The sequence below is a fragment of the Halanaerobacter jeridensis genome (assembly GCF_016908315.1).
In the GTDB taxonomy this organism is placed as follows: Bacteria; Bacillota; Halanaerobiia; order Halobacteroidales; family Halobacteroidaceae; genus Halanaerobacter; species Halanaerobacter jeridensis.
Window position 1 is genome coordinate 1 of sequence record NZ_JAFBDQ010000009.1, and the last position, 57,671, is coordinate 57,671.

The 57,671-nt window shown below is 34.6% G+C and carries 39 protein-coding genes (1 of these 39 running past the window's edge); all 39 read right to left on the reverse strand.

Annotation, left to right across the window (positions count from 1 at the left end):
- The coding region (gene ptsP, locus JOC47_RS09355; RefSeq protein ID WP_204701818.1) for a phosphoenolpyruvate--protein phosphotransferase at nt 1–962 on the reverse strand (962 nt) is incomplete at its 3' end.
- An 18-nt stretch (nt 963–980) separates the two neighbouring features.
- The gene (locus tag JOC47_RS09360) at nt 981–1,247 is read right to left on the reverse strand and encodes an HPr family phosphocarrier protein (RefSeq protein ID WP_204701819.1); all 267 of its coding nucleotides are present in this window, start codon (nt 1,245–1,247) and stop codon (nt 981–983) included.
- A gap of 273 nt (nt 1,248–1,520) precedes the next feature.
- Nucleotides 1,521–2,900 (reverse strand): PTS fructose transporter subunit IIC, encoded by a 1,380-nt coding sequence (locus JOC47_RS09365; RefSeq protein ID WP_204701820.1) that lies wholly within the window; start codon nt 2,898–2,900, stop codon nt 1,521–1,523.
- Between the two features lie 112 nt (nt 2,901–3,012).
- Nucleotides 3,013–3,468, reverse strand: coding sequence for a PTS sugar transporter subunit IIA (locus JOC47_RS09370; protein ID WP_204701821.1), 456 nt, complete (start codon nt 3,466–3,468; stop codon nt 3,013–3,015).
- 77 nt (nt 3,469–3,545) lie between these two features.
- On the reverse strand, nt 3,546–4,475 hold the full coding sequence (gene pfkB / locus JOC47_RS09375) for a 1-phosphofructokinase (RefSeq protein WP_204701822.1): 930 nt from the start codon (nt 4,473–4,475) through the stop codon (nt 3,546–3,548).
- A 16-nt stretch (nt 4,476–4,491) separates the two neighbouring features.
- On the reverse strand, nt 4,492–5,241 hold the full coding sequence (locus JOC47_RS09380; RefSeq protein ID WP_204701823.1) for a DeoR/GlpR family DNA-binding transcription regulator: 750 nt from the start codon (nt 5,239–5,241) through the stop codon (nt 4,492–4,494).
- A 383-nt stretch (nt 5,242–5,624) separates the two neighbouring features.
- The gene (locus tag JOC47_RS09385) at nt 5,625–6,668 is read right to left on the reverse strand and encodes an SPM autocatalytic domain-containing protein (protein WP_204701824.1); all 1,044 of its coding nucleotides are present in this window, start codon (nt 6,666–6,668) and stop codon (nt 5,625–5,627) included.
- 132 nt (nt 6,669–6,800) lie between these two features.
- On the reverse strand, nt 6,801–8,408 hold the full coding sequence (locus JOC47_RS09390) for a methyl-accepting chemotaxis protein (protein ID WP_204701825.1): 1,608 nt from the start codon (nt 8,406–8,408) through the stop codon (nt 6,801–6,803).
- A 234-nt stretch (nt 8,409–8,642) separates the two neighbouring features.
- Nucleotides 8,643–9,863 (reverse strand): diguanylate cyclase domain-containing protein, encoded by a 1,221-nt coding sequence (locus JOC47_RS09395; protein ID WP_204701826.1) that lies wholly within the window; start codon nt 9,861–9,863, stop codon nt 8,643–8,645.
- A complete protein-coding gene (locus JOC47_RS09400) occupies nt 9,856–10,767 on the reverse strand; it encodes a glycine betaine ABC transporter substrate-binding protein (protein WP_204701827.1) in 912 nt (303 codons plus the stop codon). Before JOC47_RS09400 ends, JOC47_RS09395 begins: the two co-directional genes overlap by 8 nt.
- A gap of 99 nt (nt 10,768–10,866) precedes the next feature.
- Entirely contained in the window at nt 10,867–11,973 is a 1,107-nt protein-coding gene (locus tag JOC47_RS09405; protein ID WP_204701828.1) for a response regulator, read from the reverse strand.
- A gap of 47 nt (nt 11,974–12,020) precedes the next feature.
- Nucleotides 12,021–13,388: a diguanylate cyclase domain-containing protein gene (locus JOC47_RS15915; protein WP_204701829.1), complete on the reverse strand. Its 1,368-nt coding sequence runs from the start codon at nt 13,386–13,388 to the stop codon at nt 12,021–12,023.
- Between the two features lie 266 nt (nt 13,389–13,654).
- Nucleotides 13,655–16,045, reverse strand: a complete 2,391-nt coding sequence (locus tag JOC47_RS09415; RefSeq protein ID WP_204701830.1) for a histidine kinase — start codon at nt 16,043–16,045, stop codon at nt 13,655–13,657.
- A gap of 526 nt (nt 16,046–16,571) precedes the next feature.
- Nucleotides 16,572–18,854, reverse strand: coding sequence for a BspA family leucine-rich repeat surface protein (locus JOC47_RS09420; RefSeq protein ID WP_204701831.1), 2,283 nt, complete (start codon nt 18,852–18,854; stop codon nt 16,572–16,574).
- Nucleotides 18,855–18,902: 48 nt separating this feature from the next.
- Nucleotides 18,903–20,315 (reverse strand): Ig-like domain-containing protein, encoded by a 1,413-nt coding sequence (locus JOC47_RS09425; protein ID WP_204701832.1) that lies wholly within the window; start codon nt 20,313–20,315, stop codon nt 18,903–18,905.
- Between the two features lie 106 nt (nt 20,316–20,421).
- Nucleotides 20,422–20,766, reverse strand: a complete 345-nt coding sequence (locus JOC47_RS09430; protein ID WP_204701833.1) for a four helix bundle protein — start codon at nt 20,764–20,766, stop codon at nt 20,422–20,424.
- A 112-nt stretch (nt 20,767–20,878) separates the two neighbouring features.
- Entirely contained in the window at nt 20,879–23,698 is a 2,820-nt protein-coding gene (locus JOC47_RS09435; protein ID WP_204701834.1) for an FG-GAP repeat domain-containing protein, read from the reverse strand.
- Between the two features lie 263 nt (nt 23,699–23,961).
- Nucleotides 23,962–24,783, reverse strand: a complete 822-nt coding sequence (locus JOC47_RS09440; protein WP_204701835.1) for a hypothetical protein — start codon at nt 24,781–24,783, stop codon at nt 23,962–23,964.
- Between the two features lie 467 nt (nt 24,784–25,250).
- Nucleotides 25,251–27,377, reverse strand: coding sequence for an Ig domain-containing protein (locus JOC47_RS09445; protein ID WP_204701836.1), 2,127 nt, complete (start codon nt 27,375–27,377; stop codon nt 25,251–25,253).
- Nucleotides 27,378–27,590: 213 nt separating this feature from the next.
- Nucleotides 27,591–27,854, reverse strand: a complete 264-nt coding sequence (locus JOC47_RS09450) for an SUMF1/EgtB/PvdO family nonheme iron enzyme (RefSeq protein ID WP_204701837.1) — start codon at nt 27,852–27,854, stop codon at nt 27,591–27,593.
- A 301-nt stretch (nt 27,855–28,155) separates the two neighbouring features.
- Entirely contained in the window at nt 28,156–31,773 is a 3,618-nt protein-coding gene (locus JOC47_RS09455; protein ID WP_204701838.1) for a beta strand repeat-containing protein, read from the reverse strand.
- Between the two features lie 457 nt (nt 31,774–32,230).
- Nucleotides 32,231–32,446 carry a hypothetical protein gene (locus JOC47_RS09460; protein WP_204701839.1) on the reverse strand — a complete coding sequence of 72 codons (216 nt, stop codon included), beginning with the start codon at nt 32,444–32,446 and terminating at the stop codon, nt 32,231–32,233.
- A gap of 20 nt (nt 32,447–32,466) precedes the next feature.
- Nucleotides 32,467–35,031 (reverse strand): Ig-like domain-containing protein, encoded by a 2,565-nt coding sequence (locus tag JOC47_RS09465; protein ID WP_204701840.1) that lies wholly within the window; start codon nt 35,029–35,031, stop codon nt 32,467–32,469.
- A gap of 325 nt (nt 35,032–35,356) precedes the next feature.
- Entirely contained in the window at nt 35,357–38,464 is a 3,108-nt protein-coding gene (locus JOC47_RS09470; protein ID WP_204701841.1) for a fibronectin type III domain-containing protein, read from the reverse strand.
- A 118-nt stretch (nt 38,465–38,582) separates the two neighbouring features.
- The gene (locus tag JOC47_RS09475) at nt 38,583–41,885 is read right to left on the reverse strand and encodes a GLUG motif-containing protein (protein ID WP_204701842.1); all 3,303 of its coding nucleotides are present in this window, start codon (nt 41,883–41,885) and stop codon (nt 38,583–38,585) included.
- A 305-nt stretch (nt 41,886–42,190) separates the two neighbouring features.
- Entirely contained in the window at nt 42,191–47,110 is a 4,920-nt protein-coding gene (locus JOC47_RS09480; RefSeq protein ID WP_204701843.1) for a putative Ig domain-containing protein, read from the reverse strand.
- A gap of 18 nt (nt 47,111–47,128) precedes the next feature.
- Nucleotides 47,129–47,719, reverse strand: a complete 591-nt coding sequence (locus JOC47_RS09485) for a hypothetical protein (protein ID WP_204701844.1) — start codon at nt 47,717–47,719, stop codon at nt 47,129–47,131.
- Between the two features lie 188 nt (nt 47,720–47,907).
- Nucleotides 47,908–48,885: an ABC transporter ATP-binding protein gene (locus JOC47_RS09490; RefSeq protein WP_204701845.1), complete on the reverse strand. Its 978-nt coding sequence runs from the start codon at nt 48,883–48,885 to the stop codon at nt 47,908–47,910.
- A complete protein-coding gene (locus tag JOC47_RS09495; RefSeq protein WP_204701846.1) occupies nt 48,886–49,887 on the reverse strand; it encodes an ABC transporter ATP-binding protein in 1,002 nt (333 codons plus the stop codon).
- Nucleotides 49,888–49,900: 13 nt separating this feature from the next.
- Nucleotides 49,901–50,815, reverse strand: a complete 915-nt coding sequence (locus JOC47_RS09500) for an ABC transporter permease (protein ID WP_204701847.1) — start codon at nt 50,813–50,815, stop codon at nt 49,901–49,903.
- 21 nt (nt 50,816–50,836) lie between these two features.
- Entirely contained in the window at nt 50,837–51,766 is a 930-nt protein-coding gene (locus JOC47_RS09505) for an ABC transporter permease (RefSeq protein ID WP_204701848.1), read from the reverse strand.
- A 183-nt stretch (nt 51,767–51,949) separates the two neighbouring features.
- Nucleotides 51,950–52,516 (reverse strand): lytic transglycosylase domain-containing protein, encoded by a 567-nt coding sequence (locus JOC47_RS09510; protein ID WP_338035342.1) that lies wholly within the window; start codon nt 52,514–52,516, stop codon nt 51,950–51,952.
- Nucleotides 52,517–52,700: 184 nt separating this feature from the next.
- The gene (gene coaE, locus JOC47_RS09515) at nt 52,701–53,285 is read right to left on the reverse strand and encodes a dephospho-CoA kinase (protein WP_204701849.1); all 585 of its coding nucleotides are present in this window, start codon (nt 53,283–53,285) and stop codon (nt 52,701–52,703) included.
- 13 nt (nt 53,286–53,298) lie between these two features.
- The gene (gene ytaF / locus JOC47_RS09520) at nt 53,299–53,940 is read right to left on the reverse strand and encodes a sporulation membrane protein YtaF (protein ID WP_204701850.1); all 642 of its coding nucleotides are present in this window, start codon (nt 53,938–53,940) and stop codon (nt 53,299–53,301) included.
- A gap of 63 nt (nt 53,941–54,003) precedes the next feature.
- Nucleotides 54,004–55,866 (reverse strand): ABC-F family ATP-binding cassette domain-containing protein, encoded by a 1,863-nt coding sequence (locus JOC47_RS09525; protein ID WP_204701851.1) that lies wholly within the window; start codon nt 55,864–55,866, stop codon nt 54,004–54,006.
- Between the two features lie 2 nt (nt 55,867–55,868).
- A complete protein-coding gene (gene mutM / locus JOC47_RS09530) occupies nt 55,869–56,696 on the reverse strand; it encodes a bifunctional DNA-formamidopyrimidine glycosylase/DNA-(apurinic or apyrimidinic site) lyase (RefSeq protein WP_204701852.1) in 828 nt (275 codons plus the stop codon).
- A gap of 130 nt (nt 56,697–56,826) precedes the next feature.
- On the reverse strand, nt 56,827–57,240 hold the full coding sequence (locus JOC47_RS09535; protein ID WP_239551057.1) for an acyl-CoA thioesterase: 414 nt from the start codon (nt 57,238–57,240) through the stop codon (nt 56,827–56,829).
- Nucleotides 57,224–57,640 carry a peptide-methionine (R)-S-oxide reductase MsrB gene (gene msrB, locus JOC47_RS09540; RefSeq protein WP_204701853.1) on the reverse strand — a complete coding sequence of 139 codons (417 nt, stop codon included), beginning with the start codon at nt 57,638–57,640 and terminating at the stop codon, nt 57,224–57,226. Before msrB ends, JOC47_RS09535 begins: the two co-directional genes overlap by 17 nt.
- On the reverse strand, nt 57,633–57,671 hold the final stretch of the coding sequence (locus tag JOC47_RS09545; protein WP_204701854.1) for a PAS domain S-box protein. The gene runs 2,211 nt beyond the window's last position; the window shows 39 of its 2,250 coding nt (coding positions 2,212–2,250); its start codon lies beyond the right edge, outside the window; it ends in the stop codon at nt 57,633–57,635. The genes msrB and JOC47_RS09545 overlap by 8 nt, the downstream gene beginning before the upstream one ends.

Here is a 57,671-nt window from a genome sequence, read left to right on the forward strand (position 1 = left end):
GCTACTTCTTTATAAGCTTCAAACTGTTCTTCTTCAGTCGGTAAAGAATCACGGTCCATGTATAAAAACTCACTACGATATAAGCCAATTCCTTCAGCTCCATTATCTTGAGCTCCAGGTATATCGGCTGGAGTACCAATATTAGCTACTAATTCTACCTGATGTCCGTCAGTAGTTTCAGCAGGCAGTTCCTTTAACTCAGCTAATCTTTCTTTACGTTGAGCATATTCTTCAGCTTTTTCTTCATATTTATTTAACTCTTCTTCTGTTGGATTAACAATTACAGTGCCATCTAGACCATCAACGATAATTTGATCACCAGTTTCGAGATCATCTAGAATACCATTAGCTCCTACTACAGCTGGAATTTCCATCGAACGCGCCATAATAGCAGTATGAGACGTTCTACTGCCTACTGCTGTAGCAAAACCTTGCACTAATTCTTTATCAATTTGAGCTGTATCAGAAGGCGCTAGATCTTTAGCTACCAAAATCACTTCTTTATCTAATTGAGCCAAAGAAACTGTATTTAAACCAAGCAGATTCTTTAGAATTCTACTTCCCACATCTCGGAAATCGCCAGCTCTCTCTTTCATATATTCATTATCCAATGCTTCTAACTTAGCAGCAAACTCTTCAATTGCTTGGTCAACGCCTGCTTCAGCATTGAGTTTCTCTTCATCAATCTTTTTTTCTACTGCTTTGATTAGTTCTGGGTCTTCAACTGCCTTTAAATGAGCTTCAAAAATCTGGGCTTTTTCATCTCCCATTTCTTTCTTTACTTTAGCTTTAATCTTGGCTAGTTGCTCCTTAGATTTTGCAATTGCATCTTTTAAACGTTCCTTTTCTCCAGCAGTATCATCAACAGTTCTTTCTTCATATTCTACCTCATCTTCTAATACTAAAACTTCCGAAATAGCTACTCCTGGGGAAGCTGCTACCCCTGTTAATTCTTGACTCATTTTCAGCCCCCCCTTTATTTATTCTTCTCCAAAGCCGCCTTCAACTAATTCTACTATTGCCGCTACAGCTTCTTCTTCGTCTTCACCTTTTGCTTGTACAACAATTTCTCCATCTTGACTAATTCCTAAGCTCATGACTCCCATGATACTTTTAGCATTTACTTCTTGTCCATCATAAACAATCTGTACCTCTGAATCATAACTACTTGCCTCATCTACTAACATAGAAGCTGGTCGTGCATGAAGTCCTGTCTCATTTGGAATCACTACAGTATCTTTTTTCATTACAATCACCTCGGATATTATTTTTGTTTTTTACTTATTCCGTAAACTTAATTTGGCCCCCAAAGTTCAAATTAAATACCACTAAACTTTAACTCTTCTTTAGTCAAATAAACTGTAATTGAAAATTTAAATTATAACAAATATTATTATAATCAATTCGGATTTTATTGTCAACTTATGTCTAATATAATTTATAACTAAATTAAGAATCAGCAGTGATGTTCTTTCATCTTATCACTGCTGATTCTTTATATTTATTACACTTTGCAAATATTATTTAACTTTATTCTTTAATGTACTTACCAACAAAGCAGTCACAACTGTTCCAGCAAGGATAGATACACCATACATAAACAAGTTGCCAACTGCTCCAGGAATAGCTAATACAAAAATACCACCATGTGGAGCTTGTAAAGTAGCTCTAAACAACATTGACAATCCGCCAGCTACTGCAGAACCAGTCATAATTGATGGAATAATCTTAATTGGATCAGCTGCCGCAAATGGAATAGCTCCTTCTGTAACAAAAGAAATTCCAAGTACTGCTGCAGCTTTACCTGCTTCATGCTGCTGTTCATCAAACTTATCTGGTGCCATAAATGTAGCTAACGCTAATCCTAACGGAGGAGTCATTCCTGCCGCCATAACTGCTGCCATAATAACTGGACCAGTAGAGGCTTCAGAAGCTAATAGCCCTGCTCCAAAAGTATAGGCTGCCTTATTAACAGGACCACCCATATCAAAGGCCATCATAGCACCGATAATAGCACCTAATAAAATTCTATTAGTCCCAGTCATACCTTCTAGCCAACCTTTAAGGCCAGACATAACGGCTCCCATTGGTTTTCCAATTACAAATATCATTAACAAACCAACAATCAAAGTAGATAGTAACGGTAAGATCAAAACTGGTTTTAAACCCTGCATTGTCTTAGGTAATTTAATAGTATCTTTTAACCATTGAGTCACATAACCAGCTAAAAAACCAGCAACAATACCGCCTAAGAAACCAGCACCTAAATCATTAGCCAAATAACCACCAATCATACCAGGTGCTAAACCAGGACGATCAGCAATTGAAGAAGCAATGAACCCAGCTAAAATTGGTACCATTAATGTGAAACCAGCACCTTTAAGTTGACCTAAAGCTCCAGCAAGTGCTCCTTTCATATGAATACCACCAACAGCAAAAGCTAGAGCAATTGCTAAACCACCTGCTACTACAAATGGAATCATGCGAGAAACACCATTCATCAAATGCTTATAAGCACCACTTCGTTCTGAGCTTCTTTCTGATTTACGCTCTTTTACATCTTCTACTAAGTCTTCATCACTTGGATCATAATTTTCTGCCTTAGTCAGTGCTTCATCAATTAATCCTTCAGCATCATCAATTGCATCTCCTACTGCTACAGAAATCATAGCAGTTCCTCTGAATCTGTCAGTTTTAACATCAGTGTCAGCAGCAATAATTACTGCATCAGCTTCTTCAATATCCTCTTCGTTTAATTCATCTTCAACACCTTCAGCACCTCTAGTTTCAACTTTAATTTCTACATCTTTTTTCTTAGCGGCTTCTTCTAGTGCTTCAGCTGCCATAAAAGTGTGGGCAATACCAGTGGGACAAGCAGTCACAGCAACAATCTTTTTCATTATAAATTCCCCCTTATATAATTTAAATTCAGCAGCTGATAACTAAAATCCGAATTTCTTATAATAGCTTATTTGAATTATTAATCCTTGATTTTTATCAACTGCCCATTGTTTATTCTTCTTCAGCTTCTATTACTTCTAAAAGTTCCTCTTTACTATCAGCATTTAATAAATCTGTTCTAAAGTCTTCATGCATTAATTTACGAGATAATTTAGACAAGACACTTAAATGATCACTAGAACCACCTTCAGGTACTGCAATCATAAAGAAAATTTTAGCTGGTTCACCATCGCGACTATCAAAATCTATACCAGCTTCAGATTTAGCAAATACTAAAGCAGCTTCTTCTACAACATCACTTTGTCCATGAGGAATTGCAACTCCATTTCCTACTCCAGTACTACTTTTTTCTTCTCGTTCTAGAATAACTTGATAAAATTCATCTTTATCAGATATTTTGTTATTCTTTTCTAATGTCTCTATCATTTCTTGCAAAATACCATCTTTATCTTGAGCCTCAGTTGACAGCTTAATCAAATCTGTAGTTAACAATTCACTAATCTTCATGCTACCACTCCTCGGTTTGAGATTGAATTTGAGTTTTAAGTCTAAATTTAAGTTAAACTAATACTTAACATTTATATTTACAATTCAGTAATTTCTATCTCTTCTAATAATTCTTCTACTTCATCAAGCTTACATAATTGAGTCCCAGCTTGAGTTACACTATTAGCACTAGCTGCTGTAGCATACTGCAAAGCTTCTTTTAGACTAGCTTCCTTCTCTAATTTTAGAGCTAAAGCACCTACTAAAGTATCGCCAGCACCAATCGTACTATTAGGCTCTACATCAGGAGGGATTACTTTGAAGTTCCCTTCTTTTGATACTACTAGTGAGCCTTCTCCACCACGAGAAATTACTACAATTTCTATACCCTGTTCTTGTAATTTCTCTGCAGCAGCAATCATATCTTCAACTGTTGCTAATTCTTGATCAACTAGCGTTTCTAATTCTGAGATATTAGGCTTAATTAAATAAGGATTAGCTTTAATTCCTTCTTCTAAAGCAGTTCCTGAAGCATCTAGAAATACCTTAATATCTTTTGCTTGTAATTTATTAATTAGATCTGCATAAATATCATCTGGGACTCCAGGTGGCAAACTACCAGTTAAAACTACACTATCTTCAGCAGTTGCTATTTTTAAAACTTTGCTCTCTAATTTTGCTAATTGTTGGGCATTAACTCTAGCCCCAGGTTCATTGACCTCAGTTTCTTCACGATTAGATTTATCGACGATTTTCATATTAGTTCTAGTTTCATCGTCTAAATGCACAAAGTCCTGCTTAATATTAAAATCTGAGATTGCTGTACTGATAAATTCTCCAGGTGCTCCACCTAAAAAACCTAAGGCAGTTGTTTGACCACCTAATTTAGCTACTACTTTAGAAACATTAATTCCCTTACCTCCAGCATCTTTTCTTACTTCTTGTACTCTATTAACTGTTCCTTTAGTAAAATCATCAAGATAAATTGTCTTATCTACAGCTGGATTTAAAGTTAAAGTTATAATCAAATTATCACCTCCCGAATTATAAAATATCTACTTGCTGAACAAGCTCCTTCTTTACTGTTTCATCTAAATCATCATCTGTTATTATTTTATCTACTTGCTCTAAATCTAGTACTTCAACTAAAGTCACAGTATTAAATTTACTATGATCAGCTAAAATAATAACTTCTTTAGCTTTTTCAGCCATTCTTTTTTTAACATTTGCTTCTACTAAATCAGGAGTAGTTACCCCTGCATCTAAATCTATTCCATTAGCTCCAATAAAAGCTTTTTCTGCATTTAGCCCTTCTAAATAGTCTTCTGCTACTGGTCCTACTAAAGCTAAGGTTCGCTTTTTCAAATTTCCACCTGGAATAATTATCTCATGTGGACTGTCTACTAATTCTAAAGCAATATTCACTCCATTAGTTACTACCGTTAAATCATTAAATTGCTCTAATTCCTCACTTAAAGCAGCAGTTGTAGTTCCTGCATCTAAAATAATTGTTTCTCCATCTTCAATTAATTCCACTGCTTTCTGGGCAATTAATCTTTTTTCTGCTTCTTGTTCATGCTCTTTTTCTATATAAGAAGGTTCAAAACTAACTCCTTCTTTAGCTACTGCTCCCCCATGAGCTCTTGCAATATCCCCTCGTTCTTCTAACTTCTGAAGATCTCTACGGACTGTCGAAGTAGAAACTTCAAACTTTTCTGACAATTCATTTACTTTTGCTGATTGATGTTGATTCACAAACTTCAATATCTTAGCTCTTCTATCTTCCGCTAGCATAATTTATTCACCTCTTTCGCAGCAGCTTCAGTTTAATTTTTATTTTTTTCTGCATTTTTATGATTTTATTTGATTACTTTTGATTGCTTTTTCTTACTTATGATTATATTGAGTATTTTGTCGAATGTCAAGAGTAAAATTAAGTTTTCTACAAAAAACATAAAATCAAATTCAAAACCTAAAACATTAGCCTAGTATTTAATAATTTCTAGCTATGAACTGTTTTTTTAGTTTTGAATTTACTACTAACTACTAGCTTCTATCTACTAGCTAGAGGCACAATAGTGACACTAATAAAAAAACAACCTCTTTTAGAAATAATCCTAAAAAAGGTTGCTCAAAATTCTAATCTCGATATAATAATTTTCTGTCACCTCGCTCAGCTAAGCCTTTAAATCTATCTTTTGAATTGTTTTAGCCTCACCACTTTCAGTCAAATAAATACTACTTCTATTGATTACCCCCTGTTCTTGATTTTGTTCATCTTGCAATTCAAAAGGAGTACTAACTGAGTTTAAGTGAATTGCTCCTACTCCAGCATCTTGTAAAGAAATCAAACCTCCGTCTTTTTCTTGACCTGCCCATAATTGTAATTGACTAAAAATTTTATCTCCTTCATCAATCCATTGGTTATTATCATCATCATACTTGGCTAATTCTGCAAAACCTTGGCCCGAAGTTGGCCCAAATAATTCTCCGCCATTATTGATTTGTCCATCTTTGTTCTTATCTAAAGCTAAAAAAGCACTACCAGATTTTAAAGTTGCAATTTCTTCTTCTTGTCCATCAGAATTTAAATCAAATTCAATCTTATCAGAATTCAATTCTACAGCTCCACCATCTAAATTGAGTACTAGAGGATCAATTAATTTTTTATTACCTGCCACTAAACGAATATTTTTTTCTTGAGAAAACTTCCGGTTCATTGCTAAATTAAGGGCAAAATCTATTTTTCGCCCATCTTTAGTCTTTACTGTTCCTGCAGCTTTAAATGATGTACTTTCTTCTTCAGTATAACTTTCATGATACTTATATTCCACTGCCCAATTTTTCTCTTTTTCTTTATTTTCTAGGCCTTGATTTTTAATCACCACTTTATCTGCCTTAATTACAATCTTTTCTGCAATCTCGATTTCAACTTTTTCTCCTTTAATTTTTTCTAACATATCTTTTAACAATTCTAATTTAAATTTATCTTCTTCACTCATTTCAAAAACTATCTCTTGAGCTTGTTCACTCTTTTCTCCTTGTTGACTTTTAGCCAATTTTTTCTGAGCCTCATCTGATAATTTAACTTGATCTGACTGTCCTCTTCCTCTACCTCTATTAGGTCGTCTTGTCCATACCTTTAAACTTTCCTCTTTAGTATATTCGCTTTTGAACTTATGAGTACTAGATAAATTAATTTGACTCGTCTGTATTTCCACCTGCTTCACCCCCTTATTGCCTAAAATCAAATTTATACTTTAATTATCGACAAAATAACCGAATTTATTAAATTTGATTTTTTATCACTAGGAGGGGTTACTTTAAGTTATATGCACCATGCTTAAGCATAGTCATTCAATCATATTTTGTAAATCTTGTGCCATTTTAGATAGTTCTTGAGCTGATTTACTGATTTCATTTGACATATTATTAATATCATCGGAAGTTTGAATTAATTGATCACTTCTTTGGGCTAAATCTTGAATTTCAGCTGCTGTTTGCTGGACAAGCTCGGCTGTATTTTGACTTGATTCTTGAATATCATTAAAGACTTCTCCTGTTTCTTCAACTTTAGACTGCCCACCTTGAGTTTGCTTTTCTACTTTCTTTATTGACTGCAAAGCATTATCTGTCTTAGACTGAGTTTTATTGATCAAGTTAGATATGTTTTCTGTTGCATCTGAAGTTTCCTCTGCTAATTCTCTTATTTCTTCTGCAACTACTGCAAATCCTTGGCCCTGTTCTCCCGCTCTTGCTGCTTCAATAGCTGCATTTAAAGCTAAAAGATTAGTCTGCTCTGCTATATCATTAATCAAATCAATTATTTCTCCTATTTTAGCTGAATTATTATCTAATTCATTAATTATACTCACTGTCTCATGTACTTCTTGATTAATGCTTTTCATCCGCTGCATAGTCTGATTAATATTTTTAGTCCCGGTTGTAGTTTTATCTTTTGATTGTTCAGCAAAATTAGCAGTTTCCTCAGTTTTAGAGGCGATTTCCTGGATACTAGCCGACATTCCTTCCAGGTTATTGCTTTCAATAGTTGTATTCCCTTGTTCAGCTGCAGCAGATAATTCTTCACTATGAGCTGACAAATCTTCTACTGCCCCTTTTACATTAGAAATCAATCCCTGCATTTCAGAAATGATTTGATTAAACTGCTTTACTAAGTGCCCAATTTCATCCCTGATTGTAATAGCTACTTCTCCTTCAAAATCATCTTTCTTAGCCTCATTAATCAATTTGTGTAAGGGATTTACAACTTGGAGCGATAATAATTTGAAATTAATAATGCTAATGATAATACTAACTATTATCATAATAATATTTTTCTTGATTATTTGATTCATAGCAGTTCCTGCTTGTCCTGCTTTAAAACTTATAATAGTGAAAATAGCAAACAAAGAAAGTACACCAGCAACTGTGACTAACATTGTAATTGATAATTTGCTTTTTAAAGTTAAGAATCTTCTCTTTTCAGATAAAGGTATATCTTTAGTCCATTTTTGTAGCCGATAGACCATTAAGTTGAAAAAAGGTAAGGTGAATAATAAAATTAATGGCAAAGCTAATAGTAACCCTAAAATATATTCCTGTTTATCCAAAAAATCAACTCTCAGCATTCCAGTATTAGGGCCTATCACACAATAAATCATAGCTGTAATTATATAAAATTTAGGTAAAGAGTTAATACTCTCTTGAACTCTTTTTAAATCATAACTGCTACTATCATCAATATAAGATGCAATTATTTTCGTTTTCTTATTTACATAATAAACAACAAAAGAAATATAGGCAATAGCATAGATCCCTTGCAGTGGTACAGCAGCCATTGTTAAAATTTCTTGTGTATTAACTATTTCATAGTACCACATAATAAAGTTCCATACTGCTGGCGGCACTAAAAATCCTCCAATAAAAACCAGACTCATTTTCAGACGATTACTTTTCATGATTTTCCCCTCCTAGTTTGATTAGTGGTTGATTAGACTTCGAGTTGTTCAACTACTTGCTTTTTCTTGACTACTCTAAAATAATTCAAACATATAATCAGTATAACAAAGTAATCTAAAAATAATCTAAAAAATAACCTATTTCACGATAAAATCACAATATTAGTCAATTTATTTAGCAAAAAAAATAAAAAATCCAGAGCTGTTTACCCTGGATAATAACAATTAAATACTTTAACTATAAAACAAACCTCTTTTTTGATCTTTTTTAGCTCTATACATAGCATTATCAGCATTTTTAATAAGTTTTTCTAATTTTGTTCCATCTTTAGGATAAACACTGATTCCTACACTAATACTTATAAACAACTTGCTTTGTTTAATCATTAATGGCTCATTGAAGTAACTCATAAGTTCATTAATCATTTTTTTAATCTCTTTCTTTTTATTAAAATGAATTATTATAGTGAATTCATCACCGCCCCATCTTGACACTATACCATGTTCAGCAAAAACATCTTTAAGGTAAGCAGCAGTCTTTTTTAACACCAAGTCTCCTATATTATGTCCGTAATTATCATTAATTGCTTTAAAATTATCAATATCAACCATGATTACTGCTATAGATTGACTATTGCTTTCTATTTTACTAACCTTATCTTGCCCAACTTCTCTAAAATATCTACGATTATAAAGTTCTGTTAATGAGTCATGATAACTTAGAAACCTAATCTCCTGTTCTTTGGCTTTCCTTTCTTTTACATTTTTCCGCCAACGATTTATAGAAACATACCATGATATAATCAAAATAACAATAGAACTGACCACTATAATAGCTAAAAAGAAAATAACTCTTCTTTCAACTGCAATTGTTTTTTCTACCCGCCTATTTAAGATAGTTTGAACTTGCTCAGTTGCTTCTTTAATTCCTAATTGATTTTTAGTATAAGTCCATCCTTTTAACAATTTTTTTGCCTTCGGTTTATCCCCTCTACTAATAAGAGCAAATGCCTTATTCTCTATTTTATTATTTGTTTTCAATTGTTTCTTCACTCTTTTTATTTCTCGCGACACTTTGTTTGCTTCAGACAATCGATTAATTTTACTAATAACATCATTTAATTTGCTTTTATGTTTCTCATAATTATCTTCCCAACGAAGATCACCAGTAGAAGCTGCCATAAAAACTGCCATTTCTAAACTTTTATTATGAAATAAAAGAGTGCCCGTAGCTTTTTTTAGAGCTAACTCTCGCTTTTCAATATCTCGAATTATAAGATATGAATGAACCACATTCCAAGCTAAAATTGCTATTAAAGATATAGTTATAATTACAGAAACAACAAACCATGGATTAGAAATTTCAGGATATCCTTTACGATTAGTTTTTTCTTGCCGATTATGATTCATAATTAGATGATTAACAACTCCTTTGAATACTATATTATTATTCACTAACCCATTTTTCTACAAGATCTTCATTTTCCTGCACCCACTTTTTAGCCGCTTCTTGAGGAGTAGTTCCTTCTTGCTGCATCAACAGCATTACTTCTTCCATATCGCTTGCTGACCAATAGAAATTATCTAAAAAATTATATACTTTAGGGTTGTCTTCTTTCAATCCGTTTCTAACAATCGTGCTAATATGTTCTCGATCTCCATAAATATTTTTAGGATCATCAAGATATTTTAAATCCCATTTTGCAAATTTCCAATGCGGAGTCCACCCAGTTATCGCAATCCATCTTTTTTCTTTAATAGCATTTTCTAAAACTGTAGTCATAGTTTGGTCACTACCTGAGACAAGTTTGAAGTCATCATCTAAATTATACTTTTGCAGCATCTGTCTTGTTTTATCCATGATTCCAGCATCTGGTTCAATGCCAATGATTTTTCCTTCAAACTTGGCTGCAACTTTCTCTAACTCTGTAATAGAATCAATAGATACATAATCAGGTACCACTAATCCAATGCGGGTTCCCTCTAAGTTTGGCCCCAATATTTCTACCTCGTCTTTATATTTTTCCTTTGCATTCTTTTGCAAAGATGGCAGCCAAGCAGCTACTGTTACATCTTGATCCCCGGCAGCAATTGATTGCCAGAGAGCAGTCAAAGTAACAGGTAATAATTCAGCTTTATATCCTAATTTTTCTTCAATTACAGCTTTAATCACATTAGAACTTGCAATTTCAGAATCCCATTTAACATAAACAATTTTAATTGTTTGTTGCTTAGAATCTTGTTTCTTTTCAATAGTTTTTCTAGTAGAACAACCAGTTATAATCACTATTAATAATATAACTAATATAGCAAACAGCCATAAATTATCAAATATTTTAGGATTAGTTCTATTAAACATTGTGGATCCCTCTCTCCAAAGAATACTATTGGATTAACTTTCTCTATATTGATAATCATTCTTCATAACATTGCTTTTCCCTTTAAAAAATTTAATTAATCATTCTTTTAATTCAACAAAATCTATCTGTGGTTCAATTCCAAATTCATTGTTCATTCTTGTCTTCAAATTTTGATATTCTTTTCTAGCTGATGTTTTATCTCCAACTTCAATATATATTTCTATTAATTTTTTATAAGCCCGTTCTAATAAAAAAGATTCCCTAATTACTTTTTTTAAAATATTAATTGCTTTCTCATATTCGCCTGCTTGTTCATAATAATCTGCTATTTTGAGCAAAATAGTTTGGAAATCTTCTTTTAATTTAACTCGTAAAGCATGGGCCCATTTATAAGTTTGCCCCAACAAAAATTCTCCTTGATATAATTCAATCATCCGTTCTACTTTCTGAATATCTTTAGCAAGGTTATCTTTTAATTTATCTACAATATTCTCAAATTCTATAACGTCCCAGTAAATTTTATCTAAATTCAAACCATAAAACCCGCGCTTACTTGTAATTACTTTAGTAAGTCCTAATTCATTAAATAATTTGCGCAAACTATAAATAGTAGTATATAAAATATCTACTGCTCTTTTAAAATCTTTATCAGACCATAGAGCATCAACGATTTTATCTCGTTCTACAAAGTTCCCTCGATGATATAATAAATAAAGAAAACATTCTTTAGTTTTAACAGTGGGCCACTCTATATCAGGTTCTTCATTGTGCACTGAAATTTTACAATCCCCTAAAGAAATAACTTTTAATGCAAAATTTTTATCTTCATCATTATCTTTTTCATTTACATCCAAACGCTTTATTGTTTTCTGCAATCTATCTTTAGTAATTGGCTTTAATAAATAATCTAAAGCATTTAGTTCAAATGCATCAACTGCATAATTATCATATGCTGTCACAAAAACCACATCTATTTTTTTATCAAAATCTAAAATTCTTTGAGCTAATTGCAGTCCATTATACCCCGGCATTTCAATATCTAAAAATACCACTTCTGGTTTTATATTTTCTTCTTTGATATCAGTCAAACAATTATCAACCTCGGTATACCCTTTGAGTAAATTTAATTCTTGAGTTTCTACTATTAACTCTTTCAACCGTTCTACAGCATGAAATTCATCATCAACTACTATAGAATCTAACATGCTTTTCCGCCTCCTCAACTATTAATCATTAATCTAGATGCAAACACCTATTTTTGATAAATTACATAATTCTTTTGTTGTTTTTTTGCTTTATACATAGCATAATCAGCTTTTTTAATTAAACCCTCTAAACTACTATCATGGTCAGGATAGATACTAACTCCAATACTAACACTGATGAAAAATTGGCTACCCTCTATAATTAACGGTTCTTTAAAAGAACTTACTACTTTACTTACTTCTTTTTTTACTTCTTTTTTGGAAGCAATATCAGTAATTGCTATAGTGAATTCATCGCCCCCTAATCTTGATATCACATATTCTTGCGGCAAATTATTTTTTAAACGCAGCGCAATCTTTTTTAATACCATATCCCCTATATTATGACCAAAATTATCATTTATTTCTTTAAATTTATCAATATCTAAAAATAAGATAGTTATTTTTTTATCTTCTTTATCATTCTTCTTTGCTAAATCAGCAAATTTTTCAGCAAAAGATTCACGCTTAACTAATTTAGTTAGTTGGTCATAATACGCCAATTGTCTAAATTGACGCAACAAATAAATCACTATAGCAATAAAAGTAACAAATACTACTATCATAATTACAAAATTAATCAAAAATAAATTTCTCTTTGCTTTTATTTCATTCAACATGATTTGATTATTATATTTAATTTTAAGTATGAAAGAATTCCACCAATCAGAAGCAGTAGCCTTTTCTTGTACTATAGCTGGAATATATTTGCTAACATGATTTTGCTTTGGTGACTTTTTCACTTGAATTTTTTGAGAATTAAATGTTTTCTTAACAAACCCCTCATTAATATCAGAAATATTAGGATTAATATAGGGCTTTTTATTATTGCGGATAATCGCTGCTTCTTCAGTATCAGGATTGAATTTATAAAAGGATATTTCTTCTACCGACTTATATTTGTTTTGGATTTTTTTCGCATCAGCAAAAACATCTAAATTTTCTAAAACTGGATATCTGTTTTCAACATTAATACTCAACTCTAACAAATATTTATTATCATGCGTAGGAATATAGCTATACTTTTTTATTTTTCCTGTCTCCATAGAAATATTAAATCTATCTACAGTAAAAGAATCCCCTTGCAGTCTTTTTCTTAATAGTTTAGCAAATCCAGGACTGTCAGAAAAATCAAGCCCTTGATCAGCCGCAAAAGTAGTCTTGATTACTTTTAAATTACTATTTATAATATAGATATTATAAGCTCCAAATTGCTCCTTCAATTCTTCTAAATCCCAAGTTTCAATTTTGGGATTGCGTCGATACTTATTTCTTAATAATATAGAGTACTCCTTCATTTCTTTATTTAACTGCTCTTCAGCAATTTTATAAGCATCATTAATATGACTGATTTCCTGTAAAATACTATTTTCCACTAACTTATTCTGATTATTATATTTTTCTTTAATTGCCTGCTCTATGTTTCTATAATTTGTAAAAGAAATGAATACTATAATAAAAAAAAAGAATTACTATAATTATATACTTTGTCTTTTCGAATATTTTCCTCATCACTCTAACTCCTTTTAATTGATAGTTTTAGGAATTTTAAATTTTACTATAGTTCCCCGTTCAGGATCACTACTAATCATTAATTTTCTATCATAAATCTTTTTCAATCTTTTATTAACATTCTTGAATCCTATACTACTTTTCTGGTCTTTATTTTTTCTGCTGTCATCCCTACCCCATTATCTGCAACTTTAATTAAAAAATTATGAGCTAACTCTTTAATTTCAATTTTTACAATGCCGCCCTCTTTCTGTTTTAAAATTCCATGTTTAATTGCATTTTCTACTATAGTTTGAAGGGCCAAAGGGGGTAAAGAGAATTCTAAATCTTCCTCAATCTCATATTCCACTTTGACTTTATCAGGAAACCGAGCTTGCTGGATAGTTACATAAAATTTGAGTAAATCTAATTCCTTATCAAGACTAATAGTTTGACTCAAATTTTCGAAATCGAAACTATAACGCAGATACTGAGCTAATTCTATAATTAAATCACTAGCTTGCTCTGGGTCCTTCTTACATAAGTAAGCAATCGTATCTAAAGTATTATATAAAAAATGAGGATTTATTTGAGCTCGTAAAAAATCCTGCTCACGTTTAAAGCTTTCCTCTACTCTTTCTTTCAGAGTAATTAAGGTCTTTATTCTTGCTTCTAATTCACTCAGCACAAAAGGTTTTCTGATAAATTCATTAATTCCCAATTCAAAACCTTTGATTAAATTTTCCGGCTTACTCCTTGCAGCCATAGTCAGAATCGGCAACTCAAATACAGTAAATCTATCTCTTATCTCTTCACATAATTCCAAATCAGATTTATTAAGTGCAAATAAGTCCAATATAATTAATAAAGTATTATTATTTATCTCTTTGATTGCTTGTTTTCTATCAGTAAAAATTTGCAACTGATATTCTTTCAAATTTAAAGTTTCCTGCCAAAATTCTAAATCAGAAGATTGATTAGTAATTATCATAACTGTTTTTCCTTGTTTGCTTCTATCACTTGCAGTATCCTCTTCCGATTTATAATTAGCAATATTTTTTTCAGTTCCTTTTGCTACTGCTTTGTCTGTAACATCCTTTTTAAACCCTGGTAAACTTATTGTTAACACTAAGGTTTTATTAGCCTCTTTTCTTATCTTTAATTTTCCTGCTTGTAATTCAATTAATTTCTGCGTCACACTTTGTTTAATATCCAACTTTTCTTCAATTATCTGTTCTTCACAATTAAAACAAGAAATATTATCTTGATACTTAAATAAAATATTTTCTGCATTTACTTTTAATTTAATCTGAATTCTATTATTTTTTTCCTCTATCCCAAATGACAATACACCCTTTTTTAATTTATCAGCTACATCATCTAATAAATTATAAAGAATTTGTATTAAACGACTTTTATCAGCTTTAATTATATATGTATCAGCTGCGATATTATTATTAAAACTGATCTCTCTCTTGTTTATAAAGGGTTTATAGAATTTTATTACATATTTTATAATTTCATGGGCATCTACTTTTTCTTCTTCTAATTTAATTGTTTCTTGTTTGAGTTTAAAATAATCAATCAAATTATTCAGCATATAGCCTAAACCGTGTCCCCGATTAATTATTAAACCTAAATCATTGCGAACAGTAGCCGATAATGAAGCAGCATTACTATGAATAATAGACTCTACTGCAGAAATAATATCATTTAGCGGTAATTGTAACTTTTGAGCTGTATTATTTACAAATTCATCTTTAGATTGATCTTTCTGTTTTAAAGCATTATTTTTCTTCTCTAATTTCTGTATCCTATCTTCTAAGTTATAAAATTTTCTCATAAATTTACGAATTACAAGCAAAGATTGTAACAATAAAAACACAAACAAGCCTAACTGTAGAGAATAACCACTTTCAACTATTTGTAGACCATTCCAAAATTCATTAATTATAGCTAGAAAGAAACAACTATAACCAATCAAAAACAATAGTGATTCTTTTCTTTGCCTAACCACAGCTAAAATAGCAGTATATAAATAATAACAAATAAAGAATAATAGAATTAATTCAAAAAGTAATTTAAATGCTGCAAATTTGAAAGGGGCAATCAAAATAAAAACATAAATACTAACCCCTGCAATCTGGCTAGCCACTAATATTTTCTCAGAAAATTCTTGAGAGTATAAACTAAAAATCAACAATCCTAAAATTGGGATCACTAAATAATAACTTAACAAAATATTACTAATTACATTATAAGAAAAATTAAAATAATTAACTAAATAACCTTCTCCCAAAGCTGTCATTCTAATGCTACTAATTATTCCTAACACCCCAAGATACAGTAAAAACTTAGCCTCAGGTTTAAGAATAAATAAAATCAAATAATAAACTGTCAGAATTAATAAACTACCTAATAATATCATATTAACAACTACTCCACTTTCTTGTGTCTGTTCTGTTATTTCTTTAGTTCCCAATTCTTTACTTGAAGATTGTTGTTCATTCAGTCTATGATTTAAAACAAACAGCCCAAACACAATGCTAATCAAGAGCCCCATGATTAATAAAATTACTAAACCCTTCTTGGATGAATTGTTTTCTATAAACAAATTAATTTCACCTGCTTTATGCTTAAATGAATTTAAATAATTATAAACTACAACCTTCTCTCAATATAGTTAATCAGCTATAAAAATTGCCAAATAAGATAAACTCAATATAATTATAACAATTAATATACAAGATAGAAACCATTTTACGAAATCTTTATAATTAAAATTAATTTCAGAAAAATAAAAAAACCAGCAGGATTAGAGCCCACTAGCTCAGTCTGACATTTATTTAGATTTTTATTGAAAGCTCACTGTTTGACCAAAAGTAATATTCTTAGTTACCGTTCCTACTTTGCTGATTAAAGCTGAGCTGTAATCCAGCTAGGAGTTAACAGCTAGTAGCTGCTCTTAATGTTTTGACTGTATCTTTTCACTACTAGCCTCTAGCTACTATCTTCTAGCTGTTTTATCCTAGCTGTCCTTGATTTTAGGTTTTCACTCCTATCTGCTTTTACTGAGGTGTTCCTACTACCTTTCTTTCTAGCGTCTTCACTCCCGTAGATTGATCTGTCAGCATTGCATTACCAGCCTTATCAAAAACAGCATTACTTTTCGGCTTAATTTCAATCGTTTCTACCCCAGTTGGAGTTCCAATGATCTCCAAAAAGACTCGAATCGTAGTTTCACCGCCAATCAGCTCAGAAGCAGACCCTTCATCTGAACTATCCGCTTGCTTAACAGAAGAAATATTAACTTCCTTTGTTCCTCCATTATTTTGATTAAAAAGCAGTGACCAATCAGTAGCTTCCACCGGTAAATTAGCATCAGCAGCACCATAAATTGAATCATCTAAATTAATATCTACATAAGCATCAGAATAAGCTTCCACTGTTATACCAACTTTATCAGTAGTGGAACTAAAGGCAGTAGTTCCACCATTAGTAGTAGTATCGACTTTGTTTCCTTTAGTTCCACTAGTTTTATCCCAGGCTCGATAAGTAATTGACCCACCTTGATCATTATCACTATTAGCCGGAATAAATCTTAACTTATCTGATATAGTCAGTAATAAAGCAGAAGTTTCAGTTACTGTTCCTATATCACTCCAACTACTTCCCCCATCAGTAGAATACTGCCAAGTTCCGGTACCCGAGTCTAAATCTGTGATTGCTATTCCCTCATGGCTAACATTATAATCAGGATCATCAACGGAATCAGATATTAAATTATCTATACTCTGACCCTCATTATCTGTAGCATAGCGGGTTATTTTAGGAAGATCAGAGCCTGACCCATCTATAATTGGAGCGTCATTAACTGAAGTAGCAGTTACTATGGTATCACTATTTGAACTACCGTCTGTAGTCCCATCATTAGGGGCTAAAGTAAAGGTCGTCTCAACTGTATTTTCCACTGCCACTTGATTTTCTGTCGGGTCAAACTCCAACTGCTGTAATTTATCAGTTATATTGCTCAGAGTATCAGCATCTAAAGTATAATCACCAGTTCCATTCTTTGTTAATCCGCCATCAGGACTAGATAAAATCCCATTAGCTCCAGTATAGGTGATATTGACGCTGACATTATCCCCATCGCTATCACTAACTTCAACTTGACTAAAGGGGGTAACAGTGGATGTATCATCTATTGTAGCACTAATAAAAGTTCCGCCTAAAGTCGGAGCAGTATTTGGTAGTTGGCCCCCATCAGTAATACTCCAACCATCATCATCTATTAAAGTTTGTCTTTCGTCGGCTGCATCAGCGGAATATTGACTGCTGCCGCCGTGGAAGGAGACTCCATTTTCTAAATTTTGAGTTGACCACTTCTTTAAAATATCGTCATAATTTGAGGTAGAAAGTTCAATATCTTTAAATATCATATTCATAGTTGTCACATTACTTACATTCCAAGCTCCAATAGGTTGATTGAACGAACTAGCAAATGCAAACATACCTTCCATATCTTTCACACTACTTACATCCCAGCTGCTTAGGTCTCCATTAAATGCACTAGCTCCATCTCCATAAAACATATTTTTCATATTTGTCACGCTACTTACATCCCAACTACTTATATTTCCATTAAATAAACCGGCTCCACGAAACATAGCTTGCATACTTGTCACATTACTTACATCCCAACCACTTATATCTCCATTAAATGAACTAGCTCCATAAAACATATTTGCCATATCTTTCACACTACTTACATCCCAACCACTCAGATCTCTATTAAATGAACTAGCTCCACGAAACATACCTTCCATATCTGTCACATTACTTACATCCCAACCACTTATATCTCCATTAAATGAACTGGCTTCACGAAACATACCTTCCATATCTGTCACAGTTGACGGTACAGTTGCCGGTACTTCTGTTAAATTATTCGCTCCCTCAAAAGCTCTAGATAATGAAGTAAGCCCCAAGCTACCAAAATCAATCACTCTGGTCAACTTACTATCTCCTCCAGGAGGGCCAAAAGCATCAAGATTTCCTGATATAGTAACCTGATAAGTCCCTTCGGCATCATACTCATGAGTTATATAAGTAACAGTCGTATCACCGGTCGTATAACTATCAGTCTGTCCATCACCCCAATCTATCGTAACATCCAAGGGATCACCAAACTTAGGTAGGGTAATATATGATCCACTAGAAAGAGTTGTATCATACTCTAAAACCATATCATCTCCTGCAAAACTATGTCCTGAAAAAATAAAAATAAAACATACTAAAATCATCAAAACTTTCCAATTAATATTGAAATTCAGCAACTGATTGCTGTTCATTATAATCCCCTTTCTATCTTTAAATTTGGTATTAGCTACTAGCTATTTTTATTGCCCATCCACCAATGTAGCTGAAATAATACTTGGTGCTGTTGTATCATCATCAACTGTAATTGTTACATCCTTAGTTGTTGTATCAGTTCCATCACTTACTTCCAAAGTTACATTGAAAGTATTATCACTCGAATAATCATCAATTGGTGGTGTCCAAGTAAATGTATTTCCTGACTGACTAAACTTATTTGCATCCGAACCGCTGATACTATAACTGATAGAATCACCATCTTCATCAGTAGCATTAACCGCTAAAGATAACTCTTTCCCTTCAGTAATAGTTGCACTTCCGCTACTTACATTAGTAATAGAATCTATGCTTGGAGCTCGATTGACATTGTTAACTGTAATTGTAATCGTTTCACTATTGACTCCACCATTACTAGACTCAACAGCAAAAGTGACATCATAACTCCCTGACTGCTCATAAGTCGGTGTCCAAGTGAAAGTCCCACTGCTATTATCTGAATTCGGATCAAATGACGCACCACTCGGTTTATTACTAACACTTAATGAAGTCAGACTATCTCCATCAGGATCTTCGGCATTAACTGTAAACTGCAGTTCAGAATCTTCATCCACCGTCTGGTCAGCTACTTCCAAATACGGTTGCTGATTGACTGTCAAACTTTGACTCTGTTTCGGTAATAATAAAATCTCTCCGCCGAATTCTCCGGCATCTGCTATCGAATTACCGTCACTATCGTTAAGTTGCACATCTATTTGGGCACTAGCAGAAGTTAAAGTTAAATCATCATTTGTAAAAGTTACAGTTCCTCCGTCAGTACTTAAATCCTCACTACTTATAGTTTTAACAACATCCCCGGTCTTCGGAATTGATAATTCTACAGCCATAGAATCTACCGCTGTATCTCCTACAGTCGAAGGAATTCCATTAATCGTCACATCCAATTGTTCCGCTGGTCGAGGCGTTACATCTACTGTCACTGATTTACTCGCCTGTTCTTCTAAAACACCTGTTGAATCAAGAACTCCGTGATAAATTCCTGTCACACTATTTGTGGTCTCGTTATTACTAATATCACCTGACAATACCGCTTCAATCACATAATCTTGACTAGGCGGCAAATAAAAGGCGATTGTTCCTATCTCATTCAAACTATTACCCGTTTCTGTTTTACTTTCCACTACTTTAGCACTTGTACCATTGCTATCATAATCACTCTTCTTATAAATTTTTAACTCTACTTCAGTAATTGTAATCTTATCCTCAATTTTTTCATCTACTGCTTGAGCCGAAATACTGCTTTGTTGATTCAAATTAACTTTTAATCTACCATCCTGTTGGGGATCTAAATTACTACTATCATCGTCACTACAAGCTGTAAATGACAAAACCATTATTACAAACAGGGATAAAATTAATAAATTGCGTTTTATCTTCATTGAAAAACCTCCTTTTAAAATCAGCTAGGAGCTACTAGCCTCTCTTGACTTTGACTGTAGGTTTTCACTACTAGCTTCTAGCTCCTAACTACTAACTGCTTTTCCCCTAGCTGCTTTTCACTGCCTTTATCAATCCCAGCAACATCTTCTTTATTTCCACCAACTTATCTGACTTAATATCATCAATATAATCCAATTTCTTTGCTATAATCAATTGAGTCTCAAGTTCTGACAAAGAACCCATTGCAATATCCAAAAACCAAACAAAATCTTTTTTCGACCTTCTCCCCGCACCTTCTGCTATATTAGAGGGGACTGATACAGCCGCCCTTCTCAATTGATTGCTAAGACCATACTCCTCACTTTTAGGAAAATCACCAGTTAACTCATAAATAATCTTCACCAAATCAACTGCCTTCTGCCAAACTACTAACTCTTTATGATTTTTCATCAAACTCCTCCTTGGAAACAATGTTTATTTTCTATCATCCCCAAGATAAACCATTTAATTCTTTTACTACTAGCTACTAACTGTTCTATCCTTCTAGCTATTTTTACCACCCTTATTTCGTATTATTCAAATAGACCCTAGTTCCTAAATTGAAATTATTAAGATCTTCAGCTCCTGAAATCACTGCATCTAAGTCACCATCTCCATCTATATCTCCTATAGCAGTATCCCCGGCAGTTATTCCTACTAAAGGCTCGGCTGGTGACTTGCTGAATGTACCCGTTCCATCATTAATATAAATATTAGTCGTTAAATTATCATTATTATCCTTCCCTGTAATCAATAAATCCAAATCCTCATCTTGGTCTAAATCTCTTAATTTGACTGAACTAGATGCGATGTCTCCTGTAATTGCACCTACTCCAGTTAAGGAAGTATTTGTTTGTTCAGTAAAAACACCGTTACCATTATTAGTATATATTTTTGCTGTTGCTGTACCATCAATTCCTGTTAATCCAGTTATTACTAAATCTAGATCACTATCTTTATCTATATCCCCTAACTCAACAGCACTACCCAATACCCCAGTTAAAGAAGCTTGCCGAGTAAAATTACCTGAACCATCATTGTCATACACCTCTGCTATAGCATTATCGCTATTATCAAATCCCGTTACTATCAACTCTAAATCATCATCTTGGTCTATATCCCCTAATTCTATATCTCCATATTGCACATTTACTAAAGAAGTTCCTGTTACTTCATTAAAGCCACCAGTCCCATCATTTTTATATACTTTTGTTATCGGATTTGAATCACTATTATGACCAGTTAATATTAAATCCAAATCATTATCTTTATCTATATCTCCTAACTCAACTGCACTATATGATACTCCTGTTAAAGAAAGCTTTTTACTAAAATCACCTGAACCATTATTATCATATATTTCTGTGACAGAATTACCACTACTTTCTACACCAGTTGATATTAATTCTAATTCTTCATCCCTATCTATATCACTTAATTCTACAGTTCCATATCCCAAATTTGATAAAGAAGTTTCTGTTATTTCACTAAAATTACCATTACCATCATTCCTATATAACTTTGTTATTGGATCATTATTATTATTCGAGCCAGTTACTATTAAATCTAAATCATCATCTCCATCTATATCTCCTAATTCTGTAGCTCCTATAGCCAAAGCTGTCAAAGAAGTATCAGTCTTTTCAGAATATAAAGCAACAGTCGTCGTACGGCTAGCATAAATAGCTTTATTGCCTACCTGGTCTTTAACTAATAAATTGCTATAATAAATGTTGTTTTTATCTAAATTACTAACTGTAGCAGATGTTATATTTGCCGTCCAATCAATAACTGTTGTTCCATTACTCTCCGCTTCACTAACTGTCCCAATATTATCAGCAGTTGACTGAACTAATTTATACTTTAATTTCTCGGAGCTTGTTGTATCATCTGTGGCTGAATTCCAACTCAAATCTATACTATTCTGTTCTATATTATCCACTGCAAGTATAGTAGAATCGACTTGCGGTGGCATAATATCCACTTGAATTGAGTTACTTAATTGACTGGCTAATCCCAAATCACTAATCCGCCGTACCCAATAATAATAAGTTCTCTGTTGAACACTAATATCGCTCCAATTAGTGATATCTACCACACCTTCACTCACCGGCTCAGCTGCTGAATAATCATCAGTAGTGTTTCGATAAACTATATAATCAGCTTGACCTGTTGGCTGAGCTAGCTCTATCTTAACTCCTGTTCCATCATAACTAGTTGTAGAAATTGTCGGTGTTTGGGGGCTACTACTCCGATTAACACTAATCTCTAATTTATCATTAACCTGAATCGTAACTACTTCATAGTTACTTTGACTACCTGCTTGGGCTCTAAACTTAACTTGATAAGCCCCTTGGTCACTCTCATCTGGCTGCCAACTAAATTCTCCTGTTTCAGTATTAAAGTTAGCCCCACTAGGCTTAGTCTCGCTCACAACTTCTAAACTTACTTCCGCACCTTCTGGATCAGCTCCTACTACCGTAAAAGTTAAAGTGCCAGTTTCATCGACTTCTACACTACTACTATCAACTTCTAAATACGGCTGTTGGTCAACACTTAGCTGCTGTTTTTGGCCCGGTAATAATTGAATTTCACCGCCGAATTCTCCACCGGCTGGAATATCTTGACCGTTACTATCCTGCAGTTGAATATCTACCTGCACTACCGCTGGTCTCAACTCTAAATCTCCATTATTAAAAATCACAGTCTCAGCTTGAGTTATCGTCTTTTCTGCTCTACCTAATATCGGATTACTCAACTCCACATTCATCTGGGCTACATCTTTATCGCCCACTTGCTTAGGGATCTTTTCAATTACTACATCCAGTTCTTTAGCCTCTTTCAAACTAACATCAACTTCAACAGGACTAGTCGTTGCATCTTCTAAAACTCCTGTTGGCGTAGAAACACCTCTATAAATTCCTGTCACATCATTAACTCTACCCTCATTTTTAACTTCGCCTGATAAAACTGCTTCTACTATATAACTCTGCCCATTGGGGACATGTAAAGCATAAGTATTTGCTTTGTCTATACTATTTAATCCCTCAATTTCTGTCTTAAAAGAGTCCACTACCTCTGCTTCAGAAGAATTATTTTGATAGTCGTTCTCCTGATAAACCTGCAGTTCAAGTTGATTAATACTAATCTGAGACATTAAATCACCATCTACAGACTGTAAAAAATTACTCTGTAGTTGAGTTGGATTGATTTCTACTGTCAAACCCGCTTCTCCAGTCCCAGTCTTTAGATCTTGATCACTATCATTACTGCTACAAGCAGTTATTGCAATCATAGTAATTAATAATAAGGCTATTATGGTTAGAATTCGTTCTGATTTCATAATTTGAGCCTCCTTCAATTTGATTTAACTATTTAATTATAACAAATTAATCTAAAAATAATCTAAAAAACAACCTTTTTTGAGTCTAAAATACAAAATTTTTATAAATAGTTTTAAATTTGTCTATTTCTGAGAGAATTCATTGTCAGTTGCTTTAGCATCTTCAAAAAATAGTAATGAGCCAGCAGGATTAGTTCCCACTGGCTCAGTTTGATATTCCATTCTTTATTTGTTTTTATTAACCACTCTGATGTTCTAAAAAATTATTTTTTATCAGTTTCGGGAATATCACAGTAAAACTCTAAATTTGGATTAAGCCTTTTTAAAATTTTATACCCTTTCAAATAATATTTCGGATTCCTGCGGAGTGGATAATAAAAATTTCGATTAAACTCTTCCCCTGTATCTTTAACTTGCAATTGCCATAAACTATCTGCTAAAGTCAAATTTTCTCTTTTCATCAATTTTATTGCAGAATTTATCAAGCCGCAGATATAATAACTTTTGTGAAAATGATAAAATAAATCTTTTTTAAACCTCTGTTGATAATAACCCACAGCACTATGCAAAACATTTAAAAAATTCTTTTCTTCTCCCTGATGTAAATAACTTCGGTCATTATCAATTAAAACTGTATAAGGTATCTTCTCTTTATCTACTATATTATCTGAAAGTAACTTTTTTCTATTCCCGTGAAAAGGACCTTGAACATTTTCATTTTTCACCTGACTTTTATAAGTATCAAGATGGTCTTCTCTAGAATATATTTCAACCTCTTCTAACTTAGCTTTATAATTTTTTCCAAATGTTTTCTTCATCAATTTTTTTACAGCTTCTTGATTCCTTTCTTTTATGCCATTACTAAAAAAATAGAGTTTATCTCCCCTATTTAATATCCACCTAAATAAAGAATAAAACCCTGGAAACACCAAATGTCTATAATCACAAGCAAATACCGAATATCTTTCTATAAATCTATTACCAAATATTTTATTAAATCTTTTTAAATCCTGTTCCTTATTTATTCCATCCAACACTTGAAAAACTGTCCCATCTAAATCAAAAATAAAATGTAATTGTTCCAATTTAATTTCAACTCCATTATTAAAAAAGCCAACAGGAATTTACTCCCTCTTGCTTATTCTGAGATTTATCTAGTTTTAAGCCGATACTCCGTGAAATTTTGTCTCCTCTACTACTATTATAACTCAATTCAATCTTGATTGAAACAGTGAAATTATCTAAATTTAAATCACCTGTTAGGCCTGAATTAATAATTTTTTGCATATTATCTTCATACATCATGACTAAAAATATTGTTCTTAACAGACCAATCTCCTCCACTTATTTTTTCTAAATATTATGCTAATTTTTATTCATTACTCAATTTTCTTTACACTTCCCCATTTAAGATCCCCCTCCTATCTGTTCCCTTTAGTCAAAAGAAAGGGAATAGATGATAAATGTTTTATCATAATTAAAGAAGAACCCTAATACTAAGGGTTCTCCTGTTGGGTATTTAGTTTATACTGGTTTGGTTTAGTAGGATATTTTAATCAGATGTAATAGGTTGTACTGTGAAGTTTATATCTACGTTCTTACCATCTGCATCTGTATCTTCATTAATTATTATTACCGGATCATTATCAATTGCTTCATAATGATTTAAGCCAATAGCTGAATAATTATTTAAAATATTTACTATTTCAGCTACTTGAGAACTTACATCATCATTGGTAACTGCATAAATTGCAAAGTCATCAGCACCAGAATCATCAAACACTATTGTTTCATTATTATAGCCATAATCCCCTACAAATTCTAATACTAGCTTTTCCCCGGGCACAAAAGGAGTCTCTACTGAAAAAGAGTATTCTCCTAATTGGGCTTTAACACTTGGAATACTTTTATAAAAATTTATACCTCCCGATATAGTATCAGTAGTCATTTCAATATCCGTGCCAGAAGCAGGACTTTTTTCATCGATAATAATATCATCATTAGAAGAAGAAGCAAAACGAGCATCATGGTCAGTTAATTGATTTTCTATGATCCTCTTTATTTCCTCTCCTTGATCGCCACTAGAACTGTGAAACTTTACATCAATCCCCCAGACTCCTATACTATCGAAAAAAACAAACTCTATTGTTTCATCTATACCAGCAGTTGAATCTACTATATCTATTGAATCTCCATCATTAAATGCGGCAGATATCTTTAAATTGTACTGCCCTAGCTCTTCTTCAACACTCGAAGTATCTATACTCATCTCACTTACTGAGCCAGCTGGAACAGTCTCCCCTAAGCTATTACTCAATTCACTGGATAATCCATCAGCACTATATCTTTTAACCCAATAATAATAAGTGTTCCCTCCTTCAACACTACTATCACTCCAAGTGGTCACATCTACCAATCCATCTGATACTGGCTCTGCTCCGCTAGGGTCATTACTTGTATTGCGATAAACCAGATAATCAGCATTTCCTGTCGCACTATCTACTGTTAGAGAAACTGCTGAACCATCATAACTAGCATTTTTCAGCGTTGGTGCATTCGGACTAGTAATTTGATTGACATCAATATCCAATTTATCATTAACCGTAATAGTCACCATTTCTTGAGTACTACCGCCGCTACTCTCAGCTGTAAAGACTACCTCATAAGTCCCTTGCTGATCTGTACCAGGTGACCAAGTAAATTCTCCGGCACTTGCATCAAAACTTGCCCCACTCGGTTTAGTAGTATCATCAATGCCTAATGTTACTTCATCTCCATCAGGATCAGCCGCTGTCAGACTAAAAGTTAATGTATCTTCTGCTCCTCCTGATTCATCAACGCTAACACTCGCTTTATCTAATTCTAAATACGGCTGTTGATCAACTGTTAAACTCTGACTCTGTTTGGGCAGAAATAGAACTTCGCCGCCAAATTCTCCCGCCTTCACAATATCATTACCTTGACTGTCCTTTAACTGAATATCGACTTGAGCTACTGTTGGTCGTAATTCTAAGTTATCAGAACTATTATCTAATTGGTCTTGGCTGCTAAAGCTTACTGTTTGACCAGAAGTAATATTCTTAGTTACCGTTCCTACTGTCGGCACCCATAACTCCACATCCATAGAAGCTATATCAGTAGTTGTTCCCACTTGTTCAGCCAAATTACTAATCTCTACATCTAACTGCTGAGCTTTTGCAGGACTGACATCAACTGTTATCTCTTTAGTATTTTTATCCTGCAAAACTCCTGTTGAATCTAAAATACCGTGATAGATTCCTATGACTGGATTTGTTGTTTCACCATTTGTTACTTCACCAGATAAGGCTGCTTCAATCACATAATCTTGATTAGCCGGTAAATAAAGAGCTATAGCTCCAATATCACTTAAACTACTGCCATTTCCAGTCTGACTTTCTACTACCTCTGCACTTGTACCATTACTATCATAATCACTTTTTTCATAGACGGTGATTTTTACTTCAGTAATTGTAGTCTTCTCTTCAATTGTTTCATCCACTGCCTGAGTAGATATCCCACTTTGTTGATTAAAGCTGAGTTGTAATCCAGCTTCACCTTCTGGTTTTAAATCATTGCTGTCATTGCTGCTACAAGCTGTAAATGCTAATATCAGTACCAATAATAATGAAATTGTTATTAGAGTTTTATTTGTCTTCATTGAAAAGCCTCCTTTGAATTAAGCTATTAGATTAAGCTAGGAATTAACAGCTAGTGGCTAATAGTTGAAATCAACACCAAAATCAAATTCTAAACCTTAACTGCTAACTCTTAGCTAGCTTTTATTCTTTTGATTTTGTCTGTATTGTTTTACTCCTAGCTTCTAGCTCCTAGCCACTAGCTGTCCTTGACTTTGTCTGTAGGGCTTTTACTACTAGCCACTAGCATTACTATTTTCTGTCATTGTTGCATCTGTTATATTACTTGCTCCATCTGCTTCACTTAGTTTGTTACAGTACATTACTGCATCATACCAAGTAACTCGCTCTACAGGTAAATTATTTCCATTAAAGTAAGATGGATTAAAACCCATTACTGATTCAAACTCTTCTTGTTTTACTTCATATTTACTCATTTTTATATCATTGGTTATTTCAGTACTTCCATCTGCTGCTATTCTGGCTGATACTGTTACCATTTCTGATACTGCTATAGTCTTAACATCTACTTTCTTTACTCTACTATCACTCTGTAAATTACCAACATTATCTTCTGCTGCGAAATAAACATCATAATCTGTACCCGATTCAAGACCATCAACTGTTATCTCTTCTTCGCTATCTGCTTCTACCTCTACACTATTCCCGACATCTTGAACATCACTTGCTGCCGGATTTTCTGCACTATCATTCTTTTCTATATAATAAACTGTTCCACCTTAATCTACTTCAGCACTAATTCCAACACTATTCATCCCTGGATCTGATTTCTAGCACTATTTATTGCCATTGTAATTTAGGATATTCACTTGTTAGTGTACTCCAAATATTAGTAAAATCAAGAGCCGACATATTACTTTCTGCACTATCACCTTGCATCTCTGACGTAGTTAATCCTGTTATATTAGTAGCAGTGTTTTGGTTCCAACCTATACCTGTTTCGCCTTCTCCTTTCCAGTACCCATCTGTTATTTCACCACTTAACTCATTTTTACCAACTAATTTACCTGAATTAGTCCCTGATGCTACATCTCCAGTAGCATAAACTTTTTCTACAATACCAGCATTTCTACCCACTAATCCTCCTATATTAACTGCATTACTAGCATTTACATCACCTGTGGAATAGCTATTTGATATTTTCTCACTACTCTTACCTACCAATCCACCACAACCATTAGAAATGTCACTTGAATCCCCTGCTTGTGTTACAAAGGCTGAAGAATACGATTTGATAATTTCACCTTGACTAGCTCCAACTAATCCTCCTACGAAATATTCTCCTGTTACTGATCCCGAAGCAGAGGAACGGGTTATAACACCACTATCATCTCCAACTAAACCACCTGCATAACTACCTTGACCACTTACACTACTAGCATCTCCTGAGATATGACAATTTGTAATTTGGTTATAATTAATTCCACTTAGAGCCCCTGTGCTATTACCACCTATTATATCAACTCCTATTAATGTTAAATTATGAATATATGCTTCACCAGAAGTACTACCATTAGAAGCGAAAAGACCCACATTGTCTTCTGTTGGCCTATTTATTGTCAAACCTTCAATAGTCTTTCCATTACCATTAAATTCACCAGCAAATGTGGTTTCAAAATCTACTCCAATAGGATCCCATCCTTTACCACTATTTACTAGATTTCCACTATCAGTTTTAACATGATCATTATATCCAACAGTAGATTGATCTAAATCATTCACTAAAATAAAATTAGCAGATAGATTGTCACGCACTTTATCAAGATGATTCCAATTTTCTATTTTATATGGGCTACTACTCGAACCATCTCCGCCAGCAAAATCACTTGTTTCTATTGCAGCAGTTGCTGTCATACTATTATCATCAGTAGATCCTTTTACATCAACCTCAGTAGCATCACCATCCTGAGTTGAGTAAGTTAAATTCACTGTTTTTGCCTCACCTCCTGATAAAGTTAGTGACTGAGTATCTGCTTCAATATCAAAAGTCCCATTTTGATTATTATCTACACTAAGCACTACATCTTGAGTTGCCTCTGCACTACCTGTGTTTTCTACTTCTACATCTACATTTAAATCTTGCCCCTCAGATACTGGACCATCATGATTCAAAGAGGTCACCTCAAAGTGGGCAGTTATAACATTATCTTTTTCAACGCCACCTGTTATTTCTCCAGTTCCTGCTAATTCGGCACCATCTTCCTCACTAGTTAGAGTAAGGGTGTTCCCATCTGTAACTTCAATATCATCATTTAGCGTAAGAGTACTACCAGCTAGGTCTATAGTCAGATCCCTATCTACCGTGTGAACCTCACCACTGTCGAGAGTTAGATCACTTGTTACGTTAATAGTAGTTACAGTTCCGTTAAGTGCTACTGCTAAATTTTCTCCGGTATTTAAATTAATGAAATTAATCTTTCTAACCTGATCATCACTTTGTAAATTTCCCCCACTATCCTGAGCAACAAAGAATATATTATTCTCTGTGCCTTCATTAATATTATCAATTGTAATCTCCTTTTCTGTATTAGCTTCCATCTCTACACTATTCCCAGCATCTTGCACAGCACTTGCTGTCGGAGCCTCTGCACCATCGGACATGACCTTATAATAAGCTGTTCCACCTTCATCTACTGCAGCACTAATTCCTACGCTACTTGTATCTGCTGCTGTTGTTATATTAGGTTCTGTTGTCCAATTTGGAGCAGTTGTATCTATTTCAACCGCACTTACATCAGTAGTAGAACTAAATGTACTACTATTTCCTGCTGCATCCTCGGCAGTCACACTAAAACTAACTGTTCCCTCTGCATCTCCTGACTGCACTGTATAATTCATTTCCCATGTAGTAGCATCACTATCTCCTGCATTATTTATTGTTGCTGTATTTCCTGCTACTGTAGCACTTGGTGTAGTTATTTCTTCACTTGCTGTCAAACTTAAAGTAATTGTATCTCCTGCTTTTGCTAAATTACTATTATCATTATCAGAAGTAATAGTTAAAACACTAGCACTTGGAGCAGTTGTATCATCATCAACTGTAATTGTTACATCCTTAGTTGTTGTATCAGTTCCATCACTTACTTCCAAAGTTACATCGAAAGTATTATCACTCGAATAATCATCAATCGGTGGTGTCCAAGTAAAGGTGTTTCCTGACTGACTAAACTCATCTGCATCCGTACCACTAATAACATAAGTCAAATCATCACCATCTTCATCAGTAGCATTAACCGCTAAAGATAACTCTTTTCCTTCAGTAATAGTTGCACTTCCATCACTTACATTAGTAATAGAATCTATGCTTGGAGCTCGATTGACATCATTTACTGTTATCGTAGTCGTTTCACTATTGACTCCACCATTACTAGACTCAACAGCAAAAGTTACATCATAACTCCCTGACTGCTCATAAGTCGGTGTCCAAGTGAAAGTCCCACTGCTATTATCTGAACTCGGATCAAATGACGCACCACTCGGTTTATTACTAACACTTAATGAAGTCAGGCTATCTCCATCAGGATCTTCGGCATTAACTGTAAACTGCAGTTCAGAATCTTCATCCACCGTCTGGTCGGCTACTTCCAAATACGGTTGCTGATTAACGGTCAAGCTCTGACTCTGCTTCGGTAACAATAAAATTTCTCCGCCGAATTCTCCGGCATTTTCTTTTTCTATGGTATTACCGCTACTATCGTTAAGTTGCACATTAACCTGTGCACTAGTTGCAGTTAAAGTCAAATCATCATTAGTAAAGGTTACAGTTCCTCCGTCAGTACTTAAATCCTCACTACTTATAGTTTTAACAACATCCCCGGTCTTCGGAATTGATAATTCTACAGCCATAGAATCTACCGCTGTATCTCCTACAGTCGAAGGAATCCCATTAATCGTCACATCCAATTCTTCCGCTGGTCGAGTCGTTACATCCACTGTCACTGATTTACTCGCCTGTTCTTCTAAAACACCTGTTGAATCAAGAACACCTTGATAAATTCCTGTCACACTATTAGTTTCCCCATTATTAGTAACATCACCTGACAATACCGCTTCAATCACATAATTTTGACTAGGCGGCAAATAAAAAGCAATTGTTCCTATCTCATTTGAACTCTCTCCTGGTTCTGTCTTACTTTCTACTACTTCTGCATCTGTACCATTACTATCATAATCACTCTTCTTATAAATCTTTAACTCTACTTCAGTAATTGTAATCTTATCCTCAATTTTTTTATCTACTGCTTGAGCCGAAATACTGCTTTGTTGATTCAAATTAACTTTCAATCGCCCATCCTGTTGGGGATCTAAATTACTACTATCATCGTCACTACAAGCTGTAAATGTTAAGGTCAACACCACTAATAATGAAATTACTATTAACGTTTTGTTTATTTTCATTGAATCCCCCCTTGTAAGTTCGATTAGATCTCTTATACTCATTCATTCTTAAAATCTTACTTTTTTAACATAAAGATAGATATTAATTACATTTAAATAAATTCGATAAATTATTCCTAAGTGGTTTGTCTACAAGGAAATAAACGGCATACATATCAGCACCACAACCTAAAAATAGAACCTCTTTTAACATCGTAATTAATCTTAATCAAATATAAATCAACTTGGCCTAACCGTTCTTTGTCTTTAAAACTCTAGTTCCTAATTTTTAATCTTATATGCTTGGCTGTTATTGCATTAGTTGTTGTATTCTTTCTTACATCTGTAATATCATTAGATAAAGCAGATATATCCAACGTATCAATCCCTGAAAGTCCATTACCAATTTCAGTTATTGTTAAAATGTCTCCTGCTAAATTCCAAGACAAACTATAAGTAACAACCCTTGGGAGGGTTGTTACTTATAACCCTCCATTTTAACATCATTTTGATTGGCAGAGGATACCCCTTCATTAAATATTATATCGATTGAATCAATGTCTATAATTCCTGCATTTACATTTGTACTCTCATCATTAACAGCAATCCGCACATCAACAAAATTACCTCTAATGCCATTAGTATCATCAGCATCATAATTTAATATATGAGTTGATTCATTTGAACTAGTCACATAATCACTTGATGCATTGTTTAATTAGAAGTATCGTTATTAGTAACATTAGTACTTTCAATATCCATATTTCCAGCATCATCAGTAGCAGTAACCTCAATCGAAACTTGTGCACCTGTTAAAGATGAAACATCAACAGTCAAACTAAATGTTCCATCACTTTCAGCAACTGTTGAAGAAGTTACTGTTGTCATAGTGTCATCCAAGGTAACATCTACAGTAGCATCTGCTTCAGTAGAACCGCTTATAGTATAAGAATCGCTATTATCAGCATTAATATCACTAAGGGTATCTAAATTAACTGAAGGTCTAGTATTATCAAGTTCTACACTAAGACTATTATCTGTAGTGCTATTACCGGCTCTATCTTCTGCTGTTACTGGAATTGTATATGTCCCATCAGCGGCAGGATTACTGTAATTAATAGGGTATTCAATACTGTAAGTTCCATCACTATTATCAGTCACTGTTACATTTTCCGGTTCGAATTGTTCATCTATATTAGAAAAGTCAGCAGATACAGTTAATCCCGGTTCTCCAATATCAGCAGTAACTTTTATTTGAGTCCCATTTCTATATACTTCACTATCAGAGTTTACATAATTAAATATAGGAGCAGTATCGTCAACTTTAATTATACTACCTTTAATTACAGATTCGCTATTCCTTGCTGCATCTTCTACTATTAATTTAAGATAATAAACACGTTCATTTGCATCAGCAGGAATATTAATCGATTCAATATTCCCTTCACCTGCATTAACTTCTTGCCTAAACAATGTTTCCCCAGGTATATATCCGCTTAAAGTAGCCGTCTCAAAGTTGGCATCAGTTGCAGTATAATCAATACTAATGCTACTACCACTTTGAACATAAACAGTTGAGGTAGGAGAATTAATTTCTGCAGTAGGAGCTGTACCATCTAATGTCTTAGCTGTAGTAGGATCTGTTGAAACGGAATTTCCAGCATCATCAAAAGTAAGCACCCTAAATTGAACACTCTCGCCATCAGCCCCTTCATATCGTATCGGACTAGTTGCAGACTGATCAACTGGTTTCCAATTATCATCATTTTCTAATTTATATATAACTTCTTCATGATCAAAATTGGGATCAGACCCCTGGTCCCAACTAATATCAGCACTAGCGTCAGGAGCTAAAGAAACATTAACGTTAGTAGCAGGACTAGGAGCTTTATTATCCAACTCTACGCTATTACTCAATCGACTCGATAATCCATCAGAACTATATTTTTTAACCCAATAATAATAGATGTTCCCTTCTTCGACACTACTATCACTCCAAGTTGTCACATCTACCAATACATCTGATACTGGCTCTGCTCCGGCTGAATCATCAACTGTATTACGATAAACCAAATAATCAGCATTTCCTGTCGCACTATCTACTGTTAGAGAAACTGCTGAATTTTTATAATCAGCACTTGAAATCACTGGTGCATTAGGACTAGTAATTTGATTGACATCAATATCCAATTTATCATTAACTGTGATAGTCACCATTTCTTGAGTACTACCACCACTACTCTCAGCTGTAAAGACTACCTCATAAGTTCCCTGCTGATCTGTGCCCGGCGACCAACTAAACTCTCCGGTACTAGCATCAAAGCTTGCCCCACTTGGTTTAGTAGTATCATCAATTCCTAATGTTACTTCATCTCCATCAGGATCAGCCGCTGTCAGACTAAAAGTTAATGTATCTTCTGCTCCTCCTGATTCATCAACGCTAACACTCGCTTTATCTAATTCTAAATACGGCTGTTGATCAACTGTTAAACTCTGACTCTGTTTAGGCAGCAATAGGACTTCACCGCCAAATTCACCAGCCTTCACAATGTCATCACCTGAGCTGTCCTTTAACTGAATATCAACTTGAGCTACTGTCGGTAGTAATTCTAAGTTATCAGAACTATTATCTAATTGGTCTTGGCTGCTAAAGCTCACTGTTTGACCAGAAGTAATATTCTTAGTTACCGTTCCTACTGTCGGCACCCATAACTCCACATCCATAGAAGCTATATCAGTAGTTGTTCCTACTTGTTCAGCCAAATTACTAATTTCTACATCTAACTGCTGAGCTTTTGCAAGACTGACATCAACTGTTATCTCTTTAGTATTTTTATCCTGCAAAACTCCTGTTGAATCTAAAATACCGTGATAGATTCCTGTGACTGAATTTGTTGTTCCATCATTTGTTACTTCACCAGATAAGACTGCTTCAATCACATAATCTTGATTAGCCGGTAAATAAAGAGCTATCGCTCCAATATCACTTAAACTACTGCCTGTTCCAGTCTTATTTTCTACTACCTCTGCACTTGTACCATTACTATCATAATCACTTTTTTCATAGACGGTAATTTTTACTTCAGTAATTGTAGTCTTCTCTTCAATTGTTTCATCCACTGCCTGAGTAGATATCCCACTTTGCTTATTAAAGCTGAGCTGTAATCCAGCTTCACCTTCGGGTTTTAGTTCATTGCTATCATTGCTGCTACAAGCTGTAATCGCTAATGTCAGTACCAATAATAATGAAATTGTTATTAGAGTTTTATTTGTCTTCATTGAAAAGCCTCCTTTGAATTAAGCTAGAAGTTAATAGCTAGTTGCTAGTAGTTGAAATCAACACCAAAATCAAATTCTAAACCTTAACTTCCAACTCTTAGCTAGCTTTTATTCATTTGATTTTGTCTGTAGGGTTTTTACTACTAGCCACTAGCCGTTTTATCTTCTGACTTTGACTATATTTTTTTACTACTAGCTTCTTACTGGTTTTTCTTGTTTTCAAAGTTTTTTACTAATTACTAATCACTGATTACTGTGCTTACTTGCTACTGCTTTTAGCAACCCCTTAAAACAAGAGAGCAGAAATAAAGATTATAGTTAACTTCTATTCAAACTTTCTTACCATACTTTGATAACTACGTTCCCCACTAGAGTATGAATCATTCTCATAAAATATATAAGGAACATCATTCGAATTAAACCCTATTGCTAAATCACCATCCCACCCTTCTATACTTTTACCTAGAAGTTGCCAAGAATTATCAACAAATTTCTTCACCTCAACATTAGATTCTGTATTATTATGATAAAAAACATAAAGAATATTCTCTGAATCAAAAGATAAATCCAATCCAGAAACATCACTAGAAGAAGGACTACTTACTTCCTGCCAACTTCCTCCAGAGTATTTTTTAACTACCGCTTCATTATCACCATCATAACCCCCAGAAATAATATAAGAAATATAAGCAGTATCAACGGAATCGATTTTTATACTAAAATCACTACTAGAATTAATATTATCTCCTACCTGCTGCCAAGTACTATCAAACTTCTTAACCACATAACTTTCTTCATTAGTGTCCCAAGAAAATACATAAGGGGTATCAGTAGAATCAAAAGTTATATCTAAAATATTATCATATTGACCATCATAACCTTCAACACCATCAATTAAACTATCACCTATTTTACTCCATCTATTTCCATCATGCTTCCATACCTCTGTATCTTGTAAATAGCTACTGTTTTCCCAATAAAAACGAGCATAAGCAATACACGGATGATTATTTGAATCTAGAGCCATACCAAATTCTTTAATGTTCCCACCAAAATTTAAACCTTCCAATCTCTGCCAACTGTTGTTCTCAAATTTATAGACCCCGACAATATTAGAGTCAGCATTTCCAAAATGGCTATATCCCACATAAGGAATATCATCACTTCCAATCTCAATAGAAAGATATCTTACATCTTGAACAAAACCACTACTTCCAACAATCTGCCAACTACCATCCTCAAATTTTTTCACTTTAACCTCTCGGATATCGTTACCGAACCTATCAACACCTTCGATATAATAAACTACATAAGGAATATCTTCAGAGTTAAAAGCCATATCAATATCAAAGGACTCATTTGATGTGACTTCATTCCCAACAAGATTCCAACTCTTCTTAGTTTGAGCTGAAGTCATATTATAAACTGCTTTATTTTGAGCTTCATCCTTGACTACAACATTAAAATAGTACTCTACATTTACATCAAGTCCTGTTACAGTAATATTGTTAATATTTGTAGTCCAATTCTTAGCTATTGTCCCATTATTACTCTCTATATCCTCTACTGTAGAAATATTATTTGCAGTAGAATATACAACTTTATATTCTACATTTTCATCTGAACTTAAATCATCTGATGCCTTCGTCCAATCTAATGTTACAGAATTTGCTTGTACATCAGAAGTGTTAATTGTTCCACCATCACCAAGTATTGGAGCTTCTGAGTCTAACGGTTTTGTAGTCTTCGTATTTGCTGTATAAACAGATTTATTTCCTACTATATCTTTGACAACTACATTAAAATAATAAGTAGTCTCTGCTAATAAATTAGTTACTGTCTTAGTATTAATATCAGCATTATAACTTCCAAAAGCTGTTCCATTATTTTCACAGTCTGCTACTGTATTGATATTATTACTTGTAGAGTAGTAAACAAGATATTCTAAATTAGCCTGAGAACTTATATTATCTGTAGCTTTAGTCCAACTTAAATCTACACTACTTACCGTTTCATTACTTGTTGTAATTGTTCCACTACTTCCTACTTCTGGTGCTGTTGTATCATCATCAACTGTAATTGTTACATCCTTAGTTGTTGTATCAGTTCCATCACTTACTTCCAAAGTTACATTGAAAGTATTATCACTCGAATAATCATCAATTGGTGGTGTCCAAGTAAATGTATTTCCTGACTGACTAAACTTATTTGCATCCGAACCGCTGATACTATAACTGATAGAATCACCATCTTCATCAGTAGCATTAACCGCTAAAGATAACTCTTTCCCTTCAGTAATAGTTGCACTTCCGCTACTTACATTAGTAATAGAATCTATGCTTGGAACTCGATTGACATTGTTAACTGTAATTGTGATTGTCTCACTATTGACTCCACCATTACTAGACTCAACAGCAAAAGTTACATCATAACTCCCTGACTGCTCATAAGTCGGTGTCCAAGTGAAAGTCCCACTGCTATTATCTGAATTCGGATCAAATGACGCACCACTCGGTTTATTACTAATACTTAATTCGGTTAAACTATCTCCATCAGGATCTTCGGCATTAACTGTAAACTGCAGTTCAGAATCTTCATCCACCGTCTGGTCGGCTACTTCTAAATACGGTTGCTGATTGACTGTCAAACTTTGACTCTGTTTCGGTAATAATAAAATCTCTCCGCCGAATTCTCCGGCATTTTCTTTTTCTATCGAATTACCGCTGCTATCGTTAAGTTGCACATCTATTTGGGCACTAGCAGAAGTTAAAGTTAAATCATCATTTGTAAAAGTAACAGTTCCTCCGTCAGTATTTAAATCCTCACTACTTATAGTTTTAATAACATCCCCGGTCTTCGGAATTGATAATTCTACATCCATAGAATCTACCGCTGTATCTCCTACAGTCGAAGGAATCCCATTAATCGTCACATCCAATTCTTCCGCTGGTCGAGGCGTTACATCTACTGTGACTGATTTACTCGCCTGTTCTTCTAAAACACCTGTTGAATCAAGAACACCTTGATAAATTCCTGTCACACTATTTGTGCCCTCGTTATTACTAACATCACCTGACAATACCGCTTCAATCACATAATTTTGACTAGGCGGCAAATAAAAAGCAATTGTTCCTATATCATTTGAACTCTCTCCTGGTTCTGTCTTACTTTCTACTACTTCTGCATCTGTACCATTGCTATCATAATCACTCTTCTTATAAATCTTTAACTCTACTTCTGTAATTGTAATTTTATCCTCAATTTTTTCATCTACTGCTTGAGCCGCAATACTGCTTTGCTGCTTCAAATTAACTTTCAATCGCCCATCCTGTTGGGGATCTAAATTACTACTATCATCGTCACTACAAGCTGTAAATGACAAGACTATTATTACAAACAGGGATAAAATTAATAAATTGCGTTTTATCTTCATTGAAAAACCTCCCTTTTAAAATCAGCTAGGAGCTACTAGCCTCTCTTGATTTTGACTGTATTTTTTACTACTAGCTTCTAGCTCCTAGCCACTAGCTGTTTTTACCCTAGCTATTATTTTAATCCGGCAACTCCTGCAAAGTAGGTCTTGTATCCCCCGGCTTAATCTCCCACACATCATCAAAGTCCCAAGGCTCAATCCAATTATCCGGATTAGTGTAAAAACTCTGACTCGCAAATTCCTCCTGGGTCATATCTGCTCCCCAATGGGAATTCAAATCCGCAGGATATTGATCACTCATATCCTCTCCATTAGATTCAATATACATATTTTCATTTGCATAATTATTTTCAAGAGTTCCAGGCCCAAATCTAGTAGTCTGGCTTCCAAAATTTATAATTTCAGAATTAAAGGCGATAGAATCCTGCACTCCAGCCCCACCAGCTTCCTTTACAAATCCAAAAGCTTTACTCCCCTGAGCTAAATCCAACAATACCTTTCCGGTAGTATAACAATGCTTGACTTCCGCTTCTTTCACTGTTCCCACAAAACCAGCAACTTCAAAAAATCCATCTTTCACATTTCCAGTTGAATAGCAATTATTTATACTTCCACCCTGGATTAAACTAACAAATCCTGCCTCTCCAAATTTAGTTCCCCTCTGTGAATTTACATTTCCGGTTGCATAAGATTCACTAATTTGAGTATCTTTAACTTGATAAGCAAATCCAGATAAACCAAATCCTGTTACATTTCCGGTAGCAAAAGAAGTGGCAATCCGGCTATTATCAATCACTCCGGCAAAACCGCCTGCCCAAATATTCATTTTGCCTCCTAACTCTCCTTTCAAATAACCTGTCGCCGAACAACCTTTAACTTCAGTTGCACTGAGGCGTCCAGCAAAACCACCTATACCTCCATTTTCTGAGGCATGAGTTAAATATACATCTAGATACTGCTTCTCCTCGAATAATCCTTTAATTTCTACATCCGCTTCACTGTTCGTGATCGAAATTATTCCTGTCGGGGTTTTGTTCCCGTCAACAACACCTACAAAACCTCCTACTGCACTTATGGCATCATAGGCTACAATTGCACCTTTATCTATAGTTCCTGCCGCTGAACTATCTTTAATGGCAATGTCACCCTTAGTAACAAACTCCGTCTTAGGGTCAGCTACTGCTCCAATTAAGCCGCCGCTTTTACTAGTATCCGGTTCACCTGAATAAGCAGCTGAATTTCCAACTGCTAAAGTTATATTTTCTACCTCACAGTTATCAACTACCATCTCTTCGGTACTTTCATTGGCAACTTCACCAATCAGTCCGCCGGCATAAGCAATTATATGCTTATCTCCTGTTGTCTGATCTTCCTTTCCAGTTATTGAAGCATCTGTAACTGTGCTATCTTCAATTTGGCCCCCATTAGCAATTCCCACTAAACCGCCTAAGCGGCTGGAAGAAACCTTATCTTCTTTAGTAAACAGACTATCCTTCATCAATTCCAGATTAAACAGACTAGCATTGGCAATTCTTGTATCTTTAGTCATTCCAACTAAACCACCGATAAAGGATTGACCTTTATACATATTATCAGAAAATTCACTAGTTTCATTAGTTCTATAGATATCTACTGCTGCATTTTTTACCATACAGTTAGTAATCCCTGCTTCTACTGCCTCTCCAGCTAAAACTCCTGTTTTTGATGCTGTCTTCATATCTACAGTATCTATCGTTAAGTCTTCTACTACTGCACCTTGACCTAACTTAGCAAACAGACCTTGATTATCAGCATCTCGATCAAGATACAGATTAGCTAGCTGCTGGTTGTTACCCATAAACTGACCGTTAAAGCTGCTCGGTATTGGCTGCCAACCGCTGCTCGTTGTGACTTCTGTTTTTAAGCCATCGGTAGTCCCATCACCATTTAAATCACCAAATTCTGTTGTGCTTGGATCTTCATAACTTCCATCACTATTAAAGTCTAAATCAGCCACTAATTTATAATCTTCATCTGCTGCCCACTCTTCTGTTCTACCAACCTTTACTAAATCTTCTATACTATCAATCTTATAGGCAGCTATTCTCTTTACGACTGAACTTAAACTACTGGATAGTCCTTGTTGATTATAACTTCGCACCCAGTAATAATAAGTGTTCAGTCCTGTAAGATTACTATCTTCCCAGCCTGCTAAATCCACTAACCCATCTGATACCGGCTCTGCTGTCGCAGGGTCATTAGTAGTACTCCGATAGATCATATAATTTGCCTCACTAGTTGGATTATCTACACTTAGCGTAATTGCTCCGCTATTATAACTTCCTGTCACCCCCGTAGGTGCACTAGGAGACTGCTCGCGATTAACACTAATCTCTAATTTATCATTAACCTGAATCGTAACTACTTCATAGTTACTTTTACTTCCTGCCTGGGCTCTAAACTTAACTTGATAAGTCCCTTGGTCACTCTCATCTGGCTGCCAGCTAAATTCTCCTGTTTCAGCATTAAAAGTAGCTCCACTAGGCTTAGTTTCGCTCACAACTTCTAAACTTACTTCCGCACCTTCTGGGTCAGTTCCTACTACCGTAAAATTTAAAGTTCCAGTTTCATCGACTTCTACACTACTACTATCAACTTCTAAATACGGCTGTTGGTCAACACTTAGCTGCTGTTTTTGGCCCGGTAAAAGCTGAATTTCACCACCAAATTCTCCACCGGCTGGAATATCTTGACCATTACTATCCTGCAGTTGAATATCAACCTGCACCATTGCTGGTCGCAACTCTAAATCATCATTGTTAAAGCTAACTGTGCTAGCTTCAGTAATCGTCTTTTCTGCTCTACCTAATATCGGATTACTCAACTCCACATTCATCTGGGCTACATCTTTAGCTCCCACTTGCTGAGGGATGCCGTCAATCACTATCTCCAACTGTTCCGCCGACTTAAAACTAACATTCACCGTCACTGGACTCGTTGTAGCATCTTCTAGTACACCAGTTGGCTCCGAAACCCCACGGTAGATATTACTCTCTACTTCACCATCCACAGTTCCCGACAACTGAGCTGCAATTACATAACTCTGTCCATTCGGAACATAAAACGCCTGACTCTCTAAATTGTCTAAACCCGTAACTTCTTTAGTTACTGAATCAACCACTTCCGCATTACTACCCTCACTTTGATACTCATCAGCTTGATAAACCGTTAACTCCAATTTATTAATCGCTATCTTATCTTTCAAATCCCCCGTTACAGACTGTAATAAATTACTCTGAAGCTGAGTTCTCTGCACTCCCACTTCCAACGCCGCTTCACCATCACCAGCCTTTAATTCCTCGTCACTACTACTGCAAGCTGAGAAGGTTACAGTCAGTATTAATAATAATGAAATTAATCCTAAACTCCGTTTTAAATTCATTGAAAAACCTCCTTTGAAATTCAGCTAGAAGTTAACAGCTAGTGGCTAGTAGTTAAAATCAACACCAAAATCAAATTCTAAACCTTAACTATCAACTCTTAGCTAGCTTTTATTCATTTGATTTTGACTGTATTGTTTTACTACTAGCTGTTCTTGACTTTGTTCTTTCACTACTAGCTCCTAGCCTCTAGCCACTAGCTGCTTCTATCCTTTGACTTTGACTGTATCTTTTCACTACTAACTTCTAGCTCCTAGCTACTAGCTGTTTATCCTTCTAGCTCCTAGCTACTAGCTGTTTTACCCTATCAAGCATCTTGTTGAAGAAAAAGTCTCCCTCTAATATTTATTCTATCCCCAGACTGGGTTTCAACATCCTCAATTATAATTTGAGAAGTCCCACGCTGCAAAATGTTCTCTTTCTTTTCTACAACAAATGCAACACTAACCATATTATCATTGGGATAATATTCAACACTAGACGCTTGCTCAAACTCTAGTGTCCCATCTCCGTCAACATCCAAACTATACTTGCTAGGAACTGTAGCAGATGATTCTTTGACAGGATCAGCAAAAGGAACAAATATTTTAAATTCACTCTTACCACCCTGCAGCATTCCGCCGGGCTGAGAAGCCTGCCATTCATTGCCAGACGCAGTTGCATCACCAGAAGCTGTAATAGGTGGTATAGTATCAGCTATATTAGTTGAAGTATTATCGCTCACAGTAGAATCCTTAAGATCGATCGTGAATAACTCATTACTACGATCATAGTTCATCTCTATATTATCATTAGTAGCAGCGAATTCTAATCTAATCCCATTACCTTGAACTCCTGGAGGTCCTTCTAGTGTCAAAGTGTCTCCAGCTTGATTCTGATTTTCTAATTGAAGGGTTGCATTAGATAACGTTTCTTCTCTTACGCTAAACCCTACTTCTAACTCAACGGTGTCACTAACAACGCCACCACCCATTTTGATTTCCAGAGTCAACTGATGAGTTCCAGGAGTTACTAATCTACCTTCTGGAATCATAATAAAACTAGTAGGTGCTCCAGCATCAAAAGTTACTGCCGATTGAGACAACAATTCTCCATCTATATCACTAGAAATTCTAAGGTCATAATCACCACTTAATTTATTCCCGGCTGCATCTTGAAGCTCAGAAATATTACGATCTATCCCAAGTGGTGCTCCAGCAGGTGTTTCTGACAATCCAGCGAAAATTACTGAACCCAACAGAGAAACCTGAGCTTGATTACTTAATTCACTGGATAGTCCTTGTTCATTATACGCTCGCACCCAATAATAATAGGTATTCTCACTTTCTACGCTACTGTCCTTCCAGCTTTCCAAATCAACTAAACTATCAGTAATCGGTTCTGCAGTAGAAGAGTCATCTGTCGTACTGCGATAGACCATATAGTTTGCTTTGCCCGTTGGATTATCTACTTTTAACATAACTTCTCCATTATAATGATCTCCAATCAATCCTGTCGGCTGAGCTGGTGGTTCTTCAGGATTTACTCCTCCATCTAATTTATCATTAACTGTAATTGTAATTGTTTCGCTATCGCTCTTACCATTAGCTTCTACTGTAAATGTTGGCTCATAACTTCCTTGATCGTCTGCTTGAGGAGTCCAAGCGAATTCTCCTGTTGCAGCAGCGAAATTGGCCCCAGTTGGTAGATTATTGGCACTTAAAGTAACCTGATTATCAATATCTTGAGCTGTAACAGTAAAACTCAATTCTTTTCCTTCATCTACCTCTTTATCTCCGATCTGATCTAAGACTGGTGGATCATCAACTGGAGTAACTGTTACTGTTACTTCTCCTGTAGCTGTTAAATTACCGTCGCTTACTATATAACTAAAGCTATCTGTTCCGTTCCAATCTTCATCTGGAGTATAAGTTACTGTACCTTCCCCATCCTTAGTTACTGTACCGTTACTTGCATCATTAACTTGTTCTAGACTAAGTTCTTTCCCTTCTGGATCACTATCATTAGCTAATAGATCAATAGTCACAGCTTTGTCTTCTGGAGTAGTTGCTGAATCAGCTCCTACTTCAGGAGGGCGATCGGTATTTTCTACTACCAAATTAATATCTTGCGTCACTGTTTCTTTACCATCACTAACTCCAATAGTTAAACTGTATTCTCCGGCTGTTTCATAACCTGGTGTCCAAGTAAATTGATTCTTAGACTGGTTAAACTTCTCTGCTATGCTACCAGTTAGACTATAACTTAAGTCATCACCATTGGCATCACTAGCTCTAACAGTTAAGTCCAATTTAGTTCCTTCTGCTATAGTAGCATTGCCATTACTTACATTTGTGACTGACTCTATTACTGGCAAGTCATTGCTATTTGTGACTACAACTTCTACTTCTTCTGTCGTTGTCTTCCCATTAGCAGCAGCTTTAATGCTAAAGCTATAGTTTCCTGCCTGCTGATAATTAGGAGTCCAACTTAATTCTCTTGTTTCCGCATTAAACTCTGCTCCTTGTGGTAGATTAACAGCACTCAAAGTAACTTCATCTCCATCGGGGTCACTAGCTGTTACTTTGAAATTCAAGGAACTTCCTTCAGCTACTTCTTGGTCACTAATATCTGCTATAACCGGTGGACTATCTTCATAATTAGTAAAGTCATTAACTATGACACTTACTGTTTGACTATCACTTTTGCCGTTCGCTTGAGCTGTAAAGCTAAGTTCATAACGACCTGACTGCTGATAACTTGGAATCCAGATCAATTCTCCTGTTGCAGCATTAAACTCTGCTCCTTGTGGTAAATTATCAGCACTTAAAGTTATTTTATCTCCATCTGGATCACTAGCTGGTACTATAAAACTTAGTGTTTCTCCTTCATTTATCTCTTTATCTTTTATTGTACCAATTACTGGCGGACTATCTTCTGTTGGTTTCTCTTGATCCGCAATAGTAATCTCTACTGTCTGAGTTACGCTTTTTCCACCGGCATTAATTGTAAATGTTAATTCATAACTTCCTGCTTGGTCATAACTAGGTATCCAAGCAAACTCTCCCGTGTTTCGGTCTAATCTTGCTCCCTCAGGTAGATTGCTAGCACTATAGCTCACTTCATCTCCATCAGGATCATTGGCATTTAACTTAAAACTCAGTTCTGCTCCTTCCTCTATACTCAAATCCTTTAATTCATCGGAGTTCTCTATTGTTGGTTCTCTATCTTTCTTAGCAACTGTCATTGTGACCTGTTCTTTACTTATCTGTCCAGCTGATTCTACTACAAAAGCTAACTGATATTCACCTGCTTGATCATAATTTGGTGTCCAAGTAAACTCACCTGTTTCTTGGTCAAACTCTGCTCCTTCAGGTGCATTCTCAACTCTATATTTTATCTCATCTCCATCAGCATCATTAGCTGATAAGTTAAGCTGCAGTTCTTCTCCTTCGCTTACTTCGGGAACTTCTATCGGTTCTAAAACAGGGGGTTGGTTATTGTCCTTAACTCTAATTTTCATCATTTCGCTAGCTGTTGTAGTTCCATCTTGAGCACTAAACTCTAATTCATAGCTACCTGCTTGTTGATAACCTGGCGTCCAGGTGAATTCTCCTGTCTCAGCCTTAAAGTTTGCTCCCTGCGGCAAACTAGCTGCACTTAAAGTTACATTATCTCCATCTGGATCACTAGCTGTAATTGTAAAGCTTAATTCTTTGCCTTCTCCTATTTCTTGATCACTAACATTTTCTAATTGTGGTGGACGATTAACATCACCTACTGTAATCATTACTACTTCTGTATCTTTTAACTGCCCATCACTAGCACTAAATTCCAATTTATAATTGCCTTGCTGCTCTTGACTTGGCTGCCAGGTAAACTCTCCTGTTGCCTCATCAAAATTAGTTCCTTCAGGCAACTCACTAACTTGATAGCTCAGTTCATCTCCATCAGCATCATTAGCTGTTACTGTGAAGTTCAATTCTTTGCCTTCAGCTACTGTTTTATTTTCAATTGCTGTGATGACTGGCGAACGGTTCAGCTCATTAACATTAATTTTAACTGTTTGATTAGTTGTTTTACCTCCAGCAGTTGCTGCAAAAGTCACTTCATATTCTCCTGAAGTTTCACTACCGGGTTGCCAACTAAACTCTCCTGTCTCAGCATTGAAATTCGCTCCTTGAGGAAGATTAGCTGCACTTAAAGTCACACTATCTCCATCAGGGTCGGAAGCAGAAACAACAAAGTTTAATTTTGACTCTTCAGTAACACTTGTTTCAGTCTTGCTTTCTATCACTGGTGGTCTATCTTTATGATTAACTATAATCACTATCTTGCGATTAGTTGATTCCATACCATCAGTTACAGTAATTAGAGTTCCATAGTCTTTACTCCCTTGCTCTACTAGATCATAGCTTGGTGTCCAAGTGAATTGCCGCATTTCTACTAAAGACTGATTACTCATTTTCTGAGTATTGCTTTCATCTGTTACTTCAGTCAATTTATCAGCCACTGCCCCTTCAAATTCATACTTTAATTTATCAATCCCATTCGGATCTTTAGCCCGTACTTCAATTAACAGTTCTTCACCTTCTGTCACTTCTACAGCTTTATATTCATAACCGTCAGTAGCTGCACTTTGAATCTCCGATTTCTGCTCTACTGATTCAATTATCGGCGGACCATTAATTCCAATTACAATTTCTTTTTCCGTTGTTAATTCTCCATCACTAACTTCAAATCTCAACTTATAATCTCCAGCAGTAGTGATCCCCGGATGAGTTAAAGTCTGAGTTTGTGGATCAAAACTACCGGCTAATTTATCATCTGCTTCAACAACATTATAGGTCAAATTATCACTATCACTGTCATTAGCTTCTACCTTAAATTCAATCTTTTCTCCAGGAAAATACTTTTTGTCAGCAACACTAGTTTTAAAGTTAGGTGCATCACTAAAATAAGCCTTAATCTGCATCTTCTCTTGAGCTACTATAGTGACTGGATTTTTATCCCCATCAATATCTCCTGCCCAGTGATCAAATCCCCAATCATCTGCTCCCTGCTGGGGTTCGGCGGTTAGAGTCACTTCTCTATTTTCACTTGTTGGGCGGCCTGAATTTTTGACTTCGCCTTGACCTTCAACACTAATATTTAATTTGTAATTTTTAGTTCCATGATCATCATTATCAGAACAACCGGTCAATACAACTACAAACAATAACATAATCACTAATAATTTACGTTTCACAAATAATCCCTCCCCCTTCTAAAATTTCTGTATCATCTTTAATCCTGATTCAAAACCTTTAAAATCATCTACCATTCTATAACCTAAGCGAGCATTTAAAATTAAATTTTTCTTTACCATTTCGCTTACTCCCACTCCTATTTTAGCTCCAAATTCCCAATTTTCATCACTACTAGAAGTTGTTGTATTATCTCCTGTTAACTTTTTATTTAAGCTAATTTGATAAAATCCAGCTTTAGAGTAAACATTAAAATTTTCTAATTGATAAAAATTATTAAATTCATAAGTGAAAGTACCTAATAAACCAAAAGCTTGATAATCGTCTTCTGCTTGATATGTCTGATTATTATTGGGATTATCATATATATACTCTGTGGTATATTCACGACTGTAATCTAATAATTCTACTTCCCACCCAAAAGAATAATCTTTAATAGTCAAATTTTTTGCTCCACCATAAAATCCTATCCCTGATAAATCTAATTCTGAATAAATATTATAGTTTATCCCCGCATAGCCAATCCACTCCTCTTCTTGAGCATTAATTGTGCCTGTCAGTAAAACTACCATAATTAAAACACTAATAAAAATTAATTTTTCTTGAGACATAAAATAAACCCCTCCTTTGAATTGAAATATTTGTAGACAAAGTTATAACTATCTTCATTGTAACAAACCAATCTAAAAGTAATCTAAAAAATACCCCTTTTTTGACTTTAAATCCTGTTTTTCTCAAAAAAATAAAAAAATCAGCAGCTAATTAATTAGCTGCTGATTTAGTCCTTTATTTTATGATTTTATTCTAATTTATCTGTAAAATGACACGCTGCTAAATGATCTTCACCTTTTTCTTCAAAGACTGGTTCTTCTTGTTTACAAATATCTTCTGCATATGGACAACGGGTATGGAAAGTACAACCACTTGGTGGATTAATTGGACTTGGCACATCACCTTCCAAAATAATCTTTTCTCGCTGCCGCTGCGGATCTGGAACTGGAATAGCCGATAACAGTGCTTTAGTATACGGATGTTTAGGAGTATCATATAAGTCATCTTTATCAGCTAATTCTACAATTTTACCTAAGTACATCACAGCTACTCGATCACTGATATGTCTCACTACACTCAAATCGTGAGCAATAAAGATATAAGTTAATCCTAATTCATCCTGTAAATCTTCCATTAAGTTAATTACCTGTGCCTGAATCGAAACATCAAGAGCAGATACAGGTTCATCACAGACAATAACTTCTGGGTCTACTGCTAAAGCACGAGCAATTCCAATTCTCTGCCGCTGTCCACCACTAAATTCATGGGGATAGCGCTTAGCAAATTTAGATGATAGACCTACCATATCTAGCAATTCTCTAACTCGTTCTTCTTTTTCTTTTCCTTTAGCTAAATTATGAATATCTAGCGGTTCTCCTACAATTTCTGCTACTGTCATACGCGGATTCAAAGAAGCATAAGGATCCTGGAAAATCATCTGCATTTCTTTTCTTAAACTTCTCAAATCTTTTTTATCTAATTTATGAATATCTCTACCTTCAAATTTAACTTCGCCCTCAGTAGCATCTAATAAACGCAGTAATACTTTACCAGTAGTTGATTTTCCACAACCAGATTCTCCAACTAAACCTAAAGTTTCACCGCGTTTAACATTAAAATTAAGGCCATCTACAGCTTTGACCGAATTAACTTGCCTTTTAAAAATACCGCCATTAATTGGAAAGTGCTTCTTAAGATTATTGACTTCTAGAATATTGTCAGCCATTTATTTTACCTCGCTTTCATTCTTCAAGTCAAGCTCTTTCCAGCGCCAGCAGCGCACATAATGATCTGGCTTTACTTCTTCTAAGTCTGGTTCTTCAGCCCAACATTTTTCTTCCGCATAATTACAACGATTAGCAAATTTACACCCATTAGGGAAGTTTAATGGATCAGGTACTGTACCCTTAATTGGCTTTAATTTACCTTCACTTCCTTCTATTTTAGGAATTGATTTGATTAAACCAGCAGTATAAGGATGTTCCGGATCTTTATATAAAGTCACTGTATCAGTCTGTTCCACAATTCTACCACCATACATCACAGCCACTTTATCAGCTACTTCAGCAATTACTCCTAAGTTATGAGTAATTAAAATAATTGAAGTATTGAATTCATCACGTAATTCATCCATTAACTCTAAAATTTGAGCCTGAATAGTTACATCTAGAGCAGTAGTCGGCTCATCAGCGATTAATAATTCTGGATTACAAGCTAAAGCCATAGCAATCATAACTCGCTGTCTCATTCCACCACTTAATTGGTGCGGATGTTCATGCACTCTTTCTTCTGGAGATGGAATTCCTACCTTTTCTAACATATCAATTGATTTTTCTAAAGCTTCATCCTTATTTAATCCTTGGTGTAATCTTAAAACTTCAGAGATCTGCTCTCCAATTGTATAAACTGGATTTAAAGAAGTCATTGGCTCCTGAAAAATCATTGAAATTTCGTTACCTCTAATCTTACGTATTCTTTTCATCTTTAAGTCCAATAAATTTTCATCTTTAAAGTTAATTTCTCCCCCTACAATATCTCCAGGAGGGCTAGGCACTAACTGCATAATGGATGCAGCAGTAACACTCTTACCTGAACCTGATTCTCCCACAATTCCTAGTGTTTCACCTTTTTCAACATCAAAGCTCACACCATCAACAGCTTTAACTGTTCCTCTATCAGTAAAGAAGTAGGTCTGTAAATCTTTTACCTCTAGTAATGTACTACTCATTTCTTTCCCTCCATTAATCTTTCATTTTAGGATCTAGTGCATCTCTTAGTCCATCACCAAGCAAATTAATCCCCATTACTGCAATCATAATTGCTAAGCCAGGGAACCAGATCATATAAGGATAACTTCTAATATACTCTTGACCTGTTTTTAACATCACACCCCAACTTGGACGTGGTGGTTGAGTACCTAAGCCTAAAAAACTCAATCCTGCTTCAGCTAAAATTGCACCTGCAACTCCTAAAGTTACAGTTACAATAATCGGGGCCAAACTATTTGGAATCACATGTTTGACGATAATCCTAAAGTCTGAAGCTCCTAATGATTGAGCAGCTTCTATATATTCTTCCTCTTTAATAGACATAACTTGTCCTCTAACTATTCTTGCTAACGGCGGCCAACTAATCAGTCCTAAAGCCAAGAAAACCTTATCGACTCCCGGCTCACTAAAGACGGCCATAATTGCTATCGCAAACAGAATAAACGGAAAAGCCAAAAAGACCTGTATCAAATATGACACAGCCTCATCAATTAAACCTCCATAATAACCAGCAATAGCACCTAAAGTAATTCCTAATACCAATGCAATCCCCTGGGTGATCAAACCTACCATCAAGGAAATTCGCGCACCATAGACTACTCGACTGAATATATCACGCCCTAATTTATCAGTTCCAAAGGGATGAGCCCAACTTGGTCCTTGTAAAGATAGCTCAACTTTACCATCTTCTATTACTGGAGCATATCTAGGATTATAAGGCGCAATTATAGGTGCAAAAATTGCTACAATTAATAAAACAGTTGTAATCCCTAAACCAATCATTGCTAATTTATTTTTCTTTAATCTTTTCCAGGCTTCATGCCATGGACTATGTGCTTCTTCAGATATTTGCTTTATTTCTTGTTCTTCTTCAACTTGTGCCTTCATATATTTTTAGTCACCCCTCCTTTAATCATAACGAATTCTAGGATCTAATAAACCATAACTTAAATCAACTAATAAATTAACTAATACAAAACAAGCAGCTAAGAAAATAACTGTCCCTTGAATTAGGGGAAAATCACGTTTTAAAACGGCATTAACTGCTAAACGACCTAAACCAGGCCAAGAAAATACAGATTCAGTTAGTACAGCTCCACCTAATAAATAACCTAATTGTGTACCAATTACTGTAATTACCGGTATTAATGCATTTTTTAAAGCATGCTTAATTACTACTATCTGCTCTGATAAGCCTTTAGCTCTTGCTGTCTTTACATAGTCCTTATCAATTACTTCAAGCATACTAGACCGAGTCATTCGTGCTACTTTAGCAGCTTGTCTAAATCCTAACGCAAACGCTGGTAGAATCAAATATCTGAGACTACCACTTCCATAACCACCAGCTGGTAAAAGATCTAAATTAAGTGAAAATACTACAATCAACACTAACCCTAGCCAGTAAACGGGCATCGAAATCCCCAACATGGAAAAGGTCATAAAGAAATAATCTAAAAAGGAATTAGACTTAACTGCAGAAACAATGCCAGCACTTACTCCTAAGACAATCGAAATTATAGTAGCAGCTAAAGCTAATTTAGCCGTAGCTGGAAATCTCTCTAATACCATATCTAAAACAGGCTGTCTAGTTGTGAATGACTTCCCAAAGTCACCCTTAAAAAGACCGCCAATAAATCTACCATACTGTACAATTAGCGGATCATCTAAACCCATTTCCGCTCTAATCATCTCAATCGTTTCAGGGTCGGCATGTTGGCCCATAGAAATTCTTACTGGGTCTCCTGGTACAAATACAAAATTAAGTAAGAATGTTATAGTAGCAATTCCAATCAAAATAGGAACTACCATCAATGTTTTTCTTAGTATATATCCGAGCATTTTCTACCACCTTTCATGTAAAATAATTTTTGTTACAATCATAAGTTTTAATTATGCTCTCATAAACCAAATTAAGCTAACACCCGACTACTCGACTACTCAATTATAACTAGGCTAATAATTATGATTATAATAGTGTAACAATACAATTATATATTGATTCTCATTTTGTGTCAAATAAAATTATTCTTTATAAATATACTGATATCTTTGATAAATTTTCATTACTTTTTCTACATAACCGCGAGTTTCAGCAAAAGGGATACTATCTAAAGTTTCATGTTTCCCATCCCATCTTTCATTTTCTAACCACTGTCCTACATTACCCTGCCCTCCATTATAGGCAGCTAATACTACAGGTAATCGATTATCAAATTCCTCTTTTAATCGAGCTAAATACCAACCACCACACTTAATATTAATCTCAGGATCATAAAGATCACTTATCTCAAAATTTTGATATCCTAAATTATTAGCCACCCAATCTCCGGTTTGCGGCATAATTTGCATTAAGCCCCTAGCCCCTTGATCAGATACTGCTTCAGGATTAAATTTACTTTCCACATAGATGATTGAAAGCAATAAATAAGGATCTATATTATCCTCTGCTGCTGTTTCAAAAACTAAATTTTCATAATAAATTGGATAAATCATCTTTAATAAATCTTTATGCGTTGTAGTTATAGAAATTATTAATAGTGTAGCTAGGGTAATAAGTATAATTTTACGCCAATCTAAACTAATGATCACATTTAACACTCCCAAATTAACACTCAGATTATCCTAAGACTGAGGCTAAGCAAAGATAAAATAACAACCCTCTTTCTATTCAGACTTAGACTTAATAAATTTATTTTTGTGTTCTACTTAAACTCATACTTATATTTTTAACTTCTTCTTTCATTTATTCTTATGCTCATACTTATACTTATTATTAAATAATTTTCCTCCACAATTTCTGCACTTGTTTTTCTAGTTCTTCTTGACTTCCGTTATTGACAATAATTCTATCCGCATATTCCTTTTTCTCATCTAAAGGCATTTGCGATTCAATCTTTTTCACTGCTGCCTCTCGATTAATATCATCTCGCTGCATAAGTCGTTTAATTTGTACTGTGCGCTTTAGATAAACCAACCACACTTCTGCAAAAAAGTCTATCATCCCTACTTCTATTAATAATGGTATCTCAGCAATTACTATTTCATAACTCTGCTCTAATTTTTCTACCCTTGCTTTAATCTCTGAGATAATAATAGGATGAGTAAGTTGGTCTAATTTTTCTCTTTGCTGTGGATTATTAAAAATTATTGTCCCTAATTTATCACGGTCTATCTCTTGCTCAGCCTTCAAGATCTCTTCTCCAAAGTGACCTACTACTTTCTGCCATAGTTTCTGCTTTGGTTTCATTAGTTCATGTGCTATTTCATCAGCATCAACAACTTTTGCTCCTAATGATTGCAGAAATCTGCTCACAGTACTCTTACCACTAGCTATTCCCCCAGTTAATCCAATTTTCACTATTATCTCTCCTTCATAATAATTTAATCAGCCCTAAAATTATTAATATAAATCCTGGTGTTAATTTCAAATTATTCCGAGAATAGTCAGCAGTAGTATTAGTCCCTAGCCAGACCCCCATTTTAAGTAAAACAAATTTAAAAGCAATTACAAATATAGCTGTTGCTAAAATATTATACCCTGCCATAGCTGCTCCTATCCCTGCTCCAAAAGCATCTAAAGCTAAAGCAGTTCCTAAAACAACCGCTTCTTGTTTACTAATCGTCCCCGAATAATCTAAATCAGCCCGCAGTGGTTCTTGTAAAATATTAATAATTAAACCTAAAGAATTAATTTCAAAACTAAATAATTCTCGCGGCCATTTTTTAGCTATATCTTCATTATTATCAATTTCTCTCGCAGATTGATATAACAACCATCCCCCAATTAAAACTAACAGCAACCCTCCAATTTTGCTTGCCCATAAGGCAGGGAATAATTTAGTTAGCCAGGAACCACAAACCATAGAAAATAAGACCATAACTCCAGAAGCAATACTAATAATTACTATTGGACATAAATTAATTTTAATTCCTTTTAATCCATAAGTTATTCCAGCTAAAAAACCATCTAAACTAATTGCTAACGCTAAAATTAAAACTGGCAGTAAATTCACAATAACTCCCCCTCTCATACTATTACCTATAACTAAACTATGAAAGAGAGAGTTAAGGTGTGATTAAATTGCTTCTTCCCACAATTGATAATATTCTTCTAGTTTATGCTGTATCTCTTGATACTCTTCTGTCAGTTCTACTAATTCTTCTTGTTCTACATCTGAAGTATTTAACTTTTCTTCTACTTTTTCTAATTTTGTCTCTAATTCAATAATTTTTTCTTCTACTTCTTCTCTAGCAATTGATTCTGTCTCTTCTGATTTTTTCTTATTCTGCTCTTGAAACTGCTCTTTTTTCTTTGCTTTTTCCTGTTGCTTTTGTTGGGCAACTTTTTTCTCATACTCTTTTCTATAGTAAGAATAGTCCCCTTCATATTCTACCAATTTAGTATCTTCTAAAGCAAATACTTTATCTACTAATTTATCTAATAAATACCTATCATGAGAAATTATTAGTATTGTGCCAGGATAATTTTCTAAAGAAGACTGTAGTAACTCTTTAGAATCAATATCTAAATGATTAGTCGGTTCATCCATCAGTAACAAATTACAATTTTGTAACGACAATTTAGCTAAAGACAAACGGGCCTTTTCCCCACCACTTAAAGTAGAAACTGATTTGAATACTTCATCACCGGTAAAGAGGAATTTAGCTAAAACATCTCGCGCTTGGCCCTCACTTAAGCTTTTTACTTTCTGCAATTCTTCAACTAAATTATAATCAAAGCTTAAATTACGATGTTCTTGGTCATAATAAGCAATTTTAATACCTTTAGCAGTCCGAACTTGACCACTATCAGCTTCTTTTAAGCCATTAATTATTTCTAACAAAGTAGTTTTCCCACTACCATTTGGCCCTACTAATGCAGCTTTAGTACCACGGTAAAGTTTAAATTCTAAATCTGAAAAAATTTGCTCATTTTCATAAGATTTAGATAAATTTTCAACTGTTAATACTTCTTCAATAGTATTAGGCTTATATTGGAATTCAATTGTAGGTTTTTCTAAGGTAGGCGGCGGTGGGATTTTATCCATGCGGTCTAGTTTCTTCTGGCGACCTCTAGCTTGTTTAGATTTAATACCAGCTTTATATTTTCTGATAAAGGCTTTCATTTCTTTTATCTTTTTCTGCTGCTGTTCATACTCACGCTGCCAGCGCAGTAAACGCTGTTCACGTTCTTCTAAATAAAAAGAATAATTGCCACGATATTTTTCTAACCGTCCTTTTTCTAATTCCCAAATTCTATCAACTAAATTTTCTAGCAGATAACGATCATGTGAGATAATGACTACTGCTCCTGGATAATCATGCAAATAATCTTCCAACCATTCCTTAGCAGCTAAATCCAAGTGATTTGTCGGTTCATCTAAAAGCAGTAAATTAGGTTCTTGTAATAACAATTTAGCTAAAGCTGCTCTTGTTTTTTGACCACCACTAAAATTTTCTAGTTCTCGCTCAAAATCTGCTTCCACAAATCCTAAACCACGCAATACCCCTTCAATTTTACTTTCATACCTGTAACCTTCTTCTTCTTCAAATTTTTCCCGCAAACGACTATATTTCTTTAAAACTTTATCCAATTCAGTTCCAGAAGCAGATTCCATCTTTGCTTCTAACTTTCTTAATTTTTCTTCAAGTTCGAATAAATCTTGGTAAACCCTCAACATCTCTTGATAAAGAGTTACTTCTCCATCTAAACCAAGGTCTTGTTCTAAATAGCCAATCTCTAAATCATTACTACACAAGACCTCTCCTTCATCTAAATACTTATCACCAGTAAAAATTTTAATTAGTGTTGATTTACCCATCCCATTAGCTCCAATTAATCCAATCCGATCTTGTTTTTGAATTTGCAGAGAAATATTTTGGAATATCTGTTGTTCGGGATAGGATTTACTTCCTTCTCTTAACTGCAATAAAGACATATTTATTCCTCCAAAGGTTGACATTGGGGGCAGAAATAAGCACTTCTCCCACCAACTTTTGTTCTTTGAATCTTAGTACCACACTCAAAACATTCTTCTTCTTCACGGTCATAAACTCGCAATTCATCTTGATAACTGCCTGCCTGACCACTAGCATCTACATAATCCCACTTAGTTGTACCACGGTGTTCAATTCCTTCCGCTAATACTTGACGGATAGCACCATGCAACTTCGTAATTTCTTCTTCAGTTAAAGTATCTGCAGTCCGCATGGGATGAATTCCTGAGATAAATAAACTTTCATCCACATAGATACTTCCTAATCCAGCTATAAACTTCTGATTCAACAACAAAGGTTTCATTCGGCCACGACGGGGAGCAATCAGCTCTTTAAACATATCCAAAGTAAATTCCTCTGATAATGGTTCAGGGCCCAGGTCAGTCAAGCTACCTGCATCTGCTAAATCATCTACTAAATAAGTCCGAGTAAATTTGCGTTTACTACCTAAACGCAATTCTTCATTATCACTAAATTTAAATAGAATATAATCATAATCCCCAATCTCTTGACCATCATCAACATAAGAGAATCTCCCAGTCATTCGCAAATGAGATACTAAATAATAACTGTTATCTAATTCAATAATAATATATTTTCCGCGTCGCTTAACATTTGTAATAATTTGCCCCACTAAAAGATCTTTAAATTCTTCTAATCTAGGTTTTTCTACTAACTTTTCTTCAATCACTTCTACTGCTTCAATTTTTTTATCTATAATATTAGGCTTCAATGTATCTACTACTGTCTGTACTTCTGGCAATTCAGGCATTAATAATTCCTCCAATTCAATAATTATCTACTTACAACTCAATTAGGCATCTATTCTTATATTAGTCCTTCATACTTTTGACTTTATCTTTTAACTCACAGCTATTTTCCTATTATATCATAAAGTAACCTTAATTATCAAAAATCTGCTGCCAATATTCTGGTGCTTGACGCTGCATAGAAATAGGCTTAAAATCTTCATTTACAAAAGCATGAGTAGAAGTCCCTGTTACTAATAATTTATCTGTCTCAGCATTTCTAATTTCATATTTAAACTTTAACTTAGTCCGTTTTACTTCCTCTACCATAGTAATAACTGTTACTAAATCATCATAACGAGCAGGATAATGATAGGAACACTCTATATCAACCACTGCTAATAATATCCCTGCTGCTTCTAAATCTTTATATAACACTCCTTCTTCACGAAAATACTCTGTACGACCAATTTCAAACCAATCTATATAATTACCGTGATACACAACTCCCATTTGGTCTGTTTCTGAATATCTGACTCGAAACTGATGTTTATGCTTCTTCATCATTTTCCTCCTCCTCAGTAAAATCTAAAGCAGTAGAATTAATACAATAACGCTTTCCTGTTGGTTGCGGACCATCACTAAATAAATGTCCTAGATGTGCTCCACAATTAGCACATAAAACTTCTGTCCGCTGCATCCCTAAACTATTATCTTCAGCTAACTCTATCTTTTCTTGGTCGACTGCATCCCAAAAACTAGGCCATCCGCTACCACTATCATATTTAGTATCAGAAGAAAACAATTCTACTCCACAGTTAACACATTTATAGGTCCCATCCTCATCATGGTTATAATACTCTCCTGAAAAAGGAGCTTCAGTACCTTTTTCTCTAGTAATACGATATTCTTCTTCAGTTAAAATTTCTTCCCAATCTTTTTTTGACTTATCCATCTTATCAGCCATTTTTATCCCCCCTGAATTTGACCAGACAGAC

Bases quoted from the DNA above. Each gene is read 5' to 3' on its own strand.
- JOC47_RS09380 (WP_204701823.1), bottom strand. From the start codon at position 5,241: ATGCTAGCGGAAGATAGAAGAGCTAAGATATTGAAGTTTGTGAATCAA.
- JOC47_RS09365 (WP_204701820.1), bottom strand. From the start codon at position 2,900: ATGAAAAAGATTGTTGCTGTGACTGCTTGTCCCACTGGTATTGCCCAC.
- JOC47_RS09445 (WP_204701836.1), bottom strand. From the start codon at position 27,377: ATGAAGACAAATAAAACTCTAATAACAATTTCATTATTATTGGTACTG.
- JOC47_RS09435 (WP_204701834.1), bottom strand. From the start codon at position 23,698: ATGAAATCAGAACGAATTCTAACCATAATAGCCTTATTATTAATTACT.
- JOC47_RS09450 (WP_204701837.1), bottom strand. From the start codon at position 27,854: ATGGTAACAGTATCAGCCAGAATAGCAGCAGATGGAAGTACTGAAATA.
- JOC47_RS09465 (WP_204701840.1), bottom strand. From the start codon at position 35,031: ATGAAGACAAATAAAACTCTAATAACAATTTCATTATTATTGGTACTG.
- JOC47_RS09475 (WP_204701842.1), bottom strand. From the start codon at position 41,885: ATGAATTTAAAACGGAGTTTAGGATTAATTTCATTATTATTAATACTG.
- JOC47_RS09390 (WP_204701825.1), bottom strand. From the start codon at position 8,408: ATGAAAAGTAATCGTCTGAAAATGAGTCTGGTTTTTATTGGAGGATTT.
- JOC47_RS09405 (WP_204701828.1), bottom strand. From the start codon at position 11,973: ATGTTAGATTCTATAGTAGTTGATGATGAATTTCATGCTGTAGAACGG.
- JOC47_RS09470 (WP_204701841.1), bottom strand. From the start codon at position 38,464: ATGAAGATAAAACGCAATTTATTAATTTTATCCCTGTTTGTAATAATA.
- JOC47_RS09490 (WP_204701845.1), bottom strand. From the start codon at position 48,885: ATGGCTGACAATATTCTAGAAGTCAATAATCTTAAGAAGCACTTTCCA.
- JOC47_RS09485 (WP_204701844.1), bottom strand. From the start codon at position 47,719: ATGTCTCAAGAAAAATTAATTTTTATTAGTGTTTTAATTATGGTAGTT.
- JOC47_RS09455 (WP_204701838.1), bottom strand. From the start codon at position 31,773: ATGAAAATAAACAAAACGTTAATAGTAATTTCATTATTAGTGGTGTTG.
- JOC47_RS09505 (WP_204701848.1), bottom strand. From the start codon at position 51,766: ATGCTCGGATATATACTAAGAAAAACATTGATGGTAGTTCCTATTTTG.
- JOC47_RS09425 (WP_204701832.1), bottom strand. From the start codon at position 20,315: ATGAAGATAAAACGCAATTTATTAATTTTATCCCTGTTTGTAATAATG.
- JOC47_RS09495 (WP_204701846.1), bottom strand. From the start codon at position 49,887: ATGAGTAGTACATTACTAGAGGTAAAAGATTTACAGACCTACTTCTTT.
- msrB (WP_204701853.1), bottom strand. From the start codon at position 57,640: ATGGCTGATAAGATGGATAAGTCAAAAAAAGATTGGGAAGAAATTTTA.
- JOC47_RS09535 (WP_239551057.1), bottom strand. From the start codon at position 57,240: ATGATGAAGAAGCATAAACATCAGTTTCGAGTCAGATATTCAGAAACA.
- JOC47_RS09360 (WP_204701819.1), bottom strand. From the start codon at position 1,247: ATGAAAAAAGATACTGTAGTGATTCCAAATGAGACAGGACTTCATGCA.
- JOC47_RS09400 (WP_204701827.1), bottom strand. From the start codon at position 10,767: ATGTTTAATAGAACTAATCCTAAAATATTTGATAATTTATGGCTGTTT.
- JOC47_RS09370 (WP_204701821.1), bottom strand. From the start codon at position 3,468: ATGAAGATTAGTGAATTGTTAACTACAGATTTGATTAAGCTGTCAACT.
- mutM (WP_204701852.1), bottom strand. From the start codon at position 56,696: ATGCCTGAATTGCCAGAAGTACAGACAGTAGTAGATACATTGAAGCCT.
- JOC47_RS09430 (WP_204701833.1), bottom strand. From the start codon at position 20,766: ATGAAAAATCATAAAGAGTTAGTAGTTTGGCAGAAGGCAGTTGATTTG.
- JOC47_RS09525 (WP_204701851.1), bottom strand. From the start codon at position 55,866: ATGTCTTTATTGCAGTTAAGAGAAGGAAGTAAATCCTATCCCGAACAA.
- JOC47_RS09500 (WP_204701847.1), bottom strand. From the start codon at position 50,815: ATGAAGGCACAAGTTGAAGAAGAACAAGAAATAAAGCAAATATCTGAA.
- JOC47_RS09420 (WP_204701831.1), bottom strand. From the start codon at position 18,854: ATGAACAGCAATCAGTTGCTGAATTTCAATATTAATTGGAAAGTTTTG.